Annotated in this window: 37 protein-coding genes and 2 pseudogenes; 18 read left to right on the top strand and 21 right to left on the bottom strand. The window is 66.1% G+C overall.

What is annotated here, in order from left to right; genetic code table 11:
* From ACLQI9_RS20685 to ACLQI9_RS20675, 3 genes are all read left to right on the top strand, one after another.
* On the top strand, positions 1 to 1,951 hold a 1,951-nt coding region (locus tag ACLQI9_RS20685; protein WP_442392088.1), incomplete at its 5' end, for a preprotein translocase subunit SecA.
* Positions 1,952 to 1,956: 5 nt separating this feature from the next.
* A complete protein-coding gene (locus tag ACLQI9_RS20680; protein ID WP_442383934.1) occupies positions 1,957 to 2,439 on the top strand; it encodes a cation:proton antiporter regulatory subunit in 483 nt (160 codons plus the stop codon).
* 4 nt (positions 2,440 to 2,443) lie between these two features.
* On the top strand, positions 2,444 to 3,631 hold the full coding sequence (locus tag ACLQI9_RS20675) for a cation:proton antiporter (protein ID WP_442383873.1): 1,188 nt from the start codon (positions 2,444 to 2,446) through the stop codon (positions 3,629 to 3,631).
* A 63-nt stretch (positions 3,632 to 3,694) separates the two neighbouring features.
* Here the strand turns inward: ACLQI9_RS20675 and ACLQI9_RS20670 are convergent, their stop codons facing one another.
* A complete protein-coding gene (locus tag ACLQI9_RS20670) occupies positions 3,695 to 4,174 on the bottom strand; it encodes an Rv3235 family protein (RefSeq protein ID WP_442383936.1) in 480 nt (159 codons plus the stop codon).
* 243 nt (positions 4,175 to 4,417) lie between these two features.
* Between ACLQI9_RS20670 and ACLQI9_RS20665 the strand changes: the two genes are divergently transcribed.
* The 6 genes from ACLQI9_RS20665 (at position 4,418) to ACLQI9_RS20640 (ending at position 10,166) form a co-directional block, all read left to right on the top strand.
* Entirely contained in the window at positions 4,418 to 5,815 is a 1,398-nt protein-coding gene (locus ACLQI9_RS20665; RefSeq protein WP_442383875.1) for a WS/DGAT/MGAT family O-acyltransferase, read from the top strand.
* Between the two features lie 136 nt (positions 5,816 to 5,951).
* Positions 5,952 to 6,758, top strand: coding sequence for a polyphosphate kinase 2 (gene ppk2 / locus ACLQI9_RS20660; RefSeq protein WP_442383938.1), 807 nt, complete (start codon positions 5,952 to 5,954; stop codon positions 6,756 to 6,758).
* Positions 6,759 to 6,768: 10 nt separating this feature from the next.
* On the top strand, positions 6,769 to 7,275 hold the full coding sequence (locus ACLQI9_RS20655; RefSeq protein WP_442383877.1) for a DUF6912 family protein: 507 nt from the start codon (positions 6,769 to 6,771) through the stop codon (positions 7,273 to 7,275).
* A 183-nt stretch (positions 7,276 to 7,458) separates the two neighbouring features.
* A complete protein-coding gene (locus ACLQI9_RS20650; protein ID WP_442383879.1) occupies positions 7,459 to 8,595 on the top strand; it encodes a ferredoxin reductase in 1,137 nt (378 codons plus the stop codon).
* 78 nt (positions 8,596 to 8,673) lie between these two features.
* Positions 8,674 to 9,972, top strand: coding sequence for a fatty acid desaturase family protein (locus ACLQI9_RS20645; protein ID WP_442383881.1), 1,299 nt, complete (start codon positions 8,674 to 8,676; stop codon positions 9,970 to 9,972).
* A gap of 14 nt (positions 9,973 to 9,986) precedes the next feature.
* Positions 9,987 to 10,166, top strand: a complete 180-nt coding sequence (locus ACLQI9_RS20640) for a hypothetical protein (RefSeq protein ID WP_442392087.1) — start codon at positions 9,987 to 9,989, stop codon at positions 10,164 to 10,166.
* 363 nt (positions 10,167 to 10,529) lie between these two features.
* Here the strand turns inward: ACLQI9_RS20640 and ACLQI9_RS20635 are convergent, their stop codons facing one another.
* Positions 10,530 to 11,555 carry an LLM class flavin-dependent oxidoreductase gene (locus ACLQI9_RS20635; protein ID WP_442383885.1) on the bottom strand — a complete coding sequence of 342 codons (1,026 nt, stop codon included), beginning with the start codon at positions 11,553 to 11,555 and terminating at the stop codon, positions 10,530 to 10,532.
* Between the two features lie 87 nt (positions 11,556 to 11,642).
* Here ACLQI9_RS20635 and ACLQI9_RS20630 point away from each other — a divergent pair, with 87 nt between their 5' ends.
* A complete protein-coding gene (locus ACLQI9_RS20630; protein WP_442392086.1) occupies positions 11,643 to 12,104 on the top strand; it encodes an SRPBCC family protein in 462 nt (153 codons plus the stop codon).
* A gap of 19 nt (positions 12,105 to 12,123) precedes the next feature.
* Here ACLQI9_RS20630 and rsgA read toward each other — a convergent pair whose 3' ends face one another.
* Both rsgA and aroA read right to left on the bottom strand, forming a co-directional pair.
* Positions 12,124 to 13,113 carry a ribosome small subunit-dependent GTPase A gene (rsgA, locus tag ACLQI9_RS20625; protein WP_442383889.1) on the bottom strand — a complete coding sequence of 330 codons (990 nt, stop codon included), beginning with the start codon at positions 13,111 to 13,113 and terminating at the stop codon, positions 12,124 to 12,126.
* Positions 13,110 to 14,399, bottom strand: a complete 1,290-nt coding sequence (gene aroA, locus ACLQI9_RS20620; protein WP_442383891.1) for a 3-phosphoshikimate 1-carboxyvinyltransferase — start codon at positions 14,397 to 14,399, stop codon at positions 13,110 to 13,112. The genes rsgA and aroA overlap by 4 nt, the downstream gene beginning before the upstream one ends.
* A 43-nt stretch (positions 14,400 to 14,442) precedes the next feature.
* On the opposite strand from aroA, the gene ACLQI9_RS20615 reads away from it, so the two are divergent.
* Together ACLQI9_RS20615 and ACLQI9_RS20610 are read left to right on the top strand one after the other, a co-directional pair.
* Complete coding sequence (locus ACLQI9_RS20615) at positions 14,443 to 15,204, top strand: SOS response-associated peptidase (protein WP_442383893.1); 762 nt, start codon at positions 14,443 to 14,445, stop codon at positions 15,202 to 15,204.
* A gap of 301 nt (positions 15,205 to 15,505) precedes the next feature.
* Entirely contained in the window at positions 15,506 to 16,375 is an 870-nt protein-coding gene (locus ACLQI9_RS20610; protein WP_442383894.1) for a 3-hydroxyacyl-CoA dehydrogenase family protein, read from the top strand.
* A 400-nt stretch (positions 16,376 to 16,775) separates the two neighbouring features.
* Here the strand turns inward: ACLQI9_RS20610 and ACLQI9_RS20605 are convergent, their stop codons facing one another.
* Genes ACLQI9_RS20605 through ACLQI9_RS20590 form a run of 4 tightly spaced genes read right to left on the bottom strand, consistent with a single transcriptional unit; the run spans position 16,776 to position 20,622 of the window.
* Positions 16,776 to 16,949 carry a hypothetical protein gene (locus ACLQI9_RS20605; protein WP_442383896.1) on the bottom strand — a complete coding sequence of 58 codons (174 nt, stop codon included), beginning with the start codon at positions 16,947 to 16,949 and terminating at the stop codon, positions 16,776 to 16,778.
* Positions 16,950 to 16,967: 18 nt separating this feature from the next.
* A complete protein-coding gene (gene mhpA, locus ACLQI9_RS20600; RefSeq protein ID WP_442383898.1) occupies positions 16,968 to 18,527 on the bottom strand; it encodes a bifunctional 3-(3-hydroxy-phenyl)propionate/3-hydroxycinnamic acid hydroxylase MhpA in 1,560 nt (519 codons plus the stop codon).
* Complete coding sequence (locus ACLQI9_RS20595) at positions 18,524 to 19,462, bottom strand: fumarylacetoacetate hydrolase family protein (protein WP_442383900.1); 939 nt, start codon at positions 19,460 to 19,462, stop codon at positions 18,524 to 18,526. Before ACLQI9_RS20595 ends, mhpA begins: the two co-directional genes overlap by 4 nt.
* 29 nt (positions 19,463 to 19,491) lie before the next feature.
* Positions 19,492 to 20,622: a VOC family protein gene (locus ACLQI9_RS20590; protein ID WP_442383902.1), complete on the bottom strand. Its 1,131-nt coding sequence runs from the start codon at positions 20,620 to 20,622 to the stop codon at positions 19,492 to 19,494.
* Positions 20,623 to 20,742: 120 nt separating this feature from the next.
* Here ACLQI9_RS20590 and ACLQI9_RS20585 point away from each other — a divergent pair, with 120 nt between their 5' ends.
* Both ACLQI9_RS20585 and ACLQI9_RS20580 read left to right on the top strand, forming a co-directional pair.
* Positions 20,743 to 20,910 carry a hypothetical protein gene (locus ACLQI9_RS20585; RefSeq protein WP_442383904.1) on the top strand — a complete coding sequence of 56 codons (168 nt, stop codon included), beginning with the start codon at positions 20,743 to 20,745 and terminating at the stop codon, positions 20,908 to 20,910.
* A 712-nt stretch (positions 20,911 to 21,622) separates the two neighbouring features.
* On the top strand, positions 21,623 to 22,543 hold the full coding sequence (locus ACLQI9_RS20580) for a S1C family serine protease (RefSeq protein WP_442383906.1): 921 nt from the start codon (positions 21,623 to 21,625) through the stop codon (positions 22,541 to 22,543).
* A gap of 294 nt (positions 22,544 to 22,837) precedes the next feature.
* Here ACLQI9_RS20580 and ACLQI9_RS20575 read toward each other — a convergent pair.
* The 11 genes and pseudogenes from ACLQI9_RS20575 to ACLQI9_RS20525 all read right to left on the bottom strand — a co-directional run.
* Positions 22,838 to 23,003 (bottom strand): annotated as a pseudogene (locus ACLQI9_RS20575) (DNA starvation/stationary phase protection protein); the annotation flags it as partial.
* On the bottom strand, positions 22,991 to 23,125 hold the full coding sequence (locus ACLQI9_RS20570; protein ID WP_442383942.1) for a hypothetical protein: 135 nt from the start codon (positions 23,123 to 23,125) through the stop codon (positions 22,991 to 22,993). The gene ACLQI9_RS20570 and the pseudogene ACLQI9_RS20575, both read right to left, overlap by 13 nt.
* A gap of 33 nt (positions 23,126 to 23,158) precedes the next feature.
* Positions 23,159 to 24,745 (bottom strand): CoA transferase, encoded by a 1,587-nt coding sequence (locus ACLQI9_RS20565; protein WP_442383908.1) that lies wholly within the window; start codon positions 24,743 to 24,745, stop codon positions 23,159 to 23,161.
* An 89-nt stretch (positions 24,746 to 24,834) separates the two neighbouring features.
* The gene (locus tag ACLQI9_RS20560) at positions 24,835 to 26,130 is read right to left on the bottom strand and encodes an NAD(P)/FAD-dependent oxidoreductase (RefSeq protein WP_442383910.1); all 1,296 of its coding nucleotides are present in this window, start codon (positions 26,128 to 26,130) and stop codon (positions 24,835 to 24,837) included.
* The gene (locus ACLQI9_RS20555; RefSeq protein ID WP_442383912.1) at positions 26,127 to 27,245 is read right to left on the bottom strand and encodes a carbon-nitrogen hydrolase family protein; all 1,119 of its coding nucleotides are present in this window, start codon (positions 27,243 to 27,245) and stop codon (positions 26,127 to 26,129) included. Before ACLQI9_RS20555 ends, ACLQI9_RS20560 begins: the two co-directional genes overlap by 4 nt.
* On the bottom strand, positions 27,242 to 28,753 hold the full coding sequence (locus ACLQI9_RS20550) for an NAD(P)/FAD-dependent oxidoreductase (RefSeq protein ID WP_442383914.1): 1,512 nt from the start codon (positions 28,751 to 28,753) through the stop codon (positions 27,242 to 27,244). Before ACLQI9_RS20550 ends, ACLQI9_RS20555 begins: the two co-directional genes overlap by 4 nt.
* Before the next feature lie 173 nt (positions 28,754 to 28,926).
* Entirely contained in the window at positions 28,927 to 30,132 is a 1,206-nt protein-coding gene (locus tag ACLQI9_RS20545) for a LuxR C-terminal-related transcriptional regulator (protein WP_442383916.1), read from the bottom strand.
* Between the two features lie 38 nt (positions 30,133 to 30,170).
* Positions 30,171 to 30,878, bottom strand: coding sequence for a hypothetical protein (locus tag ACLQI9_RS20540; RefSeq protein ID WP_442383918.1), 708 nt, complete (start codon positions 30,876 to 30,878; stop codon positions 30,171 to 30,173).
* 4 nt (positions 30,879 to 30,882) lie between these two features.
* On the bottom strand, positions 30,883 to 31,065 hold the full coding sequence (locus tag ACLQI9_RS20535) for a rubredoxin (RefSeq protein WP_442383920.1): 183 nt from the start codon (positions 31,063 to 31,065) through the stop codon (positions 30,883 to 30,885).
* Positions 31,066 to 31,494: 429 nt separating this feature from the next.
* Positions 31,495 to 32,439 (bottom strand): annotated as a pseudogene (locus tag ACLQI9_RS20530) (IS256 family transposase); the annotation flags it as partial.
* 137 nt (positions 32,440 to 32,576) lie between these two features.
* Positions 32,577 to 33,701: an AI-2E family transporter gene (locus ACLQI9_RS20525; protein WP_442392085.1), complete on the bottom strand. Its 1,125-nt coding sequence runs from the start codon at positions 33,699 to 33,701 to the stop codon at positions 32,577 to 32,579.
* Positions 33,702 to 34,114: 413 nt separating this feature from the next.
* On the opposite strand from ACLQI9_RS20525, the gene ACLQI9_RS20520 reads away from it, so the two are divergent.
* The 3 genes from ACLQI9_RS20520 to ACLQI9_RS20510 all read left to right on the top strand — a co-directional run bounded on the left by ACLQI9_RS20520 (position 34,115) and on the right by ACLQI9_RS20510 (position 37,031).
* On the top strand, positions 34,115 to 35,458 hold the full coding sequence (locus ACLQI9_RS20520; RefSeq protein WP_442383924.1) for a bifunctional phosphatase PAP2/diacylglycerol kinase family protein: 1,344 nt from the start codon (positions 34,115 to 34,117) through the stop codon (positions 35,456 to 35,458).
* Complete coding sequence (locus tag ACLQI9_RS20515) at positions 35,445 to 35,978, top strand: thiamine pyrophosphate-dependent enzyme (protein WP_442392084.1); 534 nt, start codon at positions 35,445 to 35,447, stop codon at positions 35,976 to 35,978. Before ACLQI9_RS20520 ends, ACLQI9_RS20515 begins: the two co-directional genes overlap by 14 nt.
* A 393-nt stretch (positions 35,979 to 36,371) precedes the next feature.
* Positions 36,372 to 37,031 (top strand): TetR/AcrR family transcriptional regulator, encoded by a 660-nt coding sequence (locus ACLQI9_RS20510; protein ID WP_442383940.1) that lies wholly within the window; start codon positions 36,372 to 36,374, stop codon positions 37,029 to 37,031.
* Positions 37,032 to 37,074: 43 nt separating this feature from the next.
* Here ACLQI9_RS20510 and ACLQI9_RS20505 read toward each other — a convergent pair whose 3' ends face one another.
* Positions 37,075 to 38,496, bottom strand: a complete 1,422-nt coding sequence (locus ACLQI9_RS20505; RefSeq protein WP_442383928.1) for a phytoene desaturase family protein — start codon at positions 38,494 to 38,496, stop codon at positions 37,075 to 37,077.
* 49 nt (positions 38,497 to 38,545) lie between these two features.
* Positions 38,546 to 40,321 (bottom strand): DUF3556 domain-containing protein, encoded by a 1,776-nt coding sequence (locus ACLQI9_RS20500; protein ID WP_442392083.1) that lies wholly within the window; start codon positions 40,319 to 40,321, stop codon positions 38,546 to 38,548.
* A 141-nt stretch (positions 40,322 to 40,462) separates the two neighbouring features.
* Between ACLQI9_RS20500 and ACLQI9_RS20495 the strand changes: the two genes are divergently transcribed.
* Positions 40,463 to 41,749 (top strand): PucR family transcriptional regulator, encoded by a 1,287-nt coding sequence (locus tag ACLQI9_RS20495; RefSeq protein ID WP_442392082.1) that lies wholly within the window; start codon positions 40,463 to 40,465, stop codon positions 41,747 to 41,749.
* Positions 41,750 to 41,771 lie beyond the last annotated feature (22 nt).

Here is a 41,771-nt window from a genome sequence, read left to right as displayed (position 1 = left end):
AGCCAAAGAGCTGTTCTCCCGCGACAAGGACTACATCGTCCGCGACGGCGAGGTGCTCATCGTCGACGAGTTCACCGGCCGTGTGCTGATCGGCCGGCGCTACAACGAGGGCATGCACCAGGCCATCGAAGCCAAAGAGCACGTCGAGATCAAGGCCGAGAACCAGACGATGGCCACCATCACGCTGCAGAACTACTTCCGGCTCTACGACAAGCTCGCCGGCATGACCGGAACCGCGCAGACCGAGGCCGCCGAGCTGCACGAGATCTACAAGCTCGGCGTGGTCACCATTCCGACTAACAAGCCGATGGTCCGCACCGACCAGTCCGACCTCATCTACAAGACCGAGGAAGCCAAGTACATCGCGGTCGTCGACGACGTCAGCGAGCGCTACGAGCAGGGCCAGCCGGTGCTGATCGGTACGACCAGCGTGGAGCGCTCGGAGAACCTGTCGCGGCAATTCCAAAAACGGCGTATCCCGCACAACGTGCTGAACGCCAAATACCACGAGCAAGAGGCCGGCATCGTCGCCCAAGCCGGGCGGCGCGGCGCCATCACGGTCGCCACCAACATGGCCGGCCGTGGTACCGACATCGTTTTGGGTGGCAACGTCGACTTTCTCACCGACCTGCGGCTGCGCGAGCGAGGCCTCGACCCGGTGGAGACAGCCGAGGAGTACGACGAGGCCTGGCACGAAGAGCTGCCTGTGGTCAAGGCCGAGGCCGCCGCCGAAGCAAAGGAAGTGATCGAGGCCGGCGGGCTGTACGTGCTGGGTACCGAACGGCATGAATCGCGGCGCATCGACAACCAGCTGCGCGGCCGCTCCGGGCGCCAAGGCGACCCCGGCGAGTCCCGCTTTTATCTGTCGCTGGGTGACGAGTTGATGCGCCGCTTCAATGGCGCGGCGCTGGAATCGCTGTTGACCAGGCTCAACCTGCCCGACGACGTGCCCATCGAGGCCAAGATGGTGACCCGCGCGATCAAGAGCGCACAGACTCAGGTCGAGCAGCAGAACTTCGAGGTCCGCAAGAACGTCCTCAAATACGACGAGGTGATGAATCAGCAGCGCAAGGTCATCTACGAGGAGCGCCGCCGCCTCCTCGAAGGCGAGAATTTGCAGCAGCAGGCTCACGACATGCTCGTCGACGTGATCGCCGCCTATGTCAACGGGGCAACCGCCGAGGGTTACGCCGAGGACTGGGATCTCGAACAGCTCTGGGAGGCGCTGAAAACGCTGTATCCGGTCAAGATCGACCACAAAGACCTGATCGACTCGGAGGCGATCGGTGAGCCCGGTGAGCTCACCCGCGAGGAGCTGCTCGACGCGTTGGTCGAAGACGCTGAGCGTGCCTACGCGGTGCGGGAGGCCGAGCTCGAGGAGCTCGCCGGCGAGGGCGCGATGCGCCAGCTGGAACGCAACGTGCTGCTCAACGTCATCGACCGCAAGTGGCGTGAGCATCTCTATGAGATGGACTACCTCAAAGAGGGCATCGGCCTGCGCGCGATGGCCCAACGCGATCCACTGGTCGAGTACCAGCGCGAGGGCTTCGACATGTTCACCGGCATGCTCGAGGGCCTGAAGGAAGAGTCGGTCGGCTTCTTGTTCAACGTCTCGGTCGAGGCGGTACCGGCCCCGCAGGTGGGACCGGTCGAGGAGCCGGAGGACCTGGCGGAGTTCGCCACCGCCGCAGCGGCCAGCGCGCAGCAGCGGGCCACTGGCGGGTCTGCCGGGCCACGCGAACCCGCAACTGCCTTGCGCGCCAGGGGAATTGAGACGGAGTCGCCCGAACTGACGTATTCTGGGCCCGCCGAGGACGGTACGGCACAAGTGCAAGGCAACGGTGGCGCGCAGACGGCAGCGGCCGGAGCCGGTGGCAGTCGACGCGAGCGGCGTGAAGCCGCGCGCCGACAAAGCCGCCACGCCAAGCCGAAATCAGCCAAACGGCGGTAGCAGCGCTGGACGTCAAAGAGGTGCTGCTGCCCAGCATCGGGGTGCGGTATGAGTTCACCAGCCACGATGGCGAGCGGATCGGGATCATCGCCCGGCGCAGCGGCGACTTCGACGTCGTCCGTTATGCGCGCGACGATCCCGACCAAGCGCAGCCGATCTTCCACTTCACCGACGAGGAGGCCGACGCGGTAGCCCAGATCTTGGGCGCACCGCGGATCGCCGAGCGCTTCACCGAGTTGACCCGCGAAGTGCCGGGGCTAGAGGCCGGTCAGGTCCACATCCGGCCGGGCAGCCCGTTCGCGGACCGGCCGCTCGGGGATACCCGGGCGCGCACCCGCACTGGCGCGTCGATCGTGGCGATCGTGCGCAACGAGGTGGTGCTGGCATCGCCGGGGCCGGCCGAAATTCTGCACGCGGACGACGTACTGGTGGTGGTCGGCACCGAATCCGGCATCGCCAAAGTCGTGCAACTCGTCGATAAGGGCTGAGCGCGTGCAGATTTCGGCACCGCTGCTTCTGCAGCTCGGCGCCGTCCTCACCGTGCTTGCCTTGCTCGGGACGGTCGCTCGTCGGTTCGCGCTCTCCCCGATACCGGTGTATCTGCTGACCGGTTTGGCGCTCGGCAACGGCGGTGTCGCACCGGTGACCACCGCTGGTCAGTTCATCACCACCGGGGCGCCGATCGGCGTCGTGCTGCTGTTGCTGACCTTGGGTCTGGAATTCTCCGCGACCGAATTCGCCAGCAGTTTGCGTCACCACCTGCCTTCCGCCGCAGTCGACTTCGTGCTGAACGCCACGCCCGGTGCGCTGGCCGGGTGGCTGCTCGGACTCAGCGGCGTCGGCGTGCTCGCCCTGGCCGGCGTCACCTACGTCTCGTCGTCGGGTGTTATCTCGCGTCTGCTGGAGGACTTGCACCGGCTCGGGAACCGCGAAACACCAGCCGTGCTGGCGGTGCTGGTGCTGGAGGACTTCGCAATGGCGGTTTATCTGCCGCTGGTGGCGGTTCTGGGCGCGGGCGGCAGCTGGTTGCTCGCGCTCGTCGAGGTGGCTGCCGCGATCGCGGCGCTGTGCATGGCGTTTGCCGCGTCATATCGCTGGGGCCACCACGTCGGCCGGCTGGTGGCGCACCCGGATTCCGAGCAGCTGCTGCTGAGGGTCCTCGGTATCACCCTGATCGTTGCAGCGGTGGCCGAGCACCTGCATGCGTCGGCCGCCGTGGGTGCGTTCCTGGTCGGCCTGACCCTCACCGGCGAGACTGCAGAACGGGCCCGAAAGCTGCTGGGTCCGCTGCGCGACCTGTTTGCTGCGATCTTCTTCGTCGCGGTCGGGCTGCCGGTGAATCCCGCGCAGCTGTTACCGGCGCTTCCGATAGCCGTAATCCTGGCCGCGGTCACCGCAGCGACGAAGGTGGCCACCGGAGTGTTCGCCGCGCGGCGTGAGGGAGTGGCGCGGCGCGGGCAGTTGCGCGCCGGCACAACGCTGATGGCCAGGGGCGAGTTCTCGCTGATCATCATCGGGCTGGTCGGCTCGTCGATCGCCGGGGTTTCCGCGTTGGCAATGTCGTACGTGTTCGTGTTAGCGATAGTGGGGCCGGTGCTGACCCGGTTCACGGGTGGCCCTCGCCCGGCGACGATGCGGGCCGTGCAACGGCCCGGGGAGAAGCCGGGCAATCGGGAGTAGCCCGGCGACGATGCGGGCCGTGCAACGGCCCGGGGAGAAGCCGGGCAATCCGACCTAGCCGGGTCAGCCGATGTGCAGGGCGACCACCTGCCATCGTCCGCCCGCGACCCGTTCGATGCGGCAGGCGATGGCGTGGATGCGGCTCCCACGGCTGTAGCTCCCGAAGACTTCGGCCGCGGCGAACCGGTCCGGGGCATCCACCGCCTGCAGCCGCAACCGGCGCAACACCGCCGCCCCATCCTGGCCGGTGTCGAACCGATGGGCGCAAAGGACCGAGTCGACCAGACCGGCGGCCAGCAACCCGTGGAGCTGTGCGACGGGGCGGCGACGGTCGATGACTTCCAGCACCCGGCGCAGTGCCGCGTCGGCGAAGCACGCCGCCTGCCGCATCGGCGCCGACATTGTCGTCGATCCACCCGCCGGAGGCTGCCGACTTGAATGGCGTTGCTGTACAAACGTATTAGGCCGCCGCAATGCTGTGGGTGTGGGCGGCCGACAGTGCCGGACATCGCGCGCCGGCGGTTCATAATCGACGACGGGCATGACGGCGAACGCGTCACGATCGGATGGGCTTGGGCTGTTCAACGCTGCACTCTCCCAATGCTTACGAAGGGGCGAAAAAGTAAGCCTGCTGGAGAGTGGCAGACGACTGTGACGATCATCGCACAATCGTCGCGGGCCCGTACCCGCGCTGCGGCAGGCTCGCATCGACGGTTACCGTGAGCGGCAGATCGATCAGCCGGCGAATACGCGAGGAAATACCAGGGGAGAGGCGACGTGGCGAGGATGTCCACTTCGGACGCGTCGTTCTATGAGCTGGAGAACACCGCCACCCCGCTTTATGTGGGCTCACTGTCGATCCTGCGTCAGCCGCGCGCCGGGCTGAGCTACGAAACGTTGCTGGCCACCGTCGAACGGCGGCTGCCGAAGGTGCCGCGGTACCGGCAGAAGGTCCGGGAAGTGACGATGAGGTTGGCCCGGCCCGTGTGGATCGACGACCGCGATTTCGACATCACCTACCACGTCCGGCGCTCGGCGCTGCCGTCGCCGGGCAGCGACGAGCAGTTGCACGAACTGATCGGCCGGCTGGCGGCACGGCCGCTGGACAAGTCCCGGCCGCTCTGGGAGATGTACTTGGTGGAGGGCTTGGCCAAAAATCGCCTCGCCCTGTACACCAAGTCGCACCAGGCGTTGATCAACGGCATGGGAGCGGCAGACATCGGTCACGTCATCGCAGACCGGAGCCGGCGTCCGCCGCCGTTCGCCGAGGACATCTGGGTACCGGCCCGCGAACCCGGTACCACCCGGCTGTTGTTGGGCGCCCTCGGTGACTGGGCCACCCGCCCCCGCACGCAGGTGAGGGCCGTCCGCACCGGGGTCACCGAACTGGCGACCAATTCCGGCCAACTGATCGATGCCGGTCGACGGCTGTTCGACGTCGCTCGCACGCTTGCGCGGGGCACCGCGCCCAGCAGCCCGCTGAACACCAGGGTGTCCCGCAACCGTCGGTTCACGGTCGCCCGCGGACGTCTTGATGACTATCGGGCCATTCGAGCGCGTTACAACTGCGACGTCAACGATGTGGTGCTGGCGGTGATCACCGGCGCACTGCGCAACTGGCTGTTGTCGCGCGGCGAGGCGGCAGCGCCCACCGCAATGGTGCGGGCGATGGCGCCCTTGCCGGTCTACGTGGACGAGACATTCGACGCGTCGAGCCGCGGTCGGGCGATCAGCGCGGTGGCGCCCTTCCTGGTCGACCTGCCGGTCGGGGAGGGTAACGCGGTCGTGCGGCTGTCGCAGATCGCACACACCACCGAATCCAACCCGACCGCGGCCAGCCTGGTCGACGCGCGAACCATCGTGACCCTGTCGGGTTTTGCGCCGCCGACACTGCACGCCATGGGGATTCGGGTCGCGACCGGTTTGTCGGCGCGGCTGTTCAACCTGTTGATCACCAACGCGCCCGGCGCCCAGTCGCAGATCTATGTTGCCGGCGCAAAGTTGCTGGAGAGCTACGCCGTACCACCGCTGCTCAACAACCAGGTGCTCGCCATCGGCGTGACCTCTTACAACGGCATGTTGTATTTCGGCATCAATGCTGACCGCGACGCGATGAGCGATGTCGATGTGCTGCCGGTGCTGCTGGCCGAATCGCTCGACGAACTGTTGGAAGCCGCACAGTAACTGCTATTCGCCGGTGAAGAATCAGCTTGCAGACTTACCATTCGATGCTGTGAGCACCGGATCGGCCAACGAATCGTCGGCAAAGACGAAGCAACGAAAGCAGCAAAAGTCGCAGAAGACGTCGCAAAAGACGCCGCTGCCCAAGATCCCTAACCAGGTTTACGAAGCCGAATTGTTCAGGCTTCAAACAGAATTGGTCAAACTGCAGGAGTGGGTGCGATTCTCCGGTGCCCGCATCGTGGTGATCTTCGAAGGCCGCGATGGGGCGGGAAAGGGTGGCACGATCAAAAGGATTACCGAATATCTCAACCCGCGTGTCGCAAGGATCGCCGCGTTGCCCGCGCCGACCGATCGGGAGCGCGGGCAGTGGTACTACCAGCGCTATGTCGAGCATCTGCCCGACAAAGGGGAGATCGTGCTGTTCGACCGGTCGTGGTACAACCGTGCCGGCGTCGAAAAAGTCATGGGATTCTGCACGCCGCAAGAGCATGCGTTGTTCCTGCGGCAGACACCGATCTTCGAACAGATGCTCATCGAGGACGGGATTGTGCTACGGAAGTACTGGTTTTCGGTATCCGAAGACGAGCAGCTGCGTCGGTTCAAAGCGCGGCAGAATGACCCGGTACGGCAATGGAAACTCAGCCCGATGGACCTGGAATCGCTGTATCGGTCGGAGGACTATTCGCGCGCCAAAGACGAGATGATGGTGCACACCGACACGCCGGGCAGCCCATGGTATGTCGTGGAATCAGATGTCAAGAAACATGCCCGGCTTAATATGATGGCGCATCTGTTGTCCACCATCGACTATCGCGACGTGAAGAAACCGAAGGTCAAACTGCCCGCCCGTCCGGTGGTCAGCGAGAACTATCAGCGGCCACCGCGCGAGCTGTCGACCTACGTGGACGACCATGTCGCGACGTTGATCGGTCCGACCGAGTGACAGTTCTCTGATGCGGATCTACGTCCCGGTGACCCTGGCCATGCTGCAGCAACTCGTCGCCGATGGTTCGTTGTGGCCGGTCAACGGCACCGCGTTCGCAGTGACGCCCAGACTGCGGGAAGCGTACGCGGAAGGCGACGACGACGAGTTGGGCGAAGTCGCGCTGCGCGAGGCTGCGCTGGCTTCGCTGCGGCTGCTGGCGGCGGCTTTGGAGCAGCCGGGTGCGACGTTGGCGCCGCGGCGCGCGGTGCTGGTCGCCGATGTCGGCGAGGTGACGCCGCGTCCGGATCTCGATGACGCTGTTGTGCGGATCGGGGCGCCGGTGGCCAGCGAGGATGTCGTCGCCGCATTCGTCGACAATGCCGCCGCGGAGGCGGACGTCTCGGCGGCGATCACGGTCATTGACGAGGCTGACCTCGGCGACGAAGACGCCGAGCTGACCGTTGGCGACGCGCTGGACCACGATCTGGCCTGGTACGCCACCCAAGAGCTGCCGTTTCTGCTCGAGCTGCTGTGACGCGCCCGGCGACGATGCACGCCGCATGGCGGCGTGAGGTGGGGGTACGCCCCCTCGCCGCCGCGCGGCTGGGGGTACCCCAGCCGCTTGCGGGGAGAGCCGGGCAATCACGGCGGGGAAGATCACCCTACCTACGCGACCGTAAGTTACGGTACCGTAGGTTGGGAGGGCAGGAGCTTCCCAATGGACAGGAAAATCGCGAGGATCACGGCCGACGTCGTCGAGACCACACCGATTACGGTGGCTGGGGTGGACACCCATCCCGGTTGGCACGTGTTGCGCAGCCTTGCCCGTCGCATCACCACACCGCTGCTGCCCGACGACTATCTGCGCCTTGCCAATCCGCTGTGGTCGGCGCGGGAATTGCGGGGTCGCATCCTGCAGGTCCGGCGGGAGACGCACGACTCGGCGACGCTGGTCATCAAGCCGGGCTGGGGCTTCGGCTTCGACTATGAGCCGGGTCAGTACATGGGGATCGGGCTGCTGGTTGACGGCCGCTGGCGGTGGCGCTCGTATTCGCTCACGTCCAGCCCGGTTAAGGGCGCCCGCACGGTGACCATCACGGTGAAAGCGATGCCCGAGGGCTTCCTTTCCAGCCACCTGGTGGGCGGCGTCAAGCCTGGGACGATCGTGCGGTTGGCCGCACCGCAGGGCAATTTCGTGCTGCCCGATCCGGCGCCACCGGCGGTGTTGTTCATCACCGCCGGTTCGGGCATCACCCCGGTGATGTCGATGCTGCGCACGCTGGTGCGCCACGATCAGATCACCGACGTGATCCATTTGCATTCGGCGCCCACCGCGGCTGACGTGATGTTCGGCGCGGAGCTTGAGCAACTGGCCCGCGATCATGCGGGATACCGGCTGCTGCTGCGGACCACGCGCAGCCAAGGACGGCGGGATGCGACGCAGCTCGACACCGAGGTGCCGGACTGGCGTGACCGGCAGACCTGGGCGTGCGGACCCGAAGCAATGCTCAACGCGGCCGAGCGCGCCTGGTCGGCGGCCGGCGTCCAGGACCGCTTGCACCTCGAGCGCTTTGCGGTGTCGCGCGCGGCGCCGGCCGGAGCCGGTGGGACGGTAACGTTTGGGAAGAGCGGAAAAAGCACCACCGCCGATGCGGCGACCTCGCTGATGGATGCCGGTGAGCGGATAGGCGTGCAGATGCCGTTCGGCTGTCGGATGGGGATATGCCAATCCTGCGTGGTCGGCCTGGTGGGAGGCCATGTCAGGGACCTGCGCACCGGCGCTGAACATGAACCGGGAACACGCGTGCAGACCTGCATTTCGGCCGCGTCGGGCGATTGCGTACTCGACGTTTAGGTGTTACTCACAGGTAACCTACGGTTTCGTAGGTTACGATAGCGTAGGTCAGTATCCGCACTCTGCAGGAAGGAAATGATGGCGATCACCGATCTAGACGTATTCACACATCTGACGGACGCCGACATCGAGAACCTGGCCGTTGAACTGGATGCCATCCGCCAGGACATTGAAGACTCTCGCGGCGAGCGGGACGCCCGCTACATCCGCCGCACGATCGCTGTACAGCGCGCCCTGGAGGTCGCCGGCCGGGTGATGCTGGCGGCCAGTTCCCGGCGATCAGCCTGGTGGGCGGGCACCGTGACCCTCGGCGTGGCCAAGATCATCGAGAACATGGAGATCGGCCATAACGTCATGCACGGCCAGTGGGACTGGATGAACGATCCCGAGATTCACTCCTCGACGTGGGAGTGGGACATGACCGGGTCGTCCAAGCACTGGCGCTACACCCACAACTTCGTGCACCACAAGTACACCAACATCCTCGGCATGGACGACGACGTCGGCTACGGCCTGCTGCGCGTCACCCGAGACCAGCCCTGGAAGCGCTTCAACCTCTTCAACCTGCTGTTCAACACCCTGCTCGCGATCGGCTTCGAATGGGGCGTTGGGTTGCAGCACGTCGAGGTCGGCAGGATCGTCAAGAAGCGGATGGATAACGAGGAAGCCCGGCAGCGGGTCGACGAGTTCTTGGCCAAGTCCGGTCGCCAGGTGTTCAAGGACTATGTCGCGTTCCCGGCGGTGACCGCGCTGTCACCCGGGGCCACGTTCAAGTCGACGCTGAAGGCTAACGCGGTCGCCAACGTGATCCGCAATCTGTGGGCCAACGCGGTGATCTTCTGCGGCCACTTCCCGGACGGCGCCGAGAAATTCACCAAGACCGACATGATCGGCGAGACCAAGGGCCAATGGTATCTGCGGCAGATGCTGGGCAGTGCCAACTTCAAGGCCGGGCCGGCTATGCGGTTCATGAGTGGCAACCTGTGCCATCAGATCGAACACCACCTGTACCCAGATCTGCCGAGCCACCGGCTTGCTGAGATTTCGGTGCGGGTGCGCGAGCTCTGCGACAAGTACGACTTGCCTTACACGACAGGCTCTTTCCTGGTGCAATACGGCAAGACATGGCGGACCATCGCCAAGCTGTCGCTGCCGGACAAGTACCTGCGAGACACCGCCGACAACGCACCGGAGACCCGCAGCGAGTCGATGTTCTCCGTGTTGGACGAGGACTTCACCGGCACCGACCCGGCGACCGGACGCCGCCGGGGCTTGAAGACCGCGATTGCCACCGTGCGGGGTTGGCGCCGCGACAAGCGAAGCAAAAAGCTTGGTGGGAAGGCGCAGACGACTGGGCGGGCCGACCGGGCCGCCTAGCCGAACGACGCCTGATGAGCTCCCACCACGTGGAGGTCGTTACCGCGCAGCCGATCGTCGATGCTCTGCTGGATCGTTATCGCGTTGCGCTGGGTGATGACGCGTCGAGCTATCGCAACCACGTATACCGCCGTATCAACCACCATCAATTGCTGCTCGGTGCACCGCGGACTTCGCTGCGCTCGCATGGGTAGCTCACCATCTGGGCATCTGGACGGCCCGCATGTTCGACTACCTCAACCCGTCTGCCGACCTGGCGTCTGCGCATGCCGACGAATTCGGAATCACAGAAATTGATCGGGTACAACTGCTGATCACGGAACACCACCGGCTGCGGCCATCGGACGATCGCATGACGGAATCCTTTCGCAAAGCTGACCTCATCGATGTCAGCCGTGGAGTCCTACGCGGCCAAATCAGACGGTCGACCGTGCAAGCCGTCGTCGCCCAGCTGCCCTGCCGAGGGTTTCACGCGTTCCTTGCCAAAGGGTTGATCCCCTACGCTGCGCGCCACCCGTTAGCCCCCTCCCGATGCTCCGCTGGTAGTCAGGACTGGTTCACGCCGCGTCAGCGATGGCAACCAGCCGCTGCAATGTCACCAGCTGTTGCTCGGGGTCCCCGTCGAGTTTGGCCAGCAGCGTCGTGATGCCCGCCGCCCGGTAGCGTTTCACTCGGTCGGCGATGGTGTCGGGCGTGCCGAGCAGATTGGTGAGGCGGCCCAGGTCGAGTGGCACCGCGCTGCGCGCCTCGTCGTGCTTGCCGGCTTGCCATAGCCCGGCGACGGTGTCGACTTCGGTCCCGTAGCCCAAGCGGGTGAATGCGTCGTTGTAGAAGTTCTTGCCGCCAGCGCCCATCGCGCCGATGGTGAACGCGTAGCCGTCGGCGTGCCGACGTGCGGCGGCGTCGGCGGCGGCTTGGTCGTCGTGGAACTCGACGGCGACGGGGGCGACCAGGTCGAGCTGGTCGAGGGTGCGGCCGGCGTGCTCAGCGCCTTCGCGCAACGGGGTCAGGAACACCTCCGCGGCTTCAGGGATGAAGGCGTTGCCCAGCCAGCCGTCGGCCATCTCGCCGGTCAGTCGCAGGTTCTGTGGGCCCATCGCCGCCACGTAGACCGGGACATGATCCGGCCGCACCATGGGTCGCAGCGCGGCGCCGCGACTGTCCGGCAGCGGCAGCGGGTAGACCTCGCCGGCGTGCTCAAGCCGCTCGCCGCGGCTGACCGTGCGGACGATCTCGATGGTCTCCCGCGTGGTCTGCACCGGTTTGCGGAACCGGACACCGTGCCAGCCCTCCATCACCCGGGGCCCCGAGGTGCCGATGCCCAAGATGAAGCGGCCTGCGGACAGCTCCTGCAGGCTCAAGGCCGACGTCGCCAGCAGCGCCGGAGTGCGCGAACCCAACTGCACGACAAACGTTCCGAGTTTGATCGACGACGTCTTGGCGGCCAGATACGCCAGCCCGGTGAGTGCGTCGTAGCCCCAAACTTCTGGGATCCACAGTGACGTCACACCGATCCGCTCGGCCGCCACTGCGAACTCAACAGCGCCCGGCAAGCGGGGCTCGATCATGGTGCCGATCTTCATCTCTGGCATGCTACAAGGACCGCCACCCCCACCGGCGGGCACCGAGAAGGACTAACTATGCGTTATCGCGACCTACCCACAGTCGAAGTGACACAGCGTGTTCGGTGTGATGTACGCACGGCATGGGACTTGGTGACCGACATCGGCTTGCCCGCGCGGTGTTCCGCGGAACTGGAGACCGTCGAGTGGCTGGATGGGGCCGAGGCGGTTGAAGTCGGTGCGCGGTTCCGCGGTCGCAACAAGCACGAGGCGTTCGGGGACTGGGCCACCGTCTGCGAGGTCGTCGAAGTCGAGGACGAACGCCGGTGGGTGTACAACGTGGCCGGTCCCGAGGGTGTCAGCGCGACGTGGGCGTTTGAGGTCGAACCGGCCAGCGACGGCGTGTTGATCCGGCAGTGGGCCCGGATGGGCCCGGGACCCTCGGGACTGACCCCTGCGATCGTCGCACAGCCGGAGAAGGAGGCCAGGATCGTCTCCCGGCGCCTTGCCGAATGGCAGCAGAACATGCAGGCCAACCTCGAGTGGGTTCGGTCGCAGGCCGAAAGCTGACCCGCCGCGACCCTGGCGGCTACACCTCGGTCAGCGCGGCCAAAAGCCGCCGTGCGGCGGCGACGCGACGGGCGGCCGGGCCGGTCAGGGTGTCCAGCGCGCATTCGGGATCGGCGGGTGGGCCCATGTGCCCGCAGCCACGCGGGCAGTCTTTGATCGCCTCGGCCAGGTCGGAAAAAGCCAGTAGCACGTCGTCGGGCTCGATGTGGGCCAGCCCGAACGAGCGGATTCCCGGGGTATCGATCACCCAGCCGGTGTGCTGCCCCGATGCCAGCGGCAGCGCCACCGATTGCGTCGAGGTGTGTCGCCCCCTGCCGATGTCGGTTACCTCGCCCACTGCTCGATCCGCTTCTGGCACAAGACGATTCACCAGAGTCGACTTGCCCACTCCGGAATGACCGAGCAGCACCGTGATATTTCCGACCAGCAGGTGCGCGACGGCGTCCAGCGGGTCGTTGCGGCCGGCGGTGACCACGGTGAGATCGAGGTCGGCGAACTGCTCGGCGAACGGCGCGGCGGCCGCGAGGTCGGTCTTGGTCAAGCACAGGATCGGTATCAGCCCGCCGGCGTAGGCCGCGATCAGCGTTCGATCGACCAGACCGGTGCGCGGCGGCGGGTCGGCCAAAGCCACCACGATCAGCAGTTGATCGGCGTTGGCGACGACCACCCGCTCGGTAGGATCGGTGTCATCGGCGGTGCGCCGCAACACTGTTCGCCGCGGTCCACGCCGGACGATGCGGGCCAAAGTATCCGGCCGACCGGAAAGATCGCCAACCACGTCGACGTCGTCGCCGACGACGATCGGTGTGCGGCCCAGTTCCCGCGCCCGCATCGCGGTGACCCGGTGATCGGGGTCGCCGTCGAGCACACACCCCCAACGGCCGCGGTCGACGCTGACCACCATGGCCGGTTTCGCGTCGGCGTGCTCGGGGCGGGTCTTGGTCCGCGGTCGCGAACCCCGTCCCGAGCGGATCTTGACGTCGGACTCGTCGTAGTCGCCCGGCCTCAACCGCCAGACCCTTGATCGGCGAGCATGTCGGCCCACAGCCGCGGAAACTCCGGCAGCGTCTTGGCGGTGGTAGCGATGTCGTCCACCTCGACACCGGCGACCCGCAACCCGATGATCGCGCCGGCCGTCGCCATCCGGTGATCGGCATACGACTGCCAGGTCCCCGGCCGCAGCGGCGTTGCGGTGATCTCCAGGCCGTCCGGGGTTTCCGAGCAATCTCCGCCCAGCCGGTTGATCTCGGTGCGCAGCGCGGCCAGGCGGTCGGTTTCGTGACCGCGCAGGTGGGCGATGCCGGTCAGCCGCGACACTGAGCCAGGGGTGGCCAGCGCGGCGAGCACCGCGACGGACGGGGTGAGTTCACCGACGTCGCGCAGGTTCACGTCGAATCCTTCGTAGGACTGCGGCCCGCGCACTTCGAGATACGAATCTGATTGATTGACAACCGAATTCATTTGCCGAAGGATGCCCAGGATTGCATCGGCAGGTTGGATGCTGGCTGCCGGCCAGCCGGTGATGCGCACCGTGCCCGCGCTGACCACCGCCGCGGCGATGAACGGGACGGCATTGGACAGGTCCGGTTCGATGTGCCAGTGTCGGGCGGCCACCGCGCCGGGCCGCACCTGCCAACGGTCGGGTGTCGCGTCGTCGACGTCCACGCCGGCTTGGCGCAGCATCGCCACCGTCATGGCGATGTGCGGTGCCGACGGCAGCGCGGGCCCAGAGTGCTGCACGATCAGGCCGTCGGTGAATGACGCACCGGCGAGCAGCAGGCCGGAGACGAACTGCGACGACGCCGAGGCGTCGATTTCCACGGCCCCGCCGGCGACCGATCCGGCGCCGTGCACCCGGAACGGCAAGTGATCGCCGTCGATGTCGACGCCGAGGCTGCGCAGCGCGTTGAACAACGGCGCGATCGGCCGGACCCGGGCCTGCTCGTCACCGTCGAAGGTGACCGCGGCCAGTCCCAGCGCCGCCAGTGGCGGGACGAACCGCAACACCGTGCCGGCCAGGCCGCAATCGATCCGGGTGTCGGGCGCCGGGGCGATTGTCCCGCTTACCGCGAGCTCGTCTGCCGGCCCCTCGACCCGCAGGCCCAGCGCTTCCACCGCGCCGATCATCAGATCGGTATCCCGGCTGCGCAGCGCACCGCTGATCGCCGAGACGCCGCCGTTGGCGGCGGCCAGCGCCGAGAGCACCAACGCCCGATTGGTCTGGGATTTCGAGCCCGGCACCGTCACCGTCGCGCATACCGGCGTCGGCGCAGACGGGGCGGTCCAGGTGCTCACTCGTCCATCATTGCTTGTCTGTCGGCTCTGCCACCATGGAGTCATGTGTGGACGATTCGCAGTCACGACAGATCCGGCCGCGCTGGCCGAGAAGATCCAGGCGATCAACGAGGCCCGCTCGGCGGAGTCTGCGGCAGGCCCGAACTACAACGTGGCGCCCACCACGACCATCACCACAGTGGTCCGTCGGCACGACGAACCCGACGACGAACCCACCAGGCGAGTCCGCTCCATGCGCTGGGGATTGGTACCGCCGTGGGCCAAGGCAGGATCCGACGGCGCGCCGGAGTCCAAGGGGCCGCAACTGATCAACGCTCGGGCTGAGAAGGTCACCACCTCGCCGGCGTTCCGTTCGAGCGCCAAATCCAAACGCTGCCTGGTGCCGATGGACGGCTACTACGAATGGCGCGCCAACCCCGATACCGAAGCCGGCAAGAAAGCCCGCAAGACGCCGTTCTACCTGCACCGCGCCGACGGCGAGATGCTGTTCATGGCGGGCCTGTGGTCGGTGTGGAAGCCCGCCAAGGACGCCAGCCCGCTGCTGAGCTGCACCATCATCACCACCGACGCGGTCGGCGAGCTCGCCGAGATCCATGACCGGATGCCGTTGATCGTGGCCGAACGCGATTGGGACCACTGGCTGGATCCCGACGCCCCGGCCGACCTCGAACTACTGGCCAACCCGCCCGACGTGCGCGGCATGGAAATGCGCGAGATCTCGACGCTGGTCAACAGCGTGCGCAACAACGGGCCCGAGCTACTCGAGCCGGCGAAGCCGCAGCCCGAACAGGCGAGGCTGCTCTAAGCGTTTTAATCGTCGAGGACCCAACGAGATTCGACACGTCGGTGGCTCCTCGGCCGAAATCAGTCGGGGCGTGGGCCGTGTTGTCGACTCAAGACAACAGTCGGCCCATCTTTGTCGATTCGCGACGGTGGCGGGCACGCAGGTTGAACTACCATACATGCGTTAGATGGGCGACCAGATCGCTCGGTTTCGATCGAGAGGATCCACGTTGTCTGTCGGCCTCGGCGGCGCGTGCTTGCCAGGCTCGACGAGCGACTGTCTGGTTTGGCTGGACTCACGACCGACAGGAAATGAGGAAACAGTGTCATACGCATATAATTTCGAGGACATCAGGAACCGTCCTGTCGCGGTGATCGGGGCAGGAACGTTGGGCCGGCGCATCGCGCTGATGTTCGCCACCCGCGGCGGAACCGTGCGGATCCTTGCCCCACGCGCTGAACAGCGCGCCTCCGCGGTTCACTACGTGACGGAGACCCTACCGAAGGTGGTGCAGGACCGAGGGTTTGGTGAAGTGGGTGGCGCGACGGCCGCGGGGTCGCTCGAAGAGGCGTTGGACGATGCCTGGCTTGCCGTCGAATCCGTACCGGAGAAGCTCGAGATCAAGATTGCGGCGTGGGCCCAGATCGACCAAGCGGCGCCGCCGGACACTATCTTCGCGACCAACTCTTCGTCGTACCCGTCGCGCCTGATGGCCGGAAAGGTGCGGGACAAACGCCGTTTGTGCAACATGCACTTTTACATGCCACCGGAGGTCAACGGGGTCGACCTGATGTCTGACGGTGAGACTGACCGCGGCCTGCTCGACACCCTGCTGACGGTCCTCCCCGAGTTCGGCGTCCATCCGTTCGAGGCGCGCCGGGAGTGCACCGGCTTCATATTCAATCGCATCTGGGCAGCTATCAAGCGCGAGTCGCTGGCCGTGGTTGCCGAGGGCGTGGCGCGTCCGGAGGATGTCGACGGGATGTTTAAGGTCAACTGGGGCGTGCCGGCCGGGCCGTTTCAGATGATGGACTTGGTCGGTCTGGACGTTGTGCTCGACATCGAGAACCACTACGCCGAAGAGTTCTCGCACTTACCGAAGCATGTGCGGGACTTGTTGCAGGCCTATGTTGATGCGGGCAAGCTCGGCGTCAAGACTGGCGAGGGCTTCTACACGTATCCGAAGTCCTAAACCGTACATCCAAACAATTAGTACCCGCAGCAAAAGTCAAGACCCAATAGCTGTGTAGCCACCGGGTGACGCCTGGTCAATTCCCGAGGTGTGACCTCTTTCCACAGACGGGCGGATCTGGTGGCTGCGCTCTCTGGTTCGGCGCCACCTTGGATGGGCTGGATAGTTTCGGGCGTGTCGCACGGAGCGTCGGGTTCGGTGAGTTTCAGGCTGGATTTGTGGTTCGAGCCCGCCCGCGTGATCGACGCCTTGTCGCCGAGGAACCGTCGAGTTCTGACACCAGACTGGGGTCGCGCGGGTTGCTGGGATCGTGCTCGGCGTATGCCGCGTTCGGCAGTGGCGAGTACTGCGGATATATCGAAATGGATGATGTAACGGTTGGGAACACCGCCGGTGAGGATCACCACCCCGAAAGTCGCGTCGTCGTCGCCGTCGCCGTGAGGATGTCAAGGTCTTTCTGCATGCGCGCGGTCATGAAGTTGTACGCCGGGTCGCACACCCGCACAGTGAGGACCTGATCCTCCTGTTCAATGCTTAAGGTGGCCAATTCGAGGTCGCGTGCGTATGTGGTCATAAAAGGTTTCGTGCACGGCTATAGGGAATTGGGTTGTGTGGACGCTGGTGTGGTGAATGTCGGTACGTCGGCACACAATGCGTCCAGGTTTCGTCCGGTTCGCATGACGGTGCGGTCGGGCCTGACGATCGCACCGCGGGCCCTCGCTGTGTGCAGCCAACGGCCGAGGTCGTCATCAGGCGTGGCCGATACGACGACAGCGCCACGGCGGCGGAGTTGGTCACGCTGGCCCTCGGTTAGCGGTGATGAGGTGATGACGGCGAATCGGCCTCCGACCACGTCGTCGAACCGCAAACCCTCAGCGAGAATGGGATTGGGGCACAGCGTGCCTGCCAGCTCGCCGGGGCGGAAGGATTTGATCACCAGCGCGGAGTCGCGCAACGCGGGGGTGGCGCTGCTGTCCGCCTCGGATCGTGCCCCTGCTCGACGCACTAACCAGGGCACCAGGATTCGGCGAACCAGATTTCCCAGTCGACCACCGGCGGTCATCGCCCAACCGACTCTCACCGCGAGTCCAACCAGCGCGCGGGCATGTGGTTTTCGCTCCTGCTCGTAGGTGTCCAGCACACTTTCGGACAGGCTCTTGTTGAGCACGCCGGCGAGTTTCCACGCCAGATTCACTGAGTCGCGCAGGCCTGAGCACAGGCCCTGGCCGATGAACGGCGGGGTCAGGTGGGCGGCGTCACCAAGGAGGAACACATTGCGGTCGCGCCACCGGTCGGCCACCTGGGCCCGGAACGTGTACTCGCACACCCGCACCAGCTGCAACCTCTCGACCGCGATGTCGCCAACCCAGCGGGAGATCAGTGGAAGGATGTCGGCCACCGTCTGGAAGTCCGCAGCGGTCTCGTTCCCGAGAAGCCGGAATTCCCAGCGGTATCGGGTCTCCCCGACGCGCATGTAGGTGGCCGCACGGACCGGATTGCAGACCTGGTGCACACCCTCCCACTGGCCCAGTCTTGCGTCGGTGTCCACATCGATCACCAGCCAGCGCTGCTCAACAAACCTCAGGCCCTGCATGCTGGCGCCGACTGCCTTCCGGGCCAGGCTGTTCGCGCCGTCGCAGCCCAGGACATACCTCGATTCGACGACGTGCGCCCTGCCGCTGGCGCCGTCGGTGAAGCTCACGCGCACACGATCGGGACCGACCTGGGTGATCTCGGTGACTTCGGCGTTGCCCTTGAATATCGCAGCGGGATAGTTCTTGAAGTTGGCGCGCAATAAGGCTTCCAGCTCGGGCTGGTCGAACATATTCGCCTGGGGAAAGCCGTGAACGCTCTTCTTCGGGTCGCGGCGAATCTCGGCCAGTACTCCCATGTTCGGGTCGAGCAGCCGCAGGCCCAGCCCTGGACGCGAGATCGCGGCGAATTCGTCGCGGACGCCGAGCGCCGCGAGGATGCGGAACACCTCATCATCTGCGTGCACCGCACGCGGTTGCGGGTAGACCTCTTCCCAGCGGTCCAGCACCAGGGTCTGGATTCCAAACTTTGCGAGCAGCGTGGCTGCGGTGATGCCGGTGGGGCCGGCGCCAACGACCACGACCGGCACGTGCGCCGGGATCCGATCCGTTGCGTTCATTTGAACCTCACAACTGTGCGTTGCGTGCCGAGGTCGATGGCCCCGTCATCGGTGGCCACGCTGGCTTCCACGACATCGCCGTCGTGCAGGTACTTCGGATTGCGGGCCTGGCCGGACAAGAACAGCTTCCACTTGAGGTCCTCCGGCAGCACGGAAGCGATGACCTGCGCGGGCTTTGGCGGTGCGCTGATCGCGGTGCCCACCGGGGCGCCGGTCAGCACCAGATCGCCGGCGTCGAGGCGTTGGAATCGCGACAGGGCCTGCAGTGCTTGCACGGGCCGGTAGATCATGTCGCCCGCGACAAGCATGTTTTGGCGGAGCTCGCCATTGACCCGCAGCTGCAGGCGCAGATCACCGAAGCGTTTCAGCTCGTCGGCGTCGACAACCACCAGCGCCGGGCCGACCGGGGTGAACGTCGGATACGACTTCGCTTCGTAGAACTGGGTTTTGGTGAGCTGAACGTCACGGGCCGAGACGTCGTTGGCCACCACCAGCGCGCTCACGTAGTCGGCAAGGTTGGCCTCGGTGATCGACGTGCCGACGGGCATCTGGCGCCCGATCACCAGGCCGATCTCCGCCTCGTAGTCCAGCAGGCGCACGTGGGCGGGTTTGACGATGTCGTCGAAGGGACCGCTGATCGAGCCAGAGGCCTTGCGGAAGAACGTCAACGGGGTCTTGGCGGGGTCTTTTCCGGTGTCTTTGACATGTGAGGCGTAGTTGGTCATCTGGGCGACCACGCGGCAGGGCGCCGTCACCGGGGACAATAGTGTGAGCGTGTCCACGGGTACGGTGTCGCTGCTACGAGCGCCGGTGTCGATGGCCGCCCGGTCGGTGAGCAGCTCGCTGGTGGTGGCGGCGCTGGTGTCGATGTGGGCTGCTCCGCGTGGGGTTTGCACCCACCAGGCGTCGGCGGTGCGCAGGATCCGGGTAGGCATGACGTGATCTCCTTGTTTCGTTGTGGTGGTTAGGAACCGGCCATCTTGACCAGGCCGCGCAGGCTGGCCAGGTCGAACTCGTTGTCGTCGCGGAGCGCCGAAAACGTCGAACGCAGCTCGCGCAGCGATTCGCGTCCGGGCGCGATGCCGAGGAAGTCCTTGGTGATGGGCGGCCCCCACTGAGACAGCCCAGAGGCGGTGAAGGCGGCCCAGCCGGGTTGGAGCGTGCAGTCGAACATGTCGCCGTCGGCGTAGTGCTCCACCAGAAAGCCGTCCGGGTCGCGCCAGTAGTCGAAGATCTGGCTGCCCTGGATGTGGCGGCCGATGCCCCAGGAGCGGTGATAGCCGCGGGTCTTGAGGTACTCGCCGCCGGCGGCGATCGCGTCGAGGTCGCAGACCTCGTACGCCGAATGCACGTAGTGGTTGGACGGGCCCAGGGCCATCGCCAGGGTGTGATGGTCGGCGGGGGTTTGGCCGCGATCGCAGCGGATGAAGCTCATCACCGGTCCGCGGTCGCGTTGCCCCGCGTAGTACTGGAAGTCGCTGACGATCATGCCCAGGTGCTCGAGATACCAGTCCAGCGCTCGACGGTACGTCGTCGTCTGCAGGACCACATGGCCCAGCCGCTGTACCCGGGCCGGTTCACGCGGTGGGCGCTGCGTGGTGTTGATGCGGCGCAGATCGTGGCCGAAGTTGAACTCGTGCGGCTGCTGAGCAGCCAACGGCTCCAAAACATGGGTGCCGGAGACCACCCGCACTCCGATACAACTCGGATCAACCAGATCGACCGCGACGCCGCCCAGTGTCTCGGGCAGCGGCCGCACGCGGTGACCGGTCGCCTCGGCGAGTCGCAGCACATCGGACTGGTCAGCGGCGGTGTAGGCGGCGCCGACGAACCGGGAGCGATCGCCCCGGCGGATGAGCACGCACGGCGCGCCTGCGTCGGTGCCGCGCAGGTGCAACTCGTCGGCGGTGTGCAGCGCGGTCGCAAAACCGAACGCTTGGGCGAAGGCCTCAGCTCCGGCCAGATCCGGCTTCTCGAACTCCAGCCAAGCGATGTCATGCACCTTGATGATGGGATTGGCTGCCCGCCCAGGGTGCTCACCCTTGCGGCCGCCCTGATCGCTGTGCAGGTCTTTGTGGACGTCGATGTCTCTCATGCCGCACCTTTCATGCCGTAATTTGTTTGTGATGATATCGTCACACACGAGAGAATCATCAGTCAAGGGGTCTGACGAAATACTCATATTTGATACCTCGTTCCGGACGAGAGGAGCGCGATGATTGACGCGCCACAGCCGGCCGATCGCCTGGAGCGGGGCAAGCAGCGCACCCGCGCCGCGCTGATGAGGGCCGCGCAGGGATTCATCGCCGACCAGGCACACGACATCTGCCGCCGCCCACTGCCGAGTCTCGACGACCTGACTGGGCCCGAATCGGCGGCGTGAGCGCCACTCGCGGATGACCGCAAAGCGGGAGCTTGGGTTGCGCAATCAGAAGGCCGCATGAAGGAATCGCGAAACCCCGGGCCATTCCCCTATCGCGGCTCGCAGTGATGTCTGCGGCATCGGCTGTCTCCGAGCGCGACGAGCCCCGCGTTGCACTCTATTTCGATAAGCGCTGTTTTTTCCACTCCGCGGCGATGCGGGATGCGACGCGCGTCCTTCGGCGATGCGCAGGCACGGTCCGGCGATGCCAGGCACACGGTACGGCCGGTTCGAAGGTCAACTCGTAAGTGAGGACTTCGTCACAAATCTTGACTGATGATTACATCGTATATGAGGATATCGTCAGTTATCTGAAAGGCGAAGAGGAATGGTCTACGTCAACGTCAACCGGCAAGACAGTGCGCGCTGCCGCACAACGGCAATTTCCGGATGCCGGCAGGACACCCGGCGCGGGGTCGATGCACAACCATCGGTCAGGCAGGCGCGCCCGCATCGGGCTCACCGGGCGGCGCGCCGGACCGCGCGGCGGCAAATGCTGGCTCGTGCTTGGTTGTTGATAATGCGTGCTGTGACGGCGGCGGCGTTTGCCGCTGCGATCGGTTTCGCCGTCGTAGTGCTTGTTCACCCGGCCGGCGCCGACAGCCGGTCGTTCGTCTCCAGTACTCCCCTTCCGCGACCCGGGTCCGACATCCCGGTTTCCTGGGTGGAGCAGGTGGCCGCCGAGGTGCTGCCGAGCGTCGTGATGCTGCAGATCAGCGAGGGTGGCAAATCCGAATTGGGTTCCGGCATCATCGTGACTCCGGATGGGCTGATCATGACCAATTACCATGTCGTGGCGGCGGTCGACGCGAGAGCCTCCGATGCGGGTCGCACCCTGGTGACACTTCATGATGGCCATACTGCCGCGTTCACAGTGATCGCTGCTGATCCACAAAGCGACATCGCAGTCATACGTGCCCAACAGATTTCCGGACTTCGCCCGATCTCCATCGGCTCCTCAGCCAAGCTGCGCGTCGGTGAGCCGGTTGCAGCGGTAGGATCCCCGCTGGGTCTGGACGGCACTGTCACCGCCGGTGTCGTAAGCGCGATAAACCGCCTGGTATGCACTAATTCCGACGCCAACAACGGGTCCGCCTCCTTTGAGGCCATCCAAACCGACGCCGCAATCAACCCGGGTAATTCGGGCGGCCCTCTGGTTGACAGCAACGGCGAGCTCGTCGGCGTGAACTCGGCGGTCACGGTACTGCCAGGTTCGGACGGCTCCGGCGGTATACAGCACGGATCGATCGGCCTTGGTTTTGCCATTCCCGGCGACCGCGCGGTGCGTATCGCCCACGAGCTCATCACCAGCGGTCGGGCATCGCATGCCTGGCTGGGCGCGCAGATAAGCAAGGACACAGCCCTCCACGGCGCGAAGCTCACCGGCGTTACAGGCGGTAGCCCCGCCGCGGCCGCCGGGCTGACTGTTGGCGCGCTGGTCACCAAAATCGATGATGGAGTTATCCCAAGTGGTGACGCCCTGCTCGCCGTGGTGCAGTCCAAGGACCCTGGCGACGCGGTCACCATGGAATTCGTGGACGCTTTTGGTCATCAGAGAACGGCGAAGGTGCGCCTCGGAACCGACCAGGGTTAGCGGTGAGGACTGCCCTTGAATGGAGGAGTACTTGGCCGAGGTGATCGGTGATCAGAAGATCGAACACCAACTTTTATCGAGAAGGTCACCGCGACAGCCACACAAAGCACCACAAGTGCTGGTTCTCAAACCCTATTGCACGTAGCGCTGCTCTGACCAGCAACTCTCCGAATTGTCTCAGTTGGTGTCATCCACCATTAGTCTCAAAACTTGTCACTTTTAGGATGACGCTTATTGTCGTTCATCGAACGGCCTACGATCCTGCGGCAAGGCGGGTTCAGCCGCACAGGGTCCTCACGGTTTACGATTCTCGGATTTCAGCATCCAGGCTGCCTTTTCCAGGGCGTCGATGATCGCGTACAGCAGGTCGGCGGTGGGGGGGTCGGCGGCGTCGACATCTTCGTGGACGGTGCGGATGGTTCCCGACTGCGGCGTAGATCCGAGTGGTCATGAGATCGACCGTGTTTCGGGATGCGCCGGGCCGTCGCCGGCGCCCATCTCGGATTCCAGCATCGCGGTCTGCACCGCCAACCGCTTCAGGCAACTGCCCGGTCGGATCGAGGCGGGGGCTGGCTTAGCCATCGCGGTCGGCCCGCCCCTCCTCGATTGCCGCTGTCAGTCGTTTCGATGGGCCATCGCGTAGTCCCTCAACTGCTTGGAAGCCAGGCTGAAACCGCCGCGGCCGTCCCCACGGTCCACGATTCCGTTGCAGGACACCAGATTGCGGATGCCACCTTCACGCGCCAATTTTGACGGATAATGTGGCGCTTCGCGTCGCCCGTCGGTGGTTGCGATTTCCGCCCACCAGATCGTGTCGGGATCCGACCCCAGCCAGGAGGTAGGGCGCACAAATATCGACGGTGTGTGACTGAACTGCACCGATGACGGCAGCCGGGTGAAGGTCCCCGAAGGTGTCTGCTGATCGACGGCGTACTCGATCAAGTCCTCCATGGTGACCGGCGCGTATTCCTCGGCGTCGAGCGGTTCAACAAGACTTGAGCCCATCATCGCGCACCGAGTCAACGCCACGTCGACATTCCAGTAACCCCCGTTTTCTTCCCGCTCGGACAGGGCCGCAACCACGCCGATGGCGCCGAGGTAACCGGTCAGGTAGTCGTTCATCAACGCGGCGATCACCGTGGGTTCGGGCAAGCCCTCGGAGTTGGCGTGGATGTTGCCGGCCACCGACTGAGCGATTTGTTCGAGTCCGGTGCGTTCTTCCCACGGGGTGCCGATGGCGTATGCCGACACCCGGGCCAGCACCAGGTTGGGGTTGATCTCAGCCAGCGTTTTCTCATCGAGGCCAATGCGCTCGAGTGCACCCGGGCGCAGGCTGCTGATGAGCACATCGGCGCCGGCGAGTAAATGGTGGAAGCGTTCCTTTCCCGAGCTGCCCTTGATGTCACAGGAAATATTTCGTTTCCCCCAGCTCACGTCCAACCACAGCGGAGTTATCCAGTCACCCATCGGTGGCTGGACCTTGATGACGTCCGCGCCCTGCTCAGCCAACAGCCGACCAATCGTGGGACCGGCGACAAGGTGGGTCAGCTCCAACACCCGCACCCCTTCCAGCGGCCGGTGGCGGGCCGCCCCGAGTCGGCGCGTACCGGCGTTGCCCACCTGCTCGATATCGATCATGGGGTGTTTGGCGGTCGCGGCGCCCTGCGGGTGGGCCAGCCATTCGTCGAGACTGCGCACCATGCCCAGCGGAAGAAACAAAGCGGCCACTTCATCCTCGATCTGCTGGGCGGGTTTCTTTTCCACCGCCGCCTGAATCGCCTGCGCGCTGTTGGGGCATCCGAAGTAGTTGAGCAGCCCGTCACGTAGATGCGGATGCAATCCGATCATCGTCAGATACCGCCCATCCCGGGCGCGGTAGGTGCCGTTATCGGGGCCTACCGGCCAGGTATCCATGAGGGTGCAGCAACCGTTCATGAACTGCAATTGAATGGAATTGAGTAGCAGCCCGCACACCCGACGGTTCAGTGTCATGGTTTGCGCCGGCAGTCCGCGCTGGGTGCCGATGTGCTCAACCACCGAGCCGAACGCGCTCATCACCCCCGCGGCGTAGTCGTGAACCTTGACCGGGCTCTTGATGTAGGACGCACCGGGCTCGACCGTGATCTTCGCCGGATCGATGGGAAACGGAAGGGCCGCACCGACCGCGTCGTAGGCCCTTTTCTGTAATGGGTTGGTAATCATGGGATCTCTCCTTCGCTGGTTGTTGACGTGCATGACTAAAGCGCGGATTTCAAAGTCGGCATTAGGCACCCTCGGTATGAGGTGGGTCGCTATGCGCTGGCTGGCGGGCTCCGGCCAGCGACCGACTCTGCAGGTTGTGGACCGATTTCGGCGAGGTCAGCGTCGGGGTCGGTGATCGCGGCGCGCTGCTCGGCGGTCAGGTGCGTGCCGATGAGCCGGTCGGCGCGGCCCAGGTCTTGGTCGCGACCGATCGACAGCACGCCGCGCAGCTCGTCTCGGTCGAGGTACCAGATCGAGAACGCACCTTCCTCGGGTTCTCCGCGCTCGATTCGGGTGTCGCCGGCGACGACACCGTGGAAGCGGAGCGTCACCCAGTCGGCGAGGTCGGACCAGAATGTGGGGATCGCGGTGTAGGGGTGGTTGCCGCCGAGCATGTTGGCGGCGGCCGCGCGGCCTTGTCCGGCGGCGACGTCCCAGTGTTCGACCCGCGCCCGCCGCCGATGCGCCGCCGAGTCCCACTCGCACATATCGCCGGCGGCGAAGATCCCGGGCGCCGAGGTGCGCAGCTGCGCGTCGCAGTGCACGCCGCCGGTGTCGCCGAGTCGCAGGCCCGCGCCGCGGGCGAGCCGCACGTCGGGCTGGGCGCCGACGCCGACGACGACGGCCTGGGCGGCAAGGGTGCGGCCCGCTCGGGTGACGACACGGGTGACGCGGCTGCCGTCGCCCTCGAAGCGCTCGAGTTCGTCACCGGCCACGAAGCGGACTCCGCGCTGCTCCAGCACGTCTTGCAGGAAGAGCCCGCCCCAGCCGCCGAGGTGATGCTCGAAGCAGGTGTTCTCGCGCATCAGCACGGTGCAGCGCTTGCCGGCGGCCGTCAGGGTGGCGGCCACCTCGCAGCCGATGTAGGAGCCGCCGACCAGCACGACTTCGCCGGCGTGTTCGACGTCGCGGCGGATCGCGTCGGCGTTGCCGAGCGCGCGCAGGTAGTGGATGCCGGCCAGCGACGAGCCTTCACAGGTGATCCGGCGAACCGTCGCACCGGTCGCGAGCAACGCCTGGCCGAACGACACCTCGTCGCGGCTGGACAGCCGGGCGGTGCGCGCCGCGGTGTCCAGGCCGGTGACGCTGGTACCGGTGCGCAGCTCGATCGCCCGGCTTACCCACCAGTTCACCGTGCGCAGGTGGGTGGCGTCGCGGGACTGTGCGCCGCGCAGGTAGGACTTTGAGCACAGGGTGCGGTCATAGGGCGGGTCGAGCTCGCGCGAGGTGACCAGGATGCTCGCAGCCGGGTCCAGCTCCCGCAGGCGCTCCGCGCACGCGACGGCCGCGGGGCCGCCGCCGATGATGAGGTGATCGACATCGGGGCGACCGACGGCGTTGCTCATTGCTCGACCGCCTCGGTGACCGGACGGCGGGGCGCTCCGTCGACGGCCGCCCCGATGTCGGGTTCGGCGGGCGCGGCCACATCGCCGCGCACGTAGTTCGGCAGGTCCGTCGCCGGTTGCGCCTGCCACGGGAAGCGGCCGCGGCGCTTGTTGGCCGCGTAGCTGAGCCTGCCGAAGCGGTTGTGCAGGTGCCAGACCAGGCCCATCGAGGCCGGGTGTGGCGCCATCCAGAACCCGGACGGGATGGGCTCCAGCGGCGTCGCCGACCCCACTCCGACGCTCGCCGCGACGTAGCCTTCCCCGTCGTCGTAGCCGAGCTTCGCCAGGATGGTTCCGTCCCGTTCGACGACCTGGCTCTCGCCGACGAAGATCGTCGGCCACGGCACGCCGGGCATGAGCGGTGTGCGCGAGCGCACGGCTCCGACGTGGGAGGCGATCACCGCGGGCGCGCCGACGGCGCGCGCGAGCCTGGCCGGCATCTCGCGAGCGACGGCGACGTTGTATTGGTGGTCGCGGCCGAACCAGGGGTCCAGCGGCGGCCAGTTCGGGTATGACCACCAGTTGCTGCCGCCGGCCAGCAGCGCCACCTTGCCGCGCAACCGACGCGCGGTACGGCTGCGATCCCACTCGAAGCCCACCGGGCAGCCGAGGGTGCCGAGCCGGGTGGTGAACAGGCCGTCATCGTGGCCCGGTGTGTAGTAGTGGTTCTCCCACATCGACGGCTGGTCTTTGTCGTGCAGGTGGGTGGTGCCGTCGGGCTCGGCCAGCGCGTACGTGCCGCGGGTGTCGTCGCCCCGGCGGGCGATGAACCCACCGCCGACCAGGCAGTCGAGCTCCCGACCCAGCCGCACCAGCAGCTGGTAGGGCGCGCCGTCGACCGGTCGGGCGACCGCACGCAGGCTCGGGTGGTAGACGGTCGGCGAGGTCATCGCTTCCGGCGCGACGATGACGTCGGGGCTGTGCTCGCGATGCGCTTGGCGGATCAGATCCTCGATCCGGGCCAGGTTGCGGTCTACCTCGCCGATTTCCAGCCGCGGCTGGATTGCCGCAACCGTGATCCGCTGGCCGGTTTCCGGTTTGCCGGATGTGGCGGTGTCGGTCGCCGTGGTGCTCACGCCGCACCCACCTTCGGGGTCGTTACGGGCCGGCGCAGCGTGGTTTGCGGCGACCAGCCGTTGCGGCCCCAGCGAGAGAATCGTCGGTAGTCGGCGCGGCGCCCGCTGTGCACGATCGCGAGGTCGCGGCGCAGCAGGGCTTCGTAGCGCAACTCGTCGAGAACTTCGCGGGCGAGCGCCGCCCGGTCGGCGTGCGGCCGCCGCGCGGCGCGCCATGTCCAGCGGGCCAGTCGGCGCGGGGTGAAGAACTTTCGCGGATCACGCTGCCGGGCGACGACCTGCATGAACTCACCCGAGATGCCCGCGTCGGCGAGCAGGTCCACGAACTGGTCGGCCAGATTCGCGTCGGCGTCAAGCTCGCGATACATCTCGGCCTGCAGCTGGTTGATCGGGTTGGTGCGGGTCTCGCGCTGGCCGAGGTAGTAGCTGGGCAGGCATTCCTTGTCGCGGTTGAGCTCCCACCGGAACAACTCGCGGTCGAGCCGCTGCGGGTCGTCGAGCCAGTCGGCGGTGGCGTCGCCGAGCAGGCGCCCGAAGCGCAGCGCGTCGCGAATCCCCTGCGCCAGCACCGGGTCCTTGAAGTGCCCGGCGTCGCCGACCAACGCCCAGCCCGGCCCGCTGGAGACCCGGAAGTAGGCGGTGGTGTCGTCGGCCGAGCGCAGCTTGGTGATCGGTTCACAACCCGCCAGGCGTGCCTTCAGCTCCGGGAAGTTCTCCAGCTTGCGGTTCCACATCTGCGGGTCGCGGCGGAACTGCTTGATCTCCTCCTTGGGCGGCATGAACAGGACAAGGCCCACATTGTCCTCGTTGGGGAAGTAGAACCCGAGGGTGTCGCCGCTCTGCCAGCGCCGCACGGTGTCACGCTCCTCGGGGCCACGCGGATCCTTGACGTACATGAACACCAGGCCCCGCCCGTTCTCCGACTCGCGGTAGGGCTTTTCCACGCCGAGCAGCCTCGCCATCGTCGAGCGCCGCCCGTCGGCGCCGACGACCAGTTTCGCGCGGATCTCGTGCAGCGCGCCGTCGGAGCTCTTGTAGCGCACGCCGGCGGCGCGGCCACCGGCCCACACCACATCCACGACCTCGACGCCTTCGCGAACCTCGGCGCCCGCCTCCCGCGCGGTCTCCACCAACGCCAGATCCAGGCCGGGGCGCCGCGTGTTCAACCCGTAGTCGATCCCGTTGACCGGCGCCATCCTCCCGTGCGGCGCCAGGCGCTGCCCGGTGCGCGGCAGCACGACGGTGTTCGGATAGCCCACCCGCCACTCCGGTGCGCCGACCGCCCGCACCCGATCCAACGCGCCGAGCCACTTCAGCTCGGCGACGCCGGTCGCGAACAGCACGTGCGTCGAGATCGTGTCCGACGGGAACTTCGCCCGATCCAGCGCGATCACCTTGCTGCCCCGACGCGCCAGCGTGATCGCGGTCGCCGCGCCGGCGATCCGCGCGCCGACCACCACCGCGTCGACCTCTTCTCGTGACACCACCGTGTCGGTGAATTGCTCCATTTCTTGTTGCCTCGCTCGTTCGCTGTTTCAGATCGTCGGGCGGTCGCGGTGACCAGCCCGTCGGTGCTTCGAAACTAAAATCGCAACGACGACGCGACAATTCGCCGATCTACCGATTGCCATCGGTAGATTGACCGGTTTTTGCTGATTGGGCTACGTGTGTCGCGGACGCGCTACGTGGACACCCGGTGACCCAGGCGTGCGGCACGGGCCACCGCCTCGGCCCGATTGGCCGCCCGCAGCTTGCCCAGGATGTGCTCCACGTGGCTTTTGACCGTGTGCTCGCTGACGACGAGCCGCGCGGCGATCCCGGCGTTCGTCGCGCCGGTGGCCATCAGCGCCAGCACCTCGCGCTCGCGGCGGGTCAGCCTGGCCAACGCCGCATCTTGCGGCGCGCCGCTGCGGGCCGGCTCGGCAGTCGCCGCCGGCTCGTGCTGCAGGCCCGCGGTTTCGGGCGCCCGCGGCCGCCAGAGCTCGGCGCCCCGGAAGTTCGCGACCGTCTCTTCGGTTTCCCGCACCAGGTTTCGCACCGCGGTGCGCTGGGCGTGCAACCGTTCGAGCAGCAGCCCGCGCTCCAGGTCACGACCAAGGCCGCTGACGAACGCCGCCGCGACGTCACGGTCGAGCGCGTCGACGTCGCGGCCGCGGAAGTACATGTCGGCCTGCATGATCCCGACCGCTTCGCCGCCGACCAGCACCGGGGTCGACGCATAGCTCGTCGGCGCGAACTTATGCACCATCGGCGCCCACGCATGGGGGTCGTGCATCGGATCCAGGGCCAGCGCCGGCCTCCGGTTGTGCGCGACCTGCCACTCCAACAGCCCCGGCCCGAGCGGCGCGGGATGCTGCACGCTGTGCGCGTGGCAGTCACGGGCCCAGCCCTCCTCGGTCCGGAAGTGGGTGGCGACCGCCTCCATCCGGTTCTCGCGGAACCGCAACACCAACGCCCGGTCGAAACCGCCCCCCTCGACCAGCTCGCGCACCGCCCGCCGTAACCGATCGTCGACGCTGTCCTCGCGGTCACCGACGTCGTGTCCGATCGCTCCCAACGCGACGACCGCCCGGTCGAGTGCAGCCTCGCGCACCCGCCCGTGCAGGCGCTGCAGCTCGACGGCCAGGTCGGCGAGCCGAGCGAGCTGCTCGCCGGACAGCCCGTGCTGTTCGGCGTGCAGCCGATCGAGGATCCCGGCGACCGCGGCGATCAGCACCTGCTCCGCGCCCTCGAGCCCGTCGGCGCCGTTGGGCAGCGGTCCGACCGCAACATAGCGGCGCGCCCGCGCCAACGCGTCGGCCACCTCGCGTCGCAAGACGCCGCGGCGATGCGCCGCCGCGGCCAGCGTGCGGTCGGGGCCCGACACCGGGGCCAGGTCGAGCGGCATAACCGCTGGAGTTTACTCCGCAGGGGGTGCTCCGATGGCTACGCGAGCGGTCCGCAGAAGGTCCTGCCCCGCCACGCGCCGTCCGCGCTGAGCACCCGGAATCGAACGAACAATTCCTCATCGAACCACCGGTGCTCACGTGCGCCCCGCTGGACGGCGCCGTGCGGCGCGTCGTGGTAGCCGAACCGCTGCATCTCGGGCAGCGAACGCCACATCGAGAAGGTGGCGCCGATGCGCACCGGGCGGTTTGTCATCCCGATCGACAGCAGCACGCCGGGCCCGCGGTCGAGCTGACGGGCGATCCGCGGGAGCGACCAGGCGTACATCTTCGGCGCGACCGCGTAACGCACCGCGACCCTGGTCAGAACGGCCATAGGCCCGGGGTCACGACCGCCGGGAACGGGGTCCAGCAGCTCACGTCCATCCCAGGCGCCCTTGACCCGAGTGGCCCGCAGGCGCACCAACAGCAGCTCGCGAGCCGATTCCCGCCAGTCGCCGAACGTTTCCTCGGACAGGTGCTCATCCAGGGCAGCCTCGTCCTCCCACACGGTGAACAGTGCGCTGCGGCTCGGGCTGAACGCCGGGAACGCGACACCACCAGGGCCGCTGGTCGTCAGCATCGCCTGGCTGAAGCGAACCCCAGGTACCTTGCTGAGGGCGGCCCCGGCGTGCCGCAGATGCGCCGCGTTGGCGGCGATGCTCCGGTGCCGCATCAGCAGCAGCGATGCGACGTGCGGCGCGCTCACGGCCTCAATCGTCCAGCGGGACGAAGTCGGTCTTGCGGGCGCCGCACACCGGGCACAACCAGTCCTGCGGGATGTCCTCGAACGCGGTGCCCGGAGGAATCCCGGCCTCCGGGTCGCCCTCGACCGGGTCGTAGATCTCGCCGCACGGCTCACACAGCCACCGCCGTGTCACGGTCCCGCTGCTCATCTCGACTGCCTCCTTCTTGTTGTCCAATGCGTTTCGGAGTCGATCCGACCGTAGGCTCGCCCCGCCTGGCCGAGCATCCGCCGAACTACCGATTTGCGTCGGTGACCCGACCGCTGCTGAGCGGATTGAGGGGGGCCGGACATGCCCGCCGCTGCGCGGGTTTCATTAAGCCAGCTGCAGATTCGTTCGTTGCATTAGTTTCGCGCTGCTGAGGAGGGCCGGTGGCGTGGGCCGCCCTAATTCCCAGTTTCGTGTCGCATGCCACACCGGACCGACATCTCAATTGGGATTGAGATACGGATCGTTGAGAATCTACAGCGGTGTAGCGGTTTCATTTGACGTGGCGGATGGCGATGCCTCTACCGGTTGCGTCCCGTCGAGTGGTGTAACTCTCGGCGGGTGTTTCGCCTGAGACTCTGTGGTTGTCCACTATGCCGTGATGGCGGCGGGGACGGCAACGGATTGGTCGTCGCGTTCGGTCGGGTGCAGTAGGGCCAGGGTGGATTCGGATAGGTAGCGTTTGTCGGCGACCTGCCATTCGTCGTGGGCTTCGACGAGGACCGAGCCGGCCAGCCGCAACAGGGCGGCGGGGTTTGGGAAGACGCCGACGACGTCGGTGCGGCGTTTGATCTCCTTGTTGAGTCGTTCGAGCGGGTTGGTGGACCAGATCTTTTTCCAGTGCGGGACAGGGAAATCGGCGAATGCTGTGATGTCGTCGCCGGCGTCGCGCAACATCGATTCCACGTTAGGTAGTTGACGACCGAGCATGTGCGCGATGGTGTCGAGTTGTTCGCGAACGTGGGCGGCGTCGGGTTGGGCGAAGATGGTGCGGATCGCGGCGGCGACCATCTCGGCAGATCCCTTGGGGACTTGGGCCAACACGTTGCGCAGGAAATGTACCCGGCATCGTTGCCAGGAGGAGCCGATCAGGATCGCCTCGATCGCGCCGCGCAGCCCGCTGTGGGCATCAGAGATGACCAGCTGCACCCCGACCAGCCCGCGCGATTTCAGCGAGCGCAAAAACGCCGTCCAAAACGCGCCGTCCTCGGAGTCGCCGACCTGGAAGCCCAGCACTTCGCGGCGCCCGTCGGCGGCCACCCCGGTGGCGATCACCACCGCCTGGGACACCACCCGATGATTGACCCTGGCCTTGCAGTAGGTGGCGTCTAAGAACACGTAGGGGAACCGCTGATCGGCCAATGGTCGGTCGCGAAAGGCGGCGACTTCGGTGTCCAGGTCGGCGCAGATGCGCGACACCTCGCTTTTGGAAATCCCCGAATCGGCACCCAGGGCCTTGACCAAATCGTCGACCTTGCGCGTCGAGGTGCCGTGGAGATAGGCCTCCATCACTACCGCGAACAAGCACTGGTCCATCGGCCAGATTGCCCGGCCGACAACGTCCGCGGAATCGGTGTTGGGCCGAAGGCTTGCTGCCGGGCGGCTCGCCCCCAGCACCGCCGCGCCGGCGGATATGTGGCCGGCCCAGGCGATCGCTGCCACGCCAGCTAACATCATGCCTCATCGAGCGTGGGGAACAGCAGTTCTGAGACGAGTAGCTGCACTGCCGCGGCGACCGGGATCGCCACCAGCGCCCCGACCACCCCCAGCAGCGCCGCGCCGAGGAGAACGGCCACCACGGTAACACCGCCCGGCACCCTCACTGCCCGACCGATGATCTTCGGAGTCAAAAGGTAATCCTCGGCCAACCGGAACACGACGTAGAACGCCACTGTCGCGATGCTGACCGGAATCGAGACGGTCACGGCCACCAGGGCGACCACGAACCCGCCGACTGTTGAGCCGTAGGGGAAAAGATCCACGATCGCGACAAACGCCCCGAGCAGCAACGCATATGGGACATGGAAGATGAAGCACCACACAAATGTCGCCGCCCCGGCGATCAGCGAGGTCAGCACATTGCCGAATACGTAGTCACCGACCTTGGCCATCACCTCGTCACCGATGAGAATCGCGCGCGGCCGGCGGGAGTTCGGCACAAACCGGTACATCGTCGCCCGGACACGCCGCATATCGGCCAAGAAATAGACCGTGAGGACAGCCACGATCCCGAGGTGCGACACAGCCCCGAACACCGTCTCTCCGGCTTTGACAAGGCCGCCGACCGCCGGTGCACCTGGGCCGTGAATCATGTCGGTGATGCGTTGTTGCACATGGAAGCGTTCGTTGAGTCTGCCGATCACCGTCGAGTGGTTCTGAGCCTGCTGCAGATAGTGCGGGGCCTGTTCGATCAATTCACGCCCTTCCTGCACAAGTGGGGGAATCGCGGCCGCCACCGCCGCGGCGAGGACACCGAACACCACCACGACCACCAGGCTGACCGCCGCCCATCGCGGGAGTTTCCGGTTCACCAGCCCCGACACCGCGGGCTCAAGCCCCAACGCAAAGAACATCGCCGCGCCGATCAATACCAGCACCGAGGACACGGAGCCGAGGACACGCACCGCCCCATACGTGACGGCCACGCCCGCCGAGGCCATCAACCCCAGATAGAACGGGGAACCCCGATCGAATCGCTGATTCCGTGCGCCGAACGGCTGGCTATCTGACCGAAGTTGCGCCGCAGTCTGTTCGGCGGTGGCAATCGCCCCTTCATCGTGGCTGTGCGGTCGACCCACGCGGCGGTGATGACCCTGGTCGGCAAGGCCGTGATCGATGGGTTGACCGCTCCGGATGTTATTCAATGTCGGAACCCCATTCGTCAGTAGGAATCGAACTGCCGCGTGCGCGGCGGCCTTTCAACAGTGACGCCGAGATATCGCCTCCGGGCGCGAATGACGGATTCTGGTTCCCACCATGACCGTCCGGACACTGGCAGAACCGGCGCCTCCTCATCAGCGACGGCGCCACGCTGGCGGTGGCGTGATCGGTACTTGCGGAGTGGTGACGAATCGTCAGAAAGCGTTGTCGGCACAAAGGTTTGGGACGAAGGTATCTCAGCCAAGGCCTCGCAAGCGTTTCGTCTGGTGGTCGTACTCCGCGGCGGCCCCATTCGGGCCCGATAGGGTCGACTACGGCATAGGTTGAAACAATGAAGATGGGTGAGCGACACACGTCGCGGGGGCTGCGGCAAATCACTGAGGGCCTCGGTGTGCTGGACGCGGAAGTGTTCCAGGCGGTCGCGAACTCAAGCAGTCCGCTGCTGGACACAGCGATGCCCGCGCTGACCCGTGCCGCCGACCACGCCAAGCTGTGGCTCGCGATCGCGGCGGGCCTCGCAATGTCGGGCAGCCGCTCGGCTCACCGCGGCGCGGGCCGTGGAGTCGTCAGCCTGGCGGTGACCAGTTTGATCACCAATCAACTGGCTAAGCGCGCCTGGCACCGCAACCGCCCCGGGCACCGGTCCGTTCCGCTCGCGCGGCGCCTGCGCCGCTACCCGACGTCCGACTCGCTGCCCTCGGGTCACGCCGCCAGTGCTGCCGCCTTTGTGGTCGGCGTCGGGCTGGAAAACCCGACGCTGGGAATCCTCCTCGCAGTCCTCGCATGGCTGGTCGGGTTCTCGCGCGTCGTGACAGGCGCGCACTACCCCGGTGACGTGTTGGCAGGCTTCGGTATCGGCTCAGCGATCGCCGGGTTGGGCGGTCGTCTCGTTCCCCCGATCGTCGCGCCCCGATTGCCCATCGCCGATCCGCTGCGTATCGATGCCCCGCCCCGGCCGGACGGTGCGGGCGTGGTCCTGGTGGTTAACCCCGCAGCGGGCAGCGGCAACGGCGAACGCGTGATCGCCCAGGTGCGCAGGGAACTGCCCAAAGCCGAGATTGTGACCCTCGGCGCGAGCGACAACCTGGAAGAGGTGCTACGTGGAGCCGCGCATCGTGCCGAAGTGCTGGGCATCGGCGGTGGCGACGGAACCGTCGCATGCGCGGCGGCAGTAGCGGTGCGCACCGGGCGCCCGCTGGCGGTTTTCCCAGCCGGCACCTTCAACCACTTTGCCAAGGACATAGGCTGTGACAACGCGGCCAGCACCGTCCGGGCGATACGGGCGGGCACTGTCTCCTGCGTTGACCTGGTGTGCTTCAACGACGCACGAATGGTCCTCAACACCGCCAGCATTGGCGCCTACCATCAACGACTACACGACGGTGGGCTGGAGCGCACTCCCGCCGCGGCACCGGCTCATCAGCGCCGAGCCCCGAAAGGTGCGGTTTCCCGACGTCGAATTCACCGGCGTCGCGCTGGCCGAGTTCCTGTCCGACCTGGCCAAAAAGGTCCAGACCAATACCGCGACCCTGACCCAGTACAAGCGCCTCCACCGGACCGCTGCGTTGGCGGCCGCGGATGTCCAGCCCGCGGCCCCGCTGAGCCGGGTCGAGATGTGGCGCCAGATCGAGCAAGACCTCGACCCCAAGACCACCTTATTGGTGGAAACCGGTGATTCCTGGCTCAACGGCATGTACGCGCGGCTGCCCGGTGGCGCCAGGTTCGAGATCGAGATGCAATACGGCTCGATCGGCTGGTCGGTCCCCGCCAGCTTCGGCTATGGGATGGGCCTCGAGCCCGACCGGCACCTGATCTCGGTCATCGGCGACGGGTCCTTCCAACTGACCGCCCAAGAAGTGTCCAACATGATCCGCCACGGCCAAGAGACCCTCATCTTCCTGGTCAACAATCACGGGTATGTGATCGAGTCCGCGATCCATGACGGTCCCTACAACTACTACAAGAACTGGGACTACGCTGGCCTGATCGCCGCGTTCAACGCAGAAGACGGCGCCGGACTCGGGCTAACCGCAACCACCGCAGGAGAACTGGCCGACGCGATCGGCAAAGCCCGCGCGCATACGGGCGGGCCGGTCCTGATCGAATGCCAGATTCCCAACGACGACGCCAGCCCTGAGCTCATCTCCTGGGGGTCCAAGGTGGCTCGTGTCAATGCCCGCCCATACCGAGACTAGTGGATTAATTCGACTGCGCTACCTGCGCACGCTGGCCGGGATTTGGTCGGCGGTCATGGTCCACGACTAGCGGGGGAGGCGCCCGAATGCCGGCGTGGCGCTGACCCACCTAGATGTGGGTGCCACGGATCATCTCCGAGCTCGGCCAGGCGCGCGCTGGGCCGAGCCGCACGGCTACACCGTGCTCAGCGGCTGGTATGCGGCCGGACGCCGTTCGACTACGTGCTCATTCCGCGCTGCCTTCTTGCAATATGATTGTCGATACCGTCATTCGCCATGTTCTCCTCAGTCACCGGATTTGGTGAAAACATCAGAATTGAGGATTTCTGTTAAACTGGCTAGTGTCTGGGCGAGCCAACCAGGCGCGAGCCAAGTGAGAACGAGGTGGACGACGTGGTGGATGGTGGTGGCGAGCCGCAGAACCGCCTGGAACGGCGCAAACAGCGCACCCGCGCCGCATTGATCAACGCCGCGCAGGGCTTCATCGCCGCAGGCAAGCTGAGTGTGCCGGTGCTGGACATCACCCAGGCCGCCGATGTCGGCATGGGGTCGTTTTACAACCACTTCGACAGCAAGGAACAACTGTTCCAGGCGGCGGTTACAGACGTCTTCGACGCCTATGGGGCGGTGCTTGACAGCCTGCCCGACGTGGAGGATCCAGCCGAGACGTTTGCACGCAGCTTCCGGTTAGCCGGTCGTTTCTTTCGGCGCCGCCCGCAGGAATGCCGTGTGCTGCTCAATGTCGGCCTGGGACCAATCCTGTCGGACCGGGGTCTGGCGCCGCGGGCGCTGCGCGACATCATCGCCGCCAACCGGGCCCGCCGCTTTAACGTCGCTGATCCCCAACTCGCGCTGGCCATGGCCGCCGGAACGCTGCTGGCGCTGGGCCAACTGCTGCAAGACCAGCCTGAGCGTGACGGCGCGCAGGCCAGCGACCAGATGGCCGAAGACCTGCTGTGCATCTTCGGGGTACCGGCCGCGGAGGCCCGCGAGATCTGCAGCCGACCCCTCCCCGACATTGCCGGCATCACCGAAGCCGGGTCGGCGGCATGAAGGGGAGTGCATGTCATTCCGCCGGGGGGTGGAGCCTGCGCGTTCAGCGGGTGCTTTGGAGGTAGGCCAGCGCGGCTTGCGCCGCGTTGGCGCCGCACATGCCATGCGCGCCCGGTCCCGGTGGGGTGGCAGCCGAGCAGATGTACCTGCCCGGCGACCCAATAGTATACGGCGACAGCGTGATTCGCGGACCGAACGTCAGCTGGCGAATATCCTTGGCGCCGGTCATGATGTCGCCGCCGACATAGTTGGGGTTGTAGGCGGCCATCTGCGTCGTCGACCGAACTGCTGAGCCGACGATGCGATCCCGGAAACCGGGGGCGAACCGCTCAATCTGGGTGATGATCGCCTCGGTCGCGTCGCCGGTGTAGCCGTTCGGGACGTGCGCGTAGCTCCACACCGGGTGAACGTTGCCCACCGAGCGTTGCGGGTCGGCCAGATACTGCTGACCGACCAGAACGAACGGCCGCTCGGGCATGCGTCCCGCGTGGATGTCACGCTCGGTTGCGGCAAGTTCGGCGTAGGTCCCGGCCAGGTGCACGGTGCCTGCGCGGTGGGCGTCCGGGTTCGTCCAGGGCACACCGCCGTCGACGGCGAAGTCGACTTTGAATGCACCCGGACCGCGCCGGAACTTGGTGAAAGCGCGGGCAACTCGGCGTGGAAGACGGTCGCCGAGGATCGCGGCGACGGCGCTCGGCGCCAGATCGAACATCGTGACATCTGCCGGCGGCAACTGCGACGCCGATTGGACCCGGACCCCAGTTTCGATCTTGCCGCCCAAGTCACCCAGCAGCGCCACCATCGCATTGGTAATCGACTGCGATCCACCTTCGGCAACCGCCCAGCCGTGTCGGTGGCCGGCCGCGATGATGCCCATGCCGATCGCGGAGGTCATCGGGTAGTGCAGCGGCCGGAAGGCATGGGCCGCAACGCCTCCGAACAAGGCGCGGCCCTCACCGGTGCGGAACAGCCGGGCAAACGCGGACGCGGGAAGCACGGTGGGTGCACCGAACCGGGCCAACATCAGCGGATGGTGCGGGAACCGCAGGAGGGGCCGCATGATGTCCTCGCTGAGTGCGTCGAACTTAGCGGCCGGGTAGCCGAACGTGAGCTGCCATCGAGACCCGTCGCGTCCGAGACCGGCCGCGGTTTGCTCCACCGAGCGGTGCAGCACGCCGGCCGTGCCGCCGTCGAGCGGGTGGACACAATCGATCTCCGGCCAACGCCACGACAATCCGTACCGCTGCAGACTGAAGCGGCTGAAGAACTGCGAGCCGATCGCCATCGGGTGGATCGCCGAGCAGTGGTCGTGCAGCAGGCCGGGGACGATGGCTTCGCTGCTGCGGGCGCCGCCGCCGACCTCGTCGGCGGCTTCGAGGACGGTGACCGAAACACCCTCGGCGGCCAAGGCTATGGCGGCGGCGAGCCCGTTGGGCCCGCCGCCCACCACGATCGCGGTAGTCATGTGCGCCGCTCCTCCTCATCGCTTCGCTCTGCATCGTCGGCGGCGCGAGTCATGCCAACGCTCCGCGCTTACTGTCGCCCAGCGACCAGGTCACCTGGAGCGGGATGGGGCCGTTGGGCAGCCAGGGCTGTTCGGCGACCGCGTCGGACACCTTCCATGTGCCGCGCTCGACCACCCCGAGTGCGGCGTCGATCAGTTGGTAGTGCTGAACCCCGCTGCCGAAGGCCTCGGACTCCACCCAGGCAATCACGCACTCGCCCGGCTCGAAGGCGGCTTCGCGCTGCACGGCCTGGATCATGTCTGCGTTGTGCAGGTGGCCGTCGCCGAAGTTGAAGCCGATCAGCGAGTTGCAGACGAACTCACCCTCTCGCACCGTTCGGACGTCGATGTCGGGCAGATGGGTCAACAGCAGCGAGTACAGGCCGCGAGCCTGGCTGTGCATGCTTCGCCACGCTGTCGTCTTCTGCAGGGTGATCTCCGCCCACTTTGGCTCGTAGCCGGCCGCAATGAACTGGTCGATCTGGTTGGACGCCGAGCGGGTGACCTTGTTCAGCTTCTGCTCGGCACCGGGCGCGAAGGTCCATAGCGCCGAGGCCCAGTTGCCCGCGTACTGCCGCATCGAGGGCAGGAAGGACACCTTGTCCGGTCGCAGATTGCCCAGCACCGGGTAGAACAGCAGCGCGGCGGCGACGATGAGAGCCAGCCAGGGCGGAGTCATGTTCCACGGGGCGTATCCGTTCCAGTTCGGGAAGCCGAGGAACAGGAAGATCGTGGTGTAGCCGAAGACCACGTTCCATTCCAGCGGCACCGCAAGCGGGAAGGTCGAGATGATGAACAGGTGGAAGCCCACCATGAACAGCGCCGCAGCCAGCGTCAGCCACTTATTGGTGGAGAAGAACAGGACCAGCGGAGCCACAATCTCGACCGTGGTGCCATTGACGTGTGCCATGAAGTCCGCCAGCCGCGAAGGCCGCAGATCGCGCGGGAAGTTGCGATAGTGTGCCCGCCGCAACCATTTGAACGCATATGGCGTATTGCTGACCATCGGCCCAATGACGTTGGAGAAGTGTTTACCGAACTTCGACCAGCCGGCACCGACCCAAACCACCACGATCACCATCTTCAGCGCGATGATCATGTTGACGAACGGCAAGACTGCGAAGATGACCAGGACCGGTAAGTATTGCTCGCCACGGGAGGCCAGGAAGATGGTCTTGTCCCGCAGACCGTTCAGCACCAGCAGCACGATCGGCGCGATCAGCAGGGCGGGGTTCACCAGACCGGATGTGTTGTCCGGCACCGCCTTCGAGAGCGAGTCGCTGTGCACGCCCGGTGACAGCAACGGCACGGCCAAGCTCACCAGCAGTGCCACGTAGAGCCCGATGTCGAACCAGGTGCGCCGGTCGCCGTTGGTGAACGGCACCCACTCCCACGGGCGCAGCCGGATGGTTCCCGGTCGGGCCCAGAACAGGATGCCGCCGGTCATCGGCTTGGCTTTGCCGGCCAACGGGCCCCAGGAGCCGGCCACGCCAATGGCCTCGAGCAGTACGGTCCACAGGATTACCTTCTGGTAGACGATCGGTTGGTTCCACCATTCGGTCACATGCCAGAAGGCGGGTAGTCCCGACGTCAACGTCGCGACCGTGATGCCACCGATCGCGAAGAAGACGACCAGCTTCACGATGTACATGGTGTGGATCCACTTCGGTGACCCGAAGCCGTTTTCGGCCCAATCGGCGGCGAGGATCCGCATCCGCTCCATCAGCGGCTTCTTCAAGAAGGTGTCCGGATCAACCTCCGGAAGATAGGGCTTAATGAATCCCATGTGTCTACGCTCCTTCTGACCTTCGTTGGCGAGAGTGTGCACAACATTAGAGATGACGCGCGGCTTTAAACAGTCGCGAATCGACAAAGCCACGCGCCGCTGTTATCGCTCACAGACAACCCAGCGTCTAACGTCATTGAGGTGAAGAAATCGGGCCTCGACAGCGGAATCGAGGTAAGCAGTTACGTCGCAGAGGTCGCGAGCCGATTGCATGGCCGCGTGGTGGCGCTGTCGTCGGCGCTCCGTCAAGCCCTCGAGGATCAGATCCCCGAGCTGCGCGGCGATGCAGCGCTGGTCGAGTTACTCGGGACCAGCGTTGAGGGCAATGTCGATACGGTCTTGCACGCGTTGCGCTACGACATCGCTGTCGAGCGTGTCGAGGCGCCCACCGCAGCGCTGGAGTACGCCCGCCGGCTGGCACAGCGCGGAGTGCCCGTCAACGCGCTGGTTCGCGCCTATCGGCTCGGTCAGCGCCAGATAAATGAAGTCGTTTTCGCTGAATTGCGCGTCATCGATATCCCGGAAGCCATGCACGTGGAGGTGATCGAGGCGATCACCGGCACGTTGTTCGAGTACATCGACTGGATGTCGCAGCAAGTCGTCGCTGTCTACGAAGACGAACGTGAACGCTGGCTGGAGAACCAGAACAGTCTTCGTGGCCTGCGGGTGCGCGAGGTCCTGACCGCGAACAAGACCATCGATATAGATGCGGCAATCACATCGATTCGTTACCCGCTTCGGTGGCACCATCTGGCGCTGGTGATGTGGTACCCGGACCCGGGCGCAGAGGGCGACGAGCTTGGCCGGCTGCAAAAGTTTCTCCGCGAACTGGGCGAAGCGGCCGGCGCCGATGGCAACCCGCTCTTCGTCGCCGCCGATCGAAGCTGTGGCTGGGGGTGGCTGGCGTTTCGCGCCTTGGTGGCCGATGCCGTGGTGAAGGTCCGCCGGTTCGCGCAGACCCGACCGAATTCACCGAACGTGGCGATCGGCACGATGGCCGGCGGCGTCGACGGCTTTCGCCGCTCACACCGGGAGGCGGAGACCGCCCGCAGCGTAGCGGTGATCGCCAAGCGGCCGGAGCCGACGGTGATCTCGGCGACCGATCCGGGCTTGTCCGTGGTAGCGCGTCTTGGTGCCGACGTGGTCGCCACCTGCGATTGGGTGGCGACGGTGCTTGGGGACCTCGCGACCGATAACGAGAACGACGCGCGGCTGCGTGAGACGTTGCGCGTGTTTCTGGGCTGCGGTTCCAGCTACAAGGCGGCCGCCGAGGAACTCAACTTGCATTTCAACTCGGTGAAGTATCGGGTGGGTCGCGCCGTCGCGCGACGTGGTCGGGAGATCGGCAGCGATCGGCTCGACATAGAACTCGCGCTGCTCGCCTGCCACTGGTATGGCGCCGCGGTTCTGCAGCCGGATGCTTCATAGACCAGCCGGGGCCGCACCGATA

It is taken from the genome of Mycobacterium sp., from assembly GCF_052143115.1.
Lineage (GTDB): Bacteria > Actinomycetota > Actinomycetes > Mycobacteriales > Mycobacteriaceae > Mycobacterium.
The sequence above is the reverse complement of the archived record's forward strand: the minus strand, read 5'-3'. Positions and strand labels throughout refer to the sequence as shown.

Coding starts and splice junctions, on each gene's coding strand:
- ACLQI9_RS20665 (WP_442383875.1), top strand. CDS start 4,418: ATGTCCACTTCGGACGCGTCGTTCTATGAGCTGGAGAACACCGCCACC.
- mhpA (WP_442383898.1), bottom strand. CDS start 18,527: ATGAACGCAACGGATCGGATCCCGGCGCACGTGCCGGTCGTGGTCGTT.
- ACLQI9_RS20655 (WP_442383877.1), top strand. CDS start 6,769: ATGCGGATCTACGTCCCGGTGACCCTGGCCATGCTGCAGCAACTCGTC.
- ACLQI9_RS20560 (WP_442383910.1), bottom strand. CDS start 26,130: ATGAGCAACGCCGTCGGTCGCCCCGATGTCGATCACCTCATCATCGGC.
- ACLQI9_RS20565 (WP_442383908.1), bottom strand. CDS start 24,745: ATGATTACCAACCCATTACAGAAAAGGGCCTACGACGCGGTCGGTGCG.
- ACLQI9_RS20605 (WP_442383896.1), bottom strand. CDS start 16,949: ATGACCACATACGCACGCGACCTCGAATTGGCCACCTTAAGCATTGAA.
- ACLQI9_RS20595 (WP_442383900.1), bottom strand. CDS start 19,462: ATGCCTACCCGGATCCTGCGCACCGCCGACGCCTGGTGGGTGCAAACC.
- ACLQI9_RS20615 (WP_442383893.1), top strand. CDS start 14,443: ATGTGTGGACGATTCGCAGTCACGACAGATCCGGCCGCGCTGGCCGAG.
- ACLQI9_RS20570 (WP_442383942.1), bottom strand. CDS start 23,125: ATGGCTAAGCCAGCCCCCGCCTCGATCCGACCGGGCAGTTGCCTGAAG.
- ACLQI9_RS20500 (WP_442392083.1), bottom strand. CDS start 40,321: ATGGGATTCATTAAGCCCTATCTTCCGGAGGTTGATCCGGACACCTTC.
- ACLQI9_RS20545 (WP_442383916.1), bottom strand. CDS start 30,132: ATGCCGCTCGACCTGGCCCCGGTGTCGGGCCCCGACCGCACGCTGGCC.
- ACLQI9_RS20535 (WP_442383920.1), bottom strand. CDS start 31,065: ATGAGCAGCGGGACCGTGACACGGCGGTGGCTGTGTGAGCCGTGCGGC.
- ACLQI9_RS20645 (WP_442383881.1), top strand. CDS start 8,674: ATGGCGATCACCGATCTAGACGTATTCACACATCTGACGGACGCCGAC.
- ACLQI9_RS20585 (WP_442383904.1), top strand. CDS start 20,743: ATGATTGACGCGCCACAGCCGGCCGATCGCCTGGAGCGGGGCAAGCAG.
- ACLQI9_RS20505 (WP_442383928.1), bottom strand. CDS start 38,496: ATGACTACCGCGATCGTGGTGGGCGGCGGGCCCAACGGGCTCGCCGCC.
- ACLQI9_RS20550 (WP_442383914.1), bottom strand. CDS start 28,753: ATGGAGCAATTCACCGACACGGTGGTGTCACGAGAAGAGGTCGACGCG.
- ACLQI9_RS20650 (WP_442383879.1), top strand. CDS start 7,459: ATGGACAGGAAAATCGCGAGGATCACGGCCGACGTCGTCGAGACCACA.
- ACLQI9_RS20635 (WP_442383885.1), bottom strand. CDS start 11,555: ATGAAGATCGGCACCATGATCGAGCCCCGCTTGCCGGGCGCTGTTGAG.
- ACLQI9_RS20670 (WP_442383936.1), bottom strand. CDS start 4,174: ATGCCCGTCGTCGATTATGAACCGCCGGCGCGCGATGTCCGGCACTGT.
- ACLQI9_RS20590 (WP_442383902.1), bottom strand. CDS start 20,622: ATGAGAGACATCGACGTCCACAAAGACCTGCACAGCGATCAGGGCGGC.
- ACLQI9_RS20520 (WP_442383924.1), top strand. CDS start 34,115: ATGAAGATGGGTGAGCGACACACGTCGCGGGGGCTGCGGCAAATCACT.
- ACLQI9_RS20640 (WP_442392087.1), top strand. CDS start 9,987: ATGAGCTCCCACCACGTGGAGGTCGTTACCGCGCAGCCGATCGTCGAT.